General features: G+C 58.9%; 54 protein-coding genes, 2 tRNA genes and 9 pseudogenes (2 of these 65 only partly in view). 43 read left to right on the forward strand and 22 right to left on the reverse strand.

The genetic code is table 11. The features are described from left to right. From RHM58_RS15110 to recX, 30 genes and pseudogenes are all read left to right on the forward strand, one after another. On the forward strand, positions 1-151 hold the final stretch of the coding sequence (locus RHM58_RS15110; RefSeq protein ID WP_322270683.1) for a phage tail assembly protein. Its footprint begins 431 nt before the window's first position; only the last 151 of its 582 coding nucleotides appear in the window; its start codon lies beyond the left edge, outside the window; its stop codon occupies positions 149-151. A gap of 128 nt (positions 152-279) precedes the next feature. Next, complete coding sequence (locus RHM58_RS15115; protein WP_322270684.1) at positions 280-2430, forward strand: phage tail tape measure protein; 2151 nt, start codon at positions 280-282, stop codon at positions 2428-2430. After that, positions 2430-2813, forward strand: a complete 384-nt coding sequence (locus RHM58_RS15120) for a phage tail protein (RefSeq protein ID WP_322270685.1) — start codon at positions 2430-2432, stop codon at positions 2811-2813. Before RHM58_RS15115 ends, RHM58_RS15120 begins: the two co-directional genes overlap by 1 nt. Beyond that, the gene (locus RHM58_RS15125; protein WP_322270686.1) at positions 2806-3018 is read left to right on the forward strand and encodes a tail protein X; all 213 of its coding nucleotides are present in this window, start codon (positions 2806-2808) and stop codon (positions 3016-3018) included. Before RHM58_RS15120 ends, RHM58_RS15125 begins: the two co-directional genes overlap by 8 nt. A gap of 9 nt (positions 3019-3027) precedes the next feature. Continuing rightward, positions 3028-4056 carry a phage late control D family protein gene (locus tag RHM58_RS15130; protein ID WP_322270687.1) on the forward strand — a complete coding sequence of 343 codons (1029 nt, stop codon included), beginning with the start codon at positions 3028-3030 and terminating at the stop codon, positions 4054-4056. 156 nt (positions 4057-4212) lie between these two features. After that, positions 4213-4797, forward strand: a complete 585-nt coding sequence (locus RHM58_RS15135; protein ID WP_322270688.1) for a hypothetical protein — start codon at positions 4213-4215, stop codon at positions 4795-4797. Next, entirely contained in the window at positions 4794-4976 is a 183-nt protein-coding gene (locus RHM58_RS15140) for a DUF2635 domain-containing protein (protein ID WP_201201140.1), read from the forward strand. Before RHM58_RS15135 ends, RHM58_RS15140 begins: the two co-directional genes overlap by 4 nt. Then, positions 4976-6472, forward strand: a complete 1497-nt coding sequence (locus RHM58_RS15145) for a phage tail sheath subtilisin-like domain-containing protein (RefSeq protein WP_201201142.1) — start codon at positions 4976-4978, stop codon at positions 6470-6472. Before RHM58_RS15140 ends, RHM58_RS15145 begins: the two co-directional genes overlap by 1 nt. Before the next feature lie 67 nt (positions 6473-6539). Then, complete coding sequence (locus RHM58_RS15150; RefSeq protein WP_201195460.1) at positions 6540-6887, forward strand: phage tail tube protein; 348 nt, start codon at positions 6540-6542, stop codon at positions 6885-6887. Further along, positions 6884-7180 (forward strand): phage tail assembly protein, encoded by a 297-nt coding sequence (locus RHM58_RS15155; RefSeq protein WP_054047093.1) that lies wholly within the window; start codon positions 6884-6886, stop codon positions 7178-7180. The genes RHM58_RS15150 and RHM58_RS15155 overlap by 4 nt, the downstream gene beginning before the upstream one ends. Positions 7181-7310: 130 nt before the next feature. Then, positions 7311-9083, forward strand: coding sequence for a phage tail protein (locus RHM58_RS15160; protein ID WP_322270689.1), 1773 nt, complete (start codon positions 7311-7313; stop codon positions 9081-9083). Next, positions 9070-10305: a DNA circularization protein gene (locus RHM58_RS15165; RefSeq protein ID WP_322270690.1), complete on the forward strand. Its 1236-nt coding sequence runs from the start codon at positions 9070-9072 to the stop codon at positions 10303-10305. Before RHM58_RS15160 ends, RHM58_RS15165 begins: the two co-directional genes overlap by 14 nt. Positions 10306-10308: 3 nt before the next feature. After that, positions 10309-11352, forward strand: a complete 1044-nt coding sequence (locus RHM58_RS15170; protein ID WP_322270691.1) for a phage baseplate assembly protein — start codon at positions 10309-10311, stop codon at positions 11350-11352. A 183-nt stretch (positions 11353-11535) separates the two neighbouring features. Continuing rightward, positions 11536-12044, forward strand: a pseudogene (locus RHM58_RS15175) (phage baseplate assembly protein V). Then, positions 12044-12442 (forward strand): phage GP46 family protein, encoded by a 399-nt coding sequence (locus RHM58_RS15180; RefSeq protein ID WP_201201153.1) that lies wholly within the window; start codon positions 12044-12046, stop codon positions 12440-12442. The pseudogene RHM58_RS15175 and the gene RHM58_RS15180 overlap by 1 nt, the downstream one beginning before the upstream one ends. Next, positions 12432-13475 (forward strand): baseplate J/gp47 family protein, encoded by a 1044-nt coding sequence (locus tag RHM58_RS15185; RefSeq protein ID WP_322270692.1) that lies wholly within the window; start codon positions 12432-12434, stop codon positions 13473-13475. Before RHM58_RS15180 ends, RHM58_RS15185 begins: the two co-directional genes overlap by 11 nt. Further along, entirely contained in the window at positions 13463-14062 is a 600-nt protein-coding gene (locus RHM58_RS15190) for a YmfQ family protein (protein ID WP_201256039.1), read from the forward strand. Before RHM58_RS15185 ends, RHM58_RS15190 begins: the two co-directional genes overlap by 13 nt. Before the next feature lie 11 nt (positions 14063-14073). Continuing rightward, on the forward strand, positions 14074-15225 hold the full coding sequence (locus tag RHM58_RS15195) for a phage tail protein (RefSeq protein ID WP_322270693.1): 1152 nt from the start codon (positions 14074-14076) through the stop codon (positions 15223-15225). Then, positions 15222-15736: pseudogene (locus RHM58_RS15200) on the forward strand (phage tail protein). The gene RHM58_RS15195 and the pseudogene RHM58_RS15200 overlap by 4 nt, the downstream one beginning before the upstream one ends. Positions 15737-15861: 125 nt before the next feature. Then, positions 15862-16956 (forward strand): phage tail protein, encoded by a 1095-nt coding sequence (locus RHM58_RS15205; RefSeq protein WP_322270694.1) that lies wholly within the window; start codon positions 15862-15864, stop codon positions 16954-16956. A gap of 7 nt (positions 16957-16963) precedes the next feature. Then, positions 16964-17529: pseudogene (locus tag RHM58_RS15210) on the forward strand (tail fiber assembly protein). A 33-nt stretch (positions 17530-17562) separates the two neighbouring features. Continuing rightward, positions 17563-18488: pseudogene (locus tag RHM58_RS15215) on the forward strand (hypothetical protein). Next, positions 18488-18970 carry a phage tail assembly chaperone gene (locus RHM58_RS15220; protein ID WP_322270695.1) on the forward strand — a complete coding sequence of 161 codons (483 nt, stop codon included), beginning with the start codon at positions 18488-18490 and terminating at the stop codon, positions 18968-18970. The pseudogene RHM58_RS15215 and the gene RHM58_RS15220 overlap by 1 nt, the downstream one beginning before the upstream one ends. A gap of 17 nt (positions 18971-18987) precedes the next feature. Next, positions 18988-19725, forward strand: a complete 738-nt coding sequence (locus RHM58_RS15225; protein WP_322270696.1) for a hypothetical protein — start codon at positions 18988-18990, stop codon at positions 19723-19725. Between the two features lie 2 nt (positions 19726-19727). After that, positions 19728-20159 (forward strand): phage tail assembly chaperone, encoded by a 432-nt coding sequence (locus RHM58_RS15230; protein WP_322270697.1) that lies wholly within the window; start codon positions 19728-19730, stop codon positions 20157-20159. A gap of 34 nt (positions 20160-20193) precedes the next feature. Continuing rightward, entirely contained in the window at positions 20194-20757 is a 564-nt protein-coding gene (locus RHM58_RS15235; protein ID WP_322270851.1) for a glycoside hydrolase family 19 protein, read from the forward strand. Beyond that, positions 20739-21257 carry a lysis system i-spanin subunit Rz gene (locus RHM58_RS15240; protein WP_322270698.1) on the forward strand — a complete coding sequence of 173 codons (519 nt, stop codon included), beginning with the start codon at positions 20739-20741 and terminating at the stop codon, positions 21255-21257. Before RHM58_RS15235 ends, RHM58_RS15240 begins: the two co-directional genes overlap by 19 nt. A gap of 78 nt (positions 21258-21335) precedes the next feature. After that, positions 21336-21836 (forward strand): CinA family protein, encoded by a 501-nt coding sequence (locus RHM58_RS15245; protein ID WP_201201181.1) that lies wholly within the window; start codon positions 21336-21338, stop codon positions 21834-21836. A gap of 83 nt (positions 21837-21919) precedes the next feature. Continuing rightward, positions 21920-22972, forward strand: a complete 1053-nt coding sequence (recA, locus tag RHM58_RS15250) for a recombinase RecA (protein WP_007907270.1) — start codon at positions 21920-21922, stop codon at positions 22970-22972. 8 nt (positions 22973-22980) lie between these two features. Continuing rightward, on the forward strand, positions 22981-23448 hold the full coding sequence (gene recX / locus RHM58_RS15255; protein ID WP_201201183.1) for a recombination regulator RecX: 468 nt from the start codon (positions 22981-22983) through the stop codon (positions 23446-23448). Between the two features lie 49 nt (positions 23449-23497). Here the strand turns inward: recX and RHM58_RS15260 are convergent. Beyond that, a pseudogene (locus tag RHM58_RS15260) lies at positions 23498-24615 on the reverse strand (TIGR00730 family Rossman fold protein). Between the two features lie 464 nt (positions 24616-25079). On the opposite strand from RHM58_RS15260, the gene RHM58_RS15265 reads away from it, so the two are divergent. Further along, entirely contained in the window at positions 25080-25274 is a 195-nt protein-coding gene (locus tag RHM58_RS15265) for a hypothetical protein (RefSeq protein WP_201201187.1), read from the forward strand. Here the strand turns inward: RHM58_RS15265 and RHM58_RS15270 are convergent, their stop codons facing one another. Next, the gene (locus tag RHM58_RS15270) at positions 25275-25700 is read right to left on the reverse strand and encodes a PA3611 family quorum-sensing-regulated virulence factor (RefSeq protein ID WP_201201189.1); all 426 of its coding nucleotides are present in this window, start codon (positions 25698-25700) and stop codon (positions 25275-25277) included. A 191-nt stretch (positions 25701-25891) separates the two neighbouring features. Between RHM58_RS15270 and RHM58_RS15275 the strand changes: the two genes are divergently transcribed. From RHM58_RS15275 to RHM58_RS15285, 3 genes are all read left to right on the forward strand, one after another. Further along, positions 25892-26650: a tRNA-uridine aminocarboxypropyltransferase gene (locus RHM58_RS15275; protein ID WP_322270699.1), complete on the forward strand. Its 759-nt coding sequence runs from the start codon at positions 25892-25894 to the stop codon at positions 26648-26650. A gap of 240 nt (positions 26651-26890) precedes the next feature. Beyond that, positions 26891-27541: a response regulator transcription factor ErdR gene (gene erdR, locus RHM58_RS15280; protein ID WP_201201191.1), complete on the forward strand. Its 651-nt coding sequence runs from the start codon at positions 26891-26893 to the stop codon at positions 27539-27541. 76 nt (positions 27542-27617) lie between these two features. After that, positions 27618-27980 carry a diacylglycerol kinase gene (locus RHM58_RS15285; RefSeq protein ID WP_046029258.1) on the forward strand — a complete coding sequence of 121 codons (363 nt, stop codon included), beginning with the start codon at positions 27618-27620 and terminating at the stop codon, positions 27978-27980. On the opposite strand, the pseudogene RHM58_RS15290 reads toward RHM58_RS15285, so the two are convergent. Beyond that, positions 27977-29088, reverse strand: a pseudogene (locus RHM58_RS15290) (LysR family transcriptional regulator). The gene RHM58_RS15285 and the pseudogene RHM58_RS15290 sit on opposite strands and share 4 nt — an antisense overlap. Here RHM58_RS15290 and fpr point away from each other — a divergent pair. Continuing rightward, on the forward strand, positions 29050-29829 hold the full coding sequence (gene fpr / locus RHM58_RS15295) for a ferredoxin-NADP reductase (RefSeq protein WP_003443014.1): 780 nt from the start codon (positions 29050-29052) through the stop codon (positions 29827-29829). The pseudogene RHM58_RS15290 and the gene fpr overlap by 39 nt on opposite strands. Before the next feature lie 106 nt (positions 29830-29935). Here the strand turns inward: fpr and tsaA are convergent, their stop codons facing one another. The 6 genes from tsaA to rimO all read right to left on the reverse strand — a co-directional run bounded on the left by tsaA (position 29936) and on the right by rimO (position 35190). Beyond that, positions 29936-30637, reverse strand: a complete 702-nt coding sequence (gene tsaA / locus RHM58_RS15300; protein ID WP_201201192.1) for a tRNA (N6-threonylcarbamoyladenosine(37)-N6)-methyltransferase TrmO — start codon at positions 30635-30637, stop codon at positions 29936-29938. Between the two features lie 187 nt (positions 30638-30824). Then, positions 30825-31595, reverse strand: coding sequence for an SDR family oxidoreductase (locus RHM58_RS15305; protein WP_201201193.1), 771 nt, complete (start codon positions 31593-31595; stop codon positions 30825-30827). A gap of 215 nt (positions 31596-31810) precedes the next feature. Beyond that, on the reverse strand, positions 31811-32281 hold the full coding sequence (locus RHM58_RS15310; RefSeq protein WP_201256031.1) for a DUF1456 family protein: 471 nt from the start codon (positions 32279-32281) through the stop codon (positions 31811-31813). A gap of 75 nt (positions 32282-32356) precedes the next feature. Beyond that, entirely contained in the window at positions 32357-33067 is a 711-nt protein-coding gene (locus RHM58_RS15315; RefSeq protein WP_322270700.1) for an RNA-binding protein, read from the reverse strand. A gap of 199 nt (positions 33068-33266) precedes the next feature. Next, on the reverse strand, positions 33267-33740 hold the full coding sequence (locus RHM58_RS15320; protein ID WP_201256030.1) for an acetyltransferase: 474 nt from the start codon (positions 33738-33740) through the stop codon (positions 33267-33269). Positions 33741-33852: 112 nt separating this feature from the next. Beyond that, positions 33853-35190 carry a 30S ribosomal protein S12 methylthiotransferase RimO gene (gene rimO, locus RHM58_RS15325; RefSeq protein WP_201201202.1) on the reverse strand — a complete coding sequence of 446 codons (1338 nt, stop codon included), beginning with the start codon at positions 35188-35190 and terminating at the stop codon, positions 33853-33855. Between the two features lie 359 nt (positions 35191-35549). Here rimO and RHM58_RS15330 point away from each other — a divergent pair, with 359 nt between their 5' ends. Next, positions 35550-37451 (forward strand): potassium transporter Kup, encoded by a 1902-nt coding sequence (locus tag RHM58_RS15330; RefSeq protein ID WP_201201203.1) that lies wholly within the window; start codon positions 35550-35552, stop codon positions 37449-37451. A 205-nt stretch (positions 37452-37656) separates the two neighbouring features. On the opposite strand, the gene RHM58_RS15335 is transcribed toward RHM58_RS15330, so the two are convergent. Continuing rightward, positions 37657-37983, reverse strand: a complete 327-nt coding sequence (locus RHM58_RS15335; RefSeq protein ID WP_322270701.1) for a DUF3077 domain-containing protein — start codon at positions 37981-37983, stop codon at positions 37657-37659. A 704-nt stretch (positions 37984-38687) separates the two neighbouring features. Between RHM58_RS15335 and RHM58_RS15340 the strand changes: the two genes are divergently transcribed. Both RHM58_RS15340 and RHM58_RS15345 read left to right on the forward strand, forming a co-directional pair. Then, complete coding sequence (locus tag RHM58_RS15340) at positions 38688-38978, forward strand: type II toxin-antitoxin system Phd/YefM family antitoxin (RefSeq protein WP_201256029.1); 291 nt, start codon at positions 38688-38690, stop codon at positions 38976-38978. A gap of 11 nt (positions 38979-38989) precedes the next feature. Then, the gene (locus RHM58_RS15345; RefSeq protein WP_201256028.1) at positions 38990-39277 is read left to right on the forward strand and encodes a type II toxin-antitoxin system RelE family toxin; all 288 of its coding nucleotides are present in this window, start codon (positions 38990-38992) and stop codon (positions 39275-39277) included. A gap of 149 nt (positions 39278-39426) precedes the next feature. Here the strand turns inward: RHM58_RS15345 and RHM58_RS15350 are convergent, their stop codons facing one another. The 4 genes from RHM58_RS15350 to RHM58_RS15365 form a co-directional block, all read right to left on the reverse strand. Next, a complete protein-coding gene (locus RHM58_RS15350) occupies positions 39427-40740 on the reverse strand; it encodes a virulence factor family protein (RefSeq protein WP_201256027.1) in 1314 nt (437 codons plus the stop codon). Continuing rightward, on the reverse strand, positions 40740-43382 hold the full coding sequence (gene mprF, locus RHM58_RS15355; RefSeq protein ID WP_201201206.1) for a bifunctional lysylphosphatidylglycerol flippase/synthetase MprF: 2643 nt from the start codon (positions 43380-43382) through the stop codon (positions 40740-40742). Before mprF ends, RHM58_RS15350 begins: the two co-directional genes overlap by 1 nt. Positions 43383-43659: 277 nt before the next feature. Then, positions 43660-43736: transfer RNA gene (locus tag RHM58_RS15360), tRNA-Met, on the reverse strand. Positions 43737-43969: 233 nt separating this feature from the next. Next, positions 43970-44046 (reverse strand) — tRNA-Met (locus RHM58_RS15365). 300 nt (positions 44047-44346) lie between these two features. On the opposite strand from RHM58_RS15365, the gene dinB reads away from it, so the two are divergent. Next, complete coding sequence (gene dinB / locus RHM58_RS15370) at positions 44347-45408, forward strand: DNA polymerase IV (protein ID WP_201256026.1); 1062 nt, start codon at positions 44347-44349, stop codon at positions 45406-45408. A gap of 105 nt (positions 45409-45513) precedes the next feature. Here dinB and RHM58_RS15375 read toward each other — a convergent pair whose 3' ends face one another. The 4 genes and pseudogenes from RHM58_RS15375 to RHM58_RS15390 all read right to left on the reverse strand — a co-directional run bounded on the left by RHM58_RS15375 (position 45514) and on the right by RHM58_RS15390 (position 50287). Then, entirely contained in the window at positions 45514-46467 is a 954-nt protein-coding gene (locus RHM58_RS15375; protein ID WP_201201211.1) for a hypothetical protein, read from the reverse strand. Positions 46468-46484: 17 nt separating this feature from the next. Continuing rightward, positions 46485-48201 (reverse strand): annotated as a pseudogene (locus RHM58_RS15380) (proline--tRNA ligase). A gap of 130 nt (positions 48202-48331) precedes the next feature. Then, positions 48332-49890 (reverse strand): annotated as a pseudogene (locus tag RHM58_RS15385) (AmpG family muropeptide MFS transporter). Positions 49891-49933: 43 nt separating this feature from the next. Next, positions 49934-50287: an MGMT family protein gene (locus RHM58_RS15390; RefSeq protein WP_201201215.1), complete on the reverse strand. Its 354-nt coding sequence runs from the start codon at positions 50285-50287 to the stop codon at positions 49934-49936. 163 nt (positions 50288-50450) lie between these two features. Between RHM58_RS15390 and RHM58_RS15395 the strand changes: the two genes are divergently transcribed. Beyond that, positions 50451-51458: a DUF481 domain-containing protein gene (locus RHM58_RS15395; RefSeq protein ID WP_201201217.1), complete on the forward strand. Its 1008-nt coding sequence runs from the start codon at positions 50451-50453 to the stop codon at positions 51456-51458. Positions 51459-51524: 66 nt separating this feature from the next. On the opposite strand, the gene RHM58_RS15400 is transcribed toward RHM58_RS15395, so the two are convergent. Together RHM58_RS15400 and RHM58_RS15405 are read right to left on the reverse strand one after the other, a co-directional pair. Then, positions 51525-53006, reverse strand: coding sequence for a toxin-antitoxin system YwqK family antitoxin (locus tag RHM58_RS15400; RefSeq protein WP_322270702.1), 1482 nt, complete (start codon positions 53004-53006; stop codon positions 51525-51527). Positions 53007-53138: 132 nt separating this feature from the next. Beyond that, positions 53139-53348: a cold-shock protein gene (locus tag RHM58_RS15405; RefSeq protein WP_002554837.1), complete on the reverse strand. Its 210-nt coding sequence runs from the start codon at positions 53346-53348 to the stop codon at positions 53139-53141. Positions 53349-53702: 354 nt separating this feature from the next. On the opposite strand from RHM58_RS15405, the gene dcd reads away from it, so the two are divergent. After that, positions 53703-54269: a dCTP deaminase gene (dcd, locus tag RHM58_RS15410; RefSeq protein ID WP_054047011.1), complete on the forward strand. Its 567-nt coding sequence runs from the start codon at positions 53703-53705 to the stop codon at positions 54267-54269. Positions 54270-54375: 106 nt separating this feature from the next. Beyond that, positions 54376-54585, forward strand: coding sequence for a hypothetical protein (locus tag RHM58_RS15415; RefSeq protein ID WP_201201219.1), 210 nt, complete (start codon positions 54376-54378; stop codon positions 54583-54585). A 271-nt stretch (positions 54586-54856) separates the two neighbouring features. Here the strand turns inward: RHM58_RS15415 and RHM58_RS15425 are convergent. Then, a pseudogene (locus RHM58_RS15425) lies at positions 54857-55036 on the reverse strand (hypothetical protein); the annotation flags it as partial. Between the two features lie 373 nt (positions 55037-55409). Here RHM58_RS15425 and RHM58_RS15430 point away from each other — a divergent pair. After that, positions 55410-55820 carry a hypothetical protein gene (locus RHM58_RS15430; protein WP_201255550.1) on the forward strand — a complete coding sequence of 137 codons (411 nt, stop codon included), beginning with the start codon at positions 55410-55412 and terminating at the stop codon, positions 55818-55820. A gap of 61 nt (positions 55821-55881) precedes the next feature. On the opposite strand, the gene RHM58_RS15435 is transcribed toward RHM58_RS15430, so the two are convergent. Continuing rightward, positions 55882-55972: the 3' end of an ABC transporter ATP-binding protein gene (locus tag RHM58_RS15435; protein WP_201201224.1), read on the reverse strand. The gene runs 674 nt beyond the window's last position; only the last 91 of its 765 coding nucleotides appear in the window; its start codon lies beyond the right edge, outside the window — the gene reads right to left on this strand; the stop codon is at positions 55882-55884.

Raw genomic sequence — 55972 nt, forward strand, 5'->3', positions numbered from 1 at the left:
ACGCGCCGAGTTCATCACCGCCCATTGCACCGGGCTGATGCTGCCCGATCTGGACCTGCTGACCGTGCCCGACTGGACACAGCTTCAGGTACGCATCGACGATTTTTTAAACAAACCGGCGGACTTCTTTCGGAGCGCGACATCGAAGTAATCCTCGATGTCGTCCCGCTCATTTACCCGGTAAGTGAAGCGGAAATTCTGGAATGGGACGCCGGCAAGGCATTACGCCGCTACGACATCGCGATCACTCGCCTTGGCGTGAAACAGGAGTAGAGCGCGATGGCAGAGAGTGACTATTCGCTGCACGGTGCGGACATCAATCGCATCGAGCTGCCGCAACTCGGCAGCGCATCTGAAACGCCGGGGCTTGTCGGTTTCGAGGACCCGTTGTCGGGGCTGAACCAGGCACTGACCACGGCCAGCCTCGATATCCGCCTGTTGGTGGTGGAGCAAGGCAAGCTCCGTGAAATCCTGGCGTCGTTGAACGGAGCACTGTCGTCGCAGCAGTCGTTGCTCAAGGCGAATGCATCGGCGCCGGCACCAGCCAGTGAGGCAAAGTCAAAGCTCAAGGCTGAAGTTGACCAGCGTGCGCCGCCAGAGGAATTGAAGGCTGCAATGGCGGTGCAGTCGGCCCTCGTCGACCTGAATCAGAAATTGCAGCTGGCCCCTGATCCGCTTCAGGAGCTGGCCAATGACACCCAGAAGATAGCGGGTGAAAAACGCACCGCCCCCAGCGGCGCAACAGCGGTGCAACTGTTGCAGGTGCAACAGGCGGCGGTTGATTCTCGGGTCCTCAAGGACGTCCAACCGCAGGACCGAAAGCAGACGCTGACGGATCTCGCACGCGACAGCGCCGTCATGGCCTCGGCGTACAAGATCGATATCAAGGAAGCCGGCGCGCTCATGACTGGCTGGCGCACTTCGTTGCACCTTGATCGAGCGAAAAGTCTCGACTTGGGCGATGCGGCTAACCGCCTCGGTGCCACTCTCGATTTGAAAGCGTCAGCGGCAGATATTGGTTCGGTCGTATTGCGCGGCGGCGAGCCAGGTTTGGCCGCCGGCATCGCGCCCGAGCAAGCGGCGGCCATCGCAGCGGCCCTGCTCAGCGCTTCCTTGGGCAAGGAAGAAGCCGGCGCCTCGTTGAAAAACTTCGGCACTGCGCTCGGCAAGGGTGACAAGGCCACGCCAGAGCAGCGAGCCGCCTGGACGCAACTTGATATCAAACCGGAAGACCTCTCCAGCAGAATTCGCACGGACGCACCGGGGGCGATCAGCGATGTGCTGGCGGCCCTGAAGAGCAAGCCGGCCGAGCAACAGACTTCGTTGATCAAGACGCTGTTTGAGGGCGACGAGGGCATCGGCAAATTGCTGAAGTCGCCCCAGGATCTGAAGACGGCTTTGGCGGTAGCGGCCGACAAGGGTGACGGTAACAAGGGTTCGATGGCGCAAACTGCCGAAGCCCGAGGGAACACCTCGCAAGGGCGCTGGAATGCGCTGGATGCGAGTTTGACCCGACTTGATACTGCGGTCGAAACCGCAGTGGCGCCATTTACTGACCTCGCGATGCTCAGCGCCGACATGGTGGTCAGCGGCGTGAGTTCTGTGGTTGAAACCTTGCCGAAAGTCACGGCTGCATTGACCTTGCTCGGTGTTGCGGCCTCGACTCCGTTGCGCGGGCCCATCCTGAACAAGCTGGCGTCGGTTGTGTCCACCACCGCCACAGAGCTTTTCAAACCGGACGCTGCCATTCAGCCGCCGGGAGGTGATGAGGGCGGTGCTCAGGACAAGAAAAAAGCCAACGACGGTACGCAAGAAAAGGGTGGTAACCCGAAACAACCCGGGGCCGCTGAGACCAAATCTCCGCGTCCTACGGTACGTAACCGACTGGTCACCAGCATGACGAGGGCCAAGACTTTCACAGGCCGGTTAGGTGGGCCTCTGGCGCTGGCCAATGCGGGTTATAACGGGGTCAAGGCACTGATGGCCGGCGATTACAAAGCCGCTGCCGGAGCTGTCGGATCGGGCATTGGCGGAGCGGCCGGAGGTTATGCCGGCGCTGCTACCGGCGCGTTGATTGGCAGCTTCATTCCCGTTCCAGTCCTGGGCACTGCAGTGGGTGCCTTGGTGGGTGGCCTGGTCGGTTCCTACTTCGGCAGCAAGGGCGGTGAAGCGCTGGGTGAGTCTATTTACACCGGGGCTGATCGCCTCTTGTCACCGGACCAGGTCAGCAAAGACCTGACCAACGCCCAGACGAACAATCAGCAAAACACGGTTAACGCCAACATCTACATCAACGCCCAGGACTCACCCAATACCACTGAACTGGCCAACCTGGTGGTGCAACACATTTCCAACCAGTTCGGAATGATAACAACGACCAATCAACTCGCCGTGCGACGTGACACGGCCCTGACCGATGGGGTGGCTTGATGAGGCAGCAAATGGCACTCGGCACGTTCATTTTTGGCTTGTCGAGCAACTTCGCCTACGGCGGTCTGGTGCGCAAGTCGGACGGTGGCTGGGTGAAGGTGGATATTTTGACCAGCAAGCCCAAGTCCAGCCAGACCGGTCAAGGCCTGCAAACCATGACGATCACAGGCAAGGCGATGTATGCGGTGGCCATGGACCGGCTCGATGAGTTACGCGCCTTACAAGCGCTGCGCGTACCGCTGCCGTTGGTTGATGGCATTGGTCGCAACTGGGGTTTGTGGCGGGTCGACGATGTGACGGAAACCCAAAGCGATGTGATCGATGACGGCACGGCGATGTTGATCAGTTGGTCGATTACCTTGGGGGAATACGTCAATGCGTAAGGTACGAACCATCACCGGTGACTCGGTGAATCTGTTGCTCTACCGCGAAATCGAGCGTTGTGACGACGCGGCCGAAGAGGCGCTGTGGCGCCTCAACCCCACACTGGCCGAGCAAGGCCCGGTACTGCCCGCGGGTGTCTGGGTGGTGTTGCCGGAACTTGAATCCAGACCCGCAGCGAAAACGCCGGTAATGGCTTGGGATTAAGGAGGCTACATGGCAATCGGGTTCACGCCAGCGATAGAAATCTACGGGGCCAATGCGACCCTGATCAATCAGCGCCTGATCAGTTGGGAGCACATCGATGCCGCCGGGATCGAGTCCGATCAACTGACCCTGGTACTCGATCTGGAAGGCCTTGAAGGGTTGCCGAGCCTGGGCGGCAAAGTCGGTTTGTGCGTGGGGTATCTGGAATCCGGGCTGGTGGATAAAGGCCAGTTCCTGGTGACCCGACGTACGCCGACGCTGTTCCCGTTTCGCGTGTCGCTGGTGGCGACCGCCGCACCGTTCAGTGCGGCGGACGAGAGCGGATTCCAGCAGCGTCGCTCGGCCAGTCATGGCCCGACGACCCTCGGCGCACTGTTTCGCGAACTGACATCCAAATACGGTTTTTCGCCGAGGGTGGACCCGTCATTGTCACTGAAAAAGATCGTGCATATCGACCAGTCGAATGAAACCGACATGGGCTTCATCACACGCTTGGCGACCAGGTACGGCGCCATCGCCAAACCCTTTAATGAGCTGTATGTGCTGGCCCTGCCGGGTCAACTCAAATCGTTGTCGGGCAAGGTGTTGGCGGACGTGCGACTGTCGGTCACCCGCAACAATCGGCCTGGCGACCATGGGTTTATCACCGCGACCCTTGATGACAGCGCCAAGGCCAAGACCCAAGGTTGCAAGATCAACTGGTGGGACGCCGCAGCCGGTTTGCTGCAGGTGGTTGAAACCGGGCTCGCGCCGTTCAAGACCGTGCGCCTGAGCTGCCAGAATGCGGAAGAAGCGCAAGCGGTCGGCGAAGGTGAAGTACGCAAAATGGCCCGTGAAAAGCTCAAGGTAAAAATCAGTTGCCCGGGCAACCCTGACTTCTCGGCTGAAGGCCTTGTTCTCCTGGACGACACCTGGCCGGACTTCATGCGCGGTCGCTGGTCGATCGACAAAGTCACCGCCAGCGGCGATCGCGCCAACAGCTATCGCTGCATGATCGACGCGACGTGCCTCGACCCTGACGCTGAGGCCTTTGCCTGATCCGGATGAGAGCCAACACGCAGACCCCCTGTGAGAGCGGGTCTGCTCGCGAAGACGGCTGCACATTCAACATCACAGTCGACTGACCCACCGCTTTCGCGAGCAAGCTCAGCTCCTACACGAGCAGTGCCTTCCATAAAACTCTGGAGCACCTCCATGAAGATCACTCCGATCCTCACGCAGTTGCGTGAGCAATGCCCAACCCTGGCCAATCGAATCGCCGCCGGCATCGACCTCGCCACTTTGCAAACCAACACCCCGCTCACCACCCCCTGCGCCTACGTCGTCCCCATCAGCGATGTGGCGAGCAAAAGCCTGGCGCAAAACCTGGCCCTGCAGCCGATCCGCGACCGCTTCGAAGTGACCCTGGTGCTCGACACCACCGACGCTACAAAAGCGCTGGATCTGTTGCACGACCTGCGTGCCGAACTGTGGCGCGCACTGGTGGGTTTCAAGCCTGGTGCGGGCTACGACGCCATCGAATACGAAAGCGGCGAACTGCTTTCCATCAGCAGCAGCCGCGCGTTGTACCGCTTGCGCTTTTTCACCGAATTTCAGCTTGGCCGCAATCTGCCGGGGCAGCCCGCAGAGAGTTGGCACGAGCGTGAACTGGACGGTTTGTCGTCCTTTACCGGGGTCACCGTGCGGGTCGATGCGATCGATCCGGCCGACCCCAATCTGAAACGCCCAGGGCCCGACGGGCGCCTGGAACTGACTTTCTCTGGAGATGTAACCCCATGAGCGAACGCATCACCGTGCTGCCGGCCCCAGGCCGTGTCGTGCCGGACCCGGAAGCGGGCGATCTGTTGCCCCTCGAGGGCCGTGAAGTGCCGGACAACGCCTGGTGGCGTCGACGTTTGGCCGATGGCGATATCACTACCAAAGCCGTGAAAGCGGCAAAACCACAGGGAGCCAAATAATGGCGATCGGATTCAGCAACATCCCCGCGGACATTCGTGTTCCGCTGTTCTACGCCGAGATGGACAATTCGGCAGCCAATAGCGCGTCGTCGGCCATGCGTCGTTTGATCGTCGCTCAGGTCAACGACAACATCGCACCGGCCGATGTCGGCAAACTGGTGCTGGTGTCCAGCGTCGCGCTGGCCAAAAGCATTGGCGGCCAAGGTTCGATGCTGGCCTCGATGTACGAAACCTGGCGCAAGACTGACCCTATCGGCGAGATCTGGTGCCTGCCGCTGCACAACACCACCGGCAGCATTGCCAAAGGTGTGGTGACCCTGACCGGCGCAGCGACTCAAAGCGGTGTGCTCAACCTGTACGTCGGCGGCGTTCGCGTTCAAGCGGCCATCGTCAGCGGTTTCACTGCGGCTCAAGCGGCCACCGCGCTGGCGCTGAAAATCAATGCGTCGGCCGACCTGCCGGTGTCCGCTGTTGCGGTCGAAGGCGTCGTGACCCTGAGCGCCAAATGGACCGGCGACAGCGGCAACGACATCAGCCTGCAATTCAATCGCCTGGGTAAGAGCAATGGCGAAGAAACCCCGGTCGGCCTGACCTCCGCCGTCACTGCCATGACCGGCGGCGTCGGTGTGCCGGATCAAGTGGATGCCGTGGCAGCGCTGGGCGATGAGCCGTTCGAGTTCATCTGCATGCCGTTCTCGGACCTCTCGACCCTCAACACCTGGCAAGCCGTCATGGATGACAGCACCGGTCGTTGGTCCTGGGCCAAGCAATTGTTCGGTCACGTCTACAGCGCCAAGCGCGGCACCATCGGTACCTTGGTTGCTGCAGGCCAGGTGCGCAACGATCAGCACATGACCATTCAGGCGCTGGAGCCGGGCGTTCCACAACCGTTCTGGGTTCAGGCTGCGGCACTGGCTGCACGCACTTCAGTGTTCATCTCCGCCGACGCCAGCCGTCCGACGCAAAGCGGCAGCCTGCCAGGTCTCGACCCGGCGCCGGCCAGCGAACGTTTCACCCTGACCGAGCGTCAGTCGCTGCTCAACTACGGCATCGCCACCGCGTACTACGAAGGTGGCTACGTGCGCATTCAGCGCTCGATCACCACCTATCAGAAGAACGCTTACGGCCAAGCCGACAACTCCTATCTGGATAGCGAAACCATGCACCAGTCGGCGTTTATCGTACGTCGCCTGCAAAGCGTGATCACCAGCAAATACGGTCGCCACAAACTGGCTTCCGACGGCACCCGTTTCGGCGCCGGCCAGCCCATCGTCACCCCGAGCACCATTCGCGGTGAACTGATTGCCCAGTACGCCAAGCTCGAACTGGAAGGCCACGTGGAAAACGCCGAGCTGTTCGCCGAGCACCTGATTGTCGAGCGCGACGTGCAGGACCCGAGCCGGGTCAACGTGCTGTTCCCGCCGGATTACATCAACGGTCTGCGCGTGTTCGCACTGCTCAACCAATTCCGCCTGCAGTACGACGACGCCGCTTAATAACCGCGTTTGAGTATGTGATTTCAGCCCACCCCGTGTGGGCTTTTTATTTGAAGGGAGAAACACCATGGGTCAACTGATTGCGGGCACCTGCTACGTCAAAGTGGACGGCGCTCAACTGACCATCAATGGCGGCTGCGAAGCCCCACTGATGTCCACCAAACGCGAAACCGTCGTACCGGGTTTCTACAAGGAAACCGACGTCGCACCGTCGTTCAAAGTGACGGCGCTGCACACCGCGGACTTCCCGCTCAAGCAACTGATTGCTGGCACCGACATGACCGTCACCTGCGAATTCAGCAACGGCAAAGTCTACGTACTGGCTGGCGCCTATCTGATCGAAGAGCCGGTTTCCAAAGGCGATGACGCCACCATCGAACTGAAGTTCGAAGGCATCAAGGGGACCTGGCAATGAGCGGCGCCGTGAAGCTTCAGGTTGCGATCGAAGCTCACGGCGAGCCGTTGACCGAACTCAACCTGCGCCGTCCGACGGTGCAGGAAGTACGGGCAATCAAGGCGCTGCCGTACAAGATCGACAAGAGCGAAGAGGTCAGCCTCGACATGGACGTCGCGGCCAAATACATCGCGGTCTGCGCCGGTATTCCGCCGTCGTCGGTCAACCAGTTGGACCTGGCTGACCTCAACGCATTGAGCTGGGCTGTCGCGAGTTTTTTCATGAGTGCGGCGTCGGAGCCATCACCGACCTGATCGCAGTCGCCTATGACCTGGCCTGGTTCTGGAAGGTTGACCCCGAACAGATGATGGCCAGGCCACTGGATGTGCTCCGCGAATCGCTGGAGCACGCGCAACGGATCAATGCGATGCAGCAGGTGCAGTGATGGCAGACGAAAACACGATAAAGAAATCGGTGCTGTTGACCGGCATCGATGAACTGTCACCCAAGCTCAAAGCCCTCGTTTCGAAGGTCGACAGCTTCAAAAACAACCTTGAACGGGCCGGCCTCGGCAAACTGGATATCAGCGGTCTGTTCAAGGGCGGTAGTGTGATCACGCCGTTCGTGGACGGGATCAAGGCGTCCGACGCGTTCAAGGGCAAGCTGGCCGAGGTCGGTGAGGCTGCAAAAGGCGTCGATATGCCGAATGCTCCCCAAAGCGCTGCGCAATCGATGAATGTCTTCAGCGATTCGATGAGCAAGGTTTCCGCCTCCATTGACGCGGCATTGGCCCCTGCTGTTGGCGCGTTGGTGGTGGGGTTGGAGCCATTGTTGACGGGGGTAGGGCGCCTGGTTGCCGACAACCCGAAACTGGTCGAGACGCTGGCGACTGCCGCCATCGCGTTCTCGGCAATGCAAACGGCGGTCACCGGGGCGACCCAGGTTTTTGATCTGATGAGCTCGGTGCTCAAGGTCAATCCGATCATGCTGATTGCCATGGGTGTTGCCCTGGCCGCCGGTTTGATCATTGCCAACTGGACGCCGATTTCTACGTTCTTCGTCAACCTTTGGGGCGGCATCAAAAATGTCGCCGCGAGCACGATGGCGGTGCTCGGCAAGGTGTTCAGCTGGACGCCGCTGGGCATGATGATCGCCAATTGGGGGCCGATTACCGGGTTCTTTTCCAGTATCTGGGAGGGCATCGAAGCCGTGACCTCGACGGTGGTGGACTACCTGAAAACGGCTTTTTCCTGGACACCTTACGGGATGATCATCGACAACTGGGCCGGGTTGACCGGTCTGTTCTCGGCGATCTGGGAATTGCTCAAGGCCCTGACGGTGCCGGTGATTGATTTCCTCAAAGGCCTGTTCGACTGGACGCCGTTGGGCATGATCATCAACAACTGGGGCGCCATCACTGGTTTCTTCAGTTCGACCTGGACGACCCTTCAGCCGGCGGCCCAGGTCATCAAGGATTTCTTCGGCACGCTGTTCGACTACTCGCCGCTTGGGATGATCATCAACAACTGGGGCGCCATCAGTGCGTTCTTCGATCCGCTGTGGGCCGCTCTGCAAGCCTCGGCGCAAGTGGTCAAGGATTTCTTCAGCGGCGTGTTCGAGTGGTCGCCGATGACGCAAATTGCGGCCAACTGGCAGCCGATCAGTGAAGTGTTTTCGGCGCTGTGGGGCGTGTTGCAAGCGCTGGCCGCACCGGTGCTGGCGTTTCTGCATGGCATGTTCGAGTGGACACCGCTTGGGCAGATCATCAAGAACTGGGGACCGATCACCGAGTGGTTCGGCGAGCTGTGGCAGAAGCTGCAAACCGTGATCGCACCGATCAAGGAGCTTTTCGACGGCGGCTTCGCCGGGCTGGTGGCGAAGGTCACCGGCAAAGTCGAAGGCCTGACCGAAGCACAGCGTCAGACCAATGCCGAAGGCAAAGGTGAACTGGCGCCGGCGTTCTTTGGTGCGAGCCCGACGCCGGCGGCGAACGGTGCATTGCAGGCCGGCTCCCTGACGCAAAACTCCAGCGCCCTGATCCAGCAAAGTGCCGCCAACAACCGTACGCAACTCGAGGGCGGCCTGACCGTGCGCTTCGAAAATGCGCCGGCCGGCCTGCGCACCGATCAACCGCAAACCAATCAACCGGGGCTGGCGCTCTCTTCGCGCATCGGCTATCGCTCGCTCTCTGCAGGAGGTTCCAATGAACTGGCGTGACCGCTTGTTGCCGGCATCCTTTCGCGGTGTCGGTTTCTGGATCGACCAGGCGAAAACCCCGGTGGGTCGTAAAGGTCAGTTGCACGAATATCCGCAACGCGACCTGCCGTTTTTCGAGGACCTGGGCCAGCAGGCCAAGACCCATGATCTGACGGCGTTCATTGTCGGCCCCGATTGCCTGGAGCAGCGCGACAAGCTGCTCAAGGCCCTGGAGCAGGGCAGTGGTGAACTGGTGCATCCGTGGCTGGGGCGGTTGCAGGTCAAGGTCGGCGAGTGCGACATGACCCACACCCGCCAGGACGGCGGGTTGGTGACCTTCGCCCTGAAGTTCTACCCCGATCAGCCACTGCCGTTCCCGACCGCGACCGTCAGCACACAAAAGGTCCTGTTGGCCAAAGCCGATACGTTGCTGGGTTCGGCGGTGGCGCGCTTTGAACAGGCGATGACCCTGATCAAGGCGGCGCGGATCGGCATCGCCAATCTGCGCAACAGCCTCACCGAGGTGTATGGCGTGATCAAGGAACAGCTCAAACCGCTGATCGAGCAGTACCGGCAGATCACCGATCTGGTCAAAGCGGTCAAGGAGTTGCCCAAGGAAGTGGCGACGGAATTCAAAGGCTTGCTGGGCGATATCAAGTCGCTCAAGGACTTCGCGAAGGAGGGCTATCGTGGCTTGATTGCCGACGTCTCCCAACAACTCGAAGACATCCGCAAGGCCGATGCGCCGAAGCTCACCACCGGCAAGGACACCACCGCCGCCGCGCAAGCCGTGGCCGATCTGGTGCAGGACACGCTGTTGGTCAAAGTGGCGCAATTTGTCGCGTCGATGCCGGTGGCCACCAAACCGGTGAAGACACCGTCGACACCGTCACTGGAGCAACAGGCGACGCAACCGGTCGTTCGTAACGAAGTGCCGGTCATCAACGATCTGCAAGTGCTGCAAAAGGCACTGGCCGCAGCGATCAACCCGATGCTGGACAAGGCCGGTCCCGCGCATTACCAAGCCATCGACGATGTGAAGCAGGCGTTGATCGCGCACCTCAAAGCCGTGGCTTCGTCCGGTGTGCGCCAGGTCAACAAGTCTTTCCAGGACAGCCTTCCGGCGCTGGTCGTGGCCTACAAGCAATTTGCCGATGCAACCCGGGTCGATGAAGTGACCCAGAGCAACGGTATTGCCCATCCGGGGTTCTTGCCGAACGCAGTGAAAGTCTCCGGGGAGTGAGTCATGAACGAGATGGACAACCGCGTCACGCTGACGGTCGGCGGGATGGAATACGGCGGCTGGAAAAGCGTGGAAATCAGCGCGGATCTTGAGCGTCAGTTCCGTACGTTCAAACTCAACATCACCTGGCAATGGCCGGGGCAGACCGTGGATCAGCGGATCAAACCCGGGGACGCCTGCGAAGTGCGGATCGGCAAGGATCTGGTGCTCACCGGTTACGTATTCAAGGCCCCGATCAGCTATGACGGGCGGCAGATCAGCCTGAGCATCGAAGGCAGTTCGAGCACCCAGGATCTGGTGGATTGCGCCGCGACCAATCGTCCGAATCAGTGGCACGGCCAGTCGTTGTTGAGCATCGTCGAAGCGCTGGCGATGAACTACGGCCTGTACGTGGTCAGCGAAATTCCCGAGACCGCCCGGCTCAGCAGTCACACGATTGTGCCGGGGGAAACGGTGTTTCAATCCATCGACCGCTTGCTGTCGTTGTTCCGGGTGTTTTCCACCGACGACGCCCAGGGGCGGCTGGTGCTGGCCAAGCCAGGCAGCAGTGGCCGGGCCAGCGATGCGCTGGAGCTGGGCAAGAATATTCTGTCGGCCAACGCGCCGATGGATTACAGCCAGGTGTTCTCTGAATATCGGGTGATCGGTCAGCACAAAGGGACAGACACCAAGAGCGGGGCAGCGGTCAGCGAAATTGAATCGGTGGCGACGGATCTGAGCTTCAAGCGTCGGCGCACCACGGTGATCAATGAAGGCACGCAGCTGACGTTCGAACTGGCGCAGCAACGGGCCAACTGGGAAAGCGCCACCCGGATGGGCCGGGCGCTGAGCACCACTTATCAGGTGCAGGGCTGGCGGCAATCCAACGGTGATTTGTGGCGTCACAACACATTGGTGCGGGTCAAGGATCCGGTGCTCGGCTTTGATGACGACATGCTGATCTCCAAAGTGACGTATTCGCTGTCGGCACAAGGCTCGGTCACCACCCTGCACGTCGCCCCGCCGCACACCTTCGACGCCAACCCCGAACCCCCGAAGAAAACCTGAGCCCGACCCCAACCCTCAAGGCATATGGGATGCCATTGCTGCGAACAGCGCCTAACCCTGTGGGAGCGAGCTTGCTCGCGATAGCGGTTGAGCATTCATCACTGCAGTCGCCTGATCCACCGCCATCGCGAGCAAGCTCGCTCCCACAGTGGTCTGCGTCGGTCCTGATTTAAAGGAAACCCAATGAGCCTACTGACACGCCTCCTGGCGCGCGGCACTGTCGTGCTCGCCAACTCGGCATCCAAGCTGCAATCGCTGCAAATGCGCCTTACCGCCGGCGAAGTGAACGACGACATGGAACACTTCGAACCCTACGGCTTCACCAGTAATCCACTGGCCGGCGCCGAGGGTATCGCCACTTTTTGGGAGGTGATCGCTCCCACGCCATCGTCCTGGTGGTCGCCGACCGCCGGTATCGCCTCCAGTCCCTGGCCGCCGGCGAAGTGGCGATTTACACCGACGAAGGCGACAGGATTCACTTCAAGCGCGGGCGGATCATCGACATCCAAACCGCCACGCTAAACATTCGCGCCAGCACCGCCGTGAACATCGACACACCGACCCTGACCCAGACCGGCAAGATCGTTTCCCAGGGCGACCAGGTCGCGGGCGGCATCAGCCAGATCAAACACGTGCACGTCGGCGTCCAGGCAGGCAGTGGCCAGACCGGCGTGCCGGCGGGAGGTCAGTAATGTTCATCAGCCAGAACCTCCACGCAGCACTGACCCGATCGGTGCTGATCAGCCTGTTCACCTGGCGCCGTGCCGCCGATGACGATGCCCTCGATGACGAGGAACGTTTCGGCTGGTGGGGCGACACTTTCCCCTCCGTGGCCGACGACCGCATCGGCTCGCGACTGTGGCTGCTGCGCCGGGTCAAGTTGACCCGGCAAACCCAGATGGACGCCGAGTTTTATGCCCGCGAGGCCCTGCAATGGCTGATCGATGACGGCCATTGCAGCGCCATCGACATCATCAGCGAACGCCTCGACGCCCAGCGCCTGAACCTGCGCACGGTCCTGACCCTGGCCGACGGCGAGCGCCTGGACATCAACCCCGATAACAGTTGGCAGGTGATCTATGCCGTTTGAAACCCCTTCGCTGCCGGTGCTGATCAAACGCACCCAAAGCGACCTGGCCAGCGATTCGCTGCGCCAGTCCGATGCGCAAGTGCTGGCCCGAACCCTCGGTGGTGCCGCCTATGGCCTGTATGGCTACCTGGACTGGATCGCCGAGCAGATCCTCCCGGACAAGGCCGACGAATCGACCCTGGAACGGATCGCCGCACTGCGTCTGAACCAGCCGCGCAAAGTCGCCCAAACGGCCAGCGGTAGCGTCAGCTTCACCGCCAGCGCTGGCGCGGTGCTGGACGTCGACACGCTGCTGCAATCGAGCGACGGTCGCACCTACAAAGTCACCGCCGCGCGCACTACCAGCAACGGCCTCAACAGCACCACCATCGCCGCGCTTGACGCCGGCAGCCTGGGCAATGCCGATGCCGGATTGGCGTTGACGCCGGTGCAACCGATTGCCGGCATCGTCGGCAGCAGCTTCATCGTGCTGGCGCCGGGACTCAGCGGCGGCGTGGCGCGCGAAAGTCTCGAGTCGCTGCGCTCGCGGGTGATCCGTTCCTATCGGGTCATCCCCCACGGCGGTTCGGCGCAGGACTATGAAACCTGGGCGCTGGAATGCCCCGGCGTCACTCGTGCGTGGTGCCGTGGCGGCCTGTTGGGGCCGGGTACGGTCAGTGTGTTCATCATGCGTGACGACGATCCGCAACCTGTGCCTAACGACGAGCAACTGGCGCAGGTTCAGGCCTACATCGAGCCGCTGCGCCCGGTCACCGCCGAGGTGCATGTGCAGCGGCCGATTCAGGTGCCGGTGGTCTATAGCCTCAGCGTGAACCCGGACACCACGGCGGTGCGCGCGGCGGTAGAAGCGCAGCTGCGTGATCTGCATAACCGTGAAGCTGATCTGGGCGTTGCGTTGCTGGTCAGTCATATCCGCGAGGCGATCAGCAGCGCCAGCGGTGAATACGATCACACGCTCAAGTCACCCCTGGCCGATGTACCGGCCAACAAAAGCGAACTGCTGACCTTCGGAGGTTGCGTATGGGGGGCATAAGAACCGCCGCGCAATACCACGCGCAACTGCGCAGCCTGCTGCCGAGCGGCCCGGCGTGGGACCCGGAACAGGTGCCGGAACTGGAGGAGGTCCTCGAAGGCATTGCCCTGGAACTGGCCCGACTCGACGCCCGCGCCGCCGATCTGCTCAACGAGATGGACCCGGCCGGCGTCAGTGAGTTGGTGCCGGATTGGGAGCGGGTAATGAACTTGCCTGACCCCTGTCTGGGCGCCACGCCGCTGTTCGATGACCGTCGCCTGGCCGTGCGCCGCCGCTTGCTGGCGGTCGGCAGCCAAGCGGTTGGCTACTACCTCGAGATCGCCAGAACCCAGGGCTACCCGAACGCCACCATCACCGAACTCGAAGCCCCGCGCATGGGCCGCTCGCGTTTCGGTGCGGCGCACTGGGGCACCTGGGAAGCGCAGTTCATGTGGACGCTCAACACCGGCGGCCGCTTGCTGCTGGGTCGGCGTTTCGGCGCGAGTTACTGGGGCGAACGCTTCGGCGTCAACCCGGGCTCGGCGCTGGAGTGCCTGATCCACCGCAGCGCCCCGGCGCATACCAAGGTGCACATTAATTATGACTAGGGAGTAGGGGGATGGATTATCCGAAAAGTGTGCCCAGTGCCGGGTTGGTGAATGGGACGTTTGTTGATGAAAACCCGTTGATGGGGACGCCGGGGTCGTTGATTCCGGCGAGTTGGGGCAATGGCGTTACGCAGGAGATTGTGAACGTTATCAAGGCTGGGGATTTGACTCCGGATGAGACGAAGTTCGATCAGTTGTTGCAGGCGATTCAGAGTGTTTCGGCAAAGGGCTGGAATCTGGATTCAGCATTACCGATTGGTTCGTTGCCACCGGCGACCGTGGCTACGGCGGATGGGCGTTTAGCGGTGACACCGATGGCGGCGGCTACCAGCGGCGGGAAGGTGTCGATTCCGGCAGGGGTCATACTGAGCCTCGGTCAGGAAGTGGTGGCGGGGCAGTTGGGACGCTCGCGCACGTTCACCACTCAGGCGTGGAGCAGTGCGGATCTGTTACCGACGTCCAGTTACTTTCTGCGGGCGCAGGTGATCGGTGGTGCGCTGACGTTCTACATGCAACGCGGAACGATATATGACGCCGCACCCGATGGCTTGAAGGGCTCTGTCAATGGTGCGGCGGGGGGCGGTTTTCAGTCCACGCCGCTGGATATATGCATTGCCTGGGTGGTGACGGCAGCGCCGGGTTCTGTGCCGATTGTCAGGCCTGTTTACAACCGCAACCGTCTGGCCTGGACACAGACCGTCAACGGCAACGGCGTGGTTTACCTGCCGCTGGATCCTCATGCGCGGGCGGCGCGTCTGGTGGTGGGTAACCCGATGCCGCATTCGACTGGGATTACCACGGTGGCCTTTGCTCCGGGGGGATGGATGGGTGGCAACTACTCATATCTGTCACCGGTCAGTACCGGCGCAAGTGGCTGGGATGGTTGGGGCACTGTTGGAGCCGCGGCCTGCATTTTTACCAGCAACGTCGTTAATGACACGACGGTTTCAACCCTGACCGCCAGCTTTGATCATTCGGAATTGCGTTCGCTCTGGCAGTGCTATCAGGCCGAGCATACCTACAACGCAGGTATTGCTGCGAGCGATGAGCTGCTGCTGTCCATGGGAATTAAAACCTTCTCCCAGCCGGACTATTCCAATGGTATTGCCATTAACTTCAGCTCGGCGGTGAACGTGCATTTTTCCTGGGAGTTGATCCGATGAACGTCATTCAAGAGCTGCATCAGTTCGAGGACGGCCTGCGCCCTACGCAACCTTCTGCTGCCCATGGCTGGGACGGCGAAAAATGGGCGCTGGACGCCGAAAAAGTCGCATTGCTGGAACAGCAGGAAGCTGAACGCCTATGCGTCAGCGTCGATGCGGCTGCAGACAGCGCTCGCAACATTTTGGCCGGTGATCCGCTCAAAGCAATGGAATACGCCCAAGCTGCCGCAGACGCCCAAGCCTTTATGGAAGAGGGCTACCCGAAAAAGAAGTGCCGCTATCAGTGGCTGCCGGGGTTGTAAAAGGGCGAACCGCTAAACAGGCGGCGGACCAGATTCTTGGCAAAGCCACGCAACTTACCGAGCATTTGCTGACCCTGCGTACTTTGCGTCTAAAGGCCAAAGCGCAAATCAATACACATGTGGCCAAAGGCAGCATGGACTTGGCCAGAGGTGTCAGCGAAGAAGCCATTGTGGCGATTCGCAATGTGGTGAATGACTCGGAAAGTTAGCTCAGCGAAATTTGCTCTACACCTTGTGCCCACTTAACCGTGGGCATTTTTTTATTCAAACGCCGCCTGCTGCGCTGTTGTGCCAATAGCGACGCATGACTTTTTTAATGACAGGAAACACCCATATGGATTATCCAAAAAGCGTACCCAGTGTCGGGCTGGTGAATGGAAAATTTGTCGATGAAAACCCGGTCGCGGGCACGCCCGGTTCGTTGATTCCGGCGGTCTGGGGCAATTCGGTTACACAAGAGATTTTGAGTGTGGTTGCTGGCGCCGGGATGGCGCCGTCGGAAGCAGACAACGGTCAGTTGCTCAAGGCGATCCAGGCGATCATTGGCGTGACCAGCCCCATGCGTTCAGTAATCACTCGAGTAGCAGCATCCAAAGTGCTGGCGGTAGAAGAACTCGGCCTGGTGTTGGTTGATGCCTATGCGGCAGCGACCACCATCACTCTGCCGCCCTCCAACGCGGCATTGGGCGTTCGTGACGTCATCGTTCGACGTGTGGAAAACAGTGGTAATCGGCTTGTGGTTCAGGCTTCCGGCGCTGACCAAATCCGCTTCCATACCCATCTTTCGCCGGTTGGTTATCCGTTTCTGGTGTTAATGGGCGGTGGCGACTGGTGGCATCTGCGCAGTGATGGTGCAGGCTGCTGGTGGCCGGTGGGACGCTTCGACAACACGCCGTTGGGGCGACCGTTTTTTGAAACGACTTTGCAACTGAGTCCTGGCGGCTATGGTGCGCTTAACGGCACGGTCATGAAACGTGCCGAGTGGCCATGGCTCTGGGACCACGCGCAACTGTCGGGAATGCTCGGCACTGAGGCCGCTCGGGCGGGCAACGAAGGCAAGTGGACCAGCGGGGACGGGGCATTGACGTTCCGTGGTCCGGAAGGGCGCGGAGAGTTTTTGAGGGTTCTGGACGAAGGGCGTGGTGTTGATGCAGGACGAGTCATGGGCGGCTTTCAGTCCGGCACGATTCACTCCTACACCATGGGGGCTCAAGGTGCCGGGGCTGTGGGCTCTCGATGGTCCGACAGCCTGACGGCATTTGGTGCAGATACCCGTGAAGAGTTCCAGTACGTCACCGGCCTGGCCAATGGCGGTCCCATTTTTCCCGCCGGAACGATTTATCAGCAGGACACGGCCAATACCATGCTGTGCTCCTTCAAATCTCGCCCGCGCAACATCGCCTATCCCGGCCGAATCAAACTGATCTGAGGTGCCCATGTTTAATTATCTGATTGATAACTCGGGCGCCCTATCGGGGCCGGTCGAGTTTTTTGTGACGCCAGGTATTGGTATTCAACTACCCGGTAATGCGGTTGAACTTTCATTCGAACTGCCTCAACCGGAAAGCGGCCGTATTTGGGCCTTAGTGAATAATGTGCCGCGAGAGGTCATTGATCGTCGCGGTATGGTTTATCGCAAGGAGGGTGGCGGTCAGCAAATCTGGAACGAACTCGGAGAGTTGCCAGAAGACTTTACCGCCGAACCATGGCCGGGTGACTACTACATCTGGCGTGATAACACCTGGAAACCTGACGATGCGGCTCGGCTGGTTGACTTCAAAATCCAGGCCTTGGCCAAGCGCGACAGGCTGCTGAGCGAAGCGGTTCTACGCATCGCCCCCTTCAATACGCCGAAGACATCGGCGATGCCTCTCACGATGAGCAGTTGGCATTGCTGGAGTGGAAGCTCTACAGCGTAGAACTCAATCGTCTGGAACAACAAGCGGGTTTTCCAAGTGAAATCAATTGGCCGGTGGTTCCTGGTTCCAGCGCGAAACAGTAGCGGATCTATGTCGCCTGGTACGGAGAAGTAAAAATGGATTATCCAAAAAGCATCCCCAGTGTTGGCTTGGTCAACGGCTGGTTTGTTGATGAAAACCCTGTCGTCGGCACTCCGGGATCGCTGATTCCTGCTGTCTGGGGCAACAGCGTCACGCAAGAGATTCTGAACGTGATCAAGGCTGCCGGGCTGACCCCCGATGAGGCCAAGACCGATCAATTGGCAATGGCCATTGGCGCCTTGGTCGACTTCACCAAAATGAAAAACACCCCGACCACCTTAAGTGGTTATGGCATCACTGATGCGTCGGGGCGGCTATTGGCGGTAAAGCAGTTCGAGACGGTCGGCATTACTGTTTATCGTCCCAATCCCAGGGCCAAACGGATTCGCGTGCGGTTGGTCGGTGGTGGTGGTTCTGGAGGTGGTTGCGGACCTGTCGCGGCGAATTATCAGGCCTTGGGCGGAGGTGGTGGTTCGGGCGCCTATGCCGAAAGCCTGTATGACGTAACGCCGGAAATGCTGGCAGGCGTGCCTATTTCGCTGGGTGCTGGTGGCAGTCCGCGCAATACAACCGGTCTGGCGGGCGGCGGTGCGTCTTTTGGGAGCTACATGAGTGCATCGGGAGGGGCTGGCGGGCCAATCCTGACAGTGGCGTTGACGGGAACCTCATCCGGTTGTGTTCAGGGCGGGGTAGGAGGGCAAGCGGTCACGGGAGGAAATCTATCCAGTGCCCGCGGCAACACGGGTGGTTATGCAATGAGCAATGCCGTATGGGGGCTCCTTTCTGGCATGGGGGGCGCCAGCCCGTTCGACGGCGGCGGCCCATTCACAGGCGTAAACCTTAGCGCCAATGGCGGTGTACGCGGTTCTGGCGGCGGGGGGCTTGTTCCAGCAGTGCCTCTGCTTCCATTCCCGGCGGAGTTGGCGGTAATGCCTTCTGTGAAATATGGGAGTACGAATAATGGCTATGTATGCTCGGGTAGAAAACGGCGTCGCTGTTGAGCTGATTGATACCGGTGATTATGCGATCGCCCAACTGTTTGCTCCGTCTTTCGTGACCTCGATGGTCCGTGTGCCTGACGGTGTCGATCTCGAGGTAGGTTCGGCGATAAGCAGCGTCAATCAGGACCTTGTACCCCCACCTGTACTGGAAAGTGCGCTGGCTATAGATACGTCATATGCCAGTAGCGAAGAAACTGCAGAGCCGCAGCGCGCCTGGCGCCAAGCCACTCTTTCGAACAGCCAGTGGCTACTGAACCGACATCGCGATGAACAGGAACTTGGCCGTGTGACGACGCTTACGGTGCCGCAGTACCTGGCACTGCTTGAGTACCGACAGGCGCTGCGCGACTGGCCAACCTGCGCAAATTTTCCGACAGCTATATCCCGGCCAAAAATGCCTGACTGGCTGGCACAGGCTACTGGCGCGGACTCCAAGTTTTAACTGAAAGGACATGGACGATGGATTATCCAAAAAGTGTACCCAGTGCGGGTTTGGTCAATGGAAAGTTCGCGGATGAAAACCCACTGACCGGTGTGCCGGGATCTTTGATTCCGGCCAGTTGGGGCAACGGCGTTACTCAGGAAATTCTGGGCGTCATCAACAGTGCGGGCTCTGTCGCGGACGAAAGTGATAACAGCCAATTGAACGCGGCGATCAATACACTGATTACCAAAAAGCAAAATGAAAGTCTGGCGAGTCAAGAAGAAGCCGAGTCAGGTGTCAATGCAACTAAGTTGATGACACCACTGCGGGTCTTTCAAACGATTGCAAAGAAGGTGCTACAGGCGACAGAGTCCATCGTAGGCATTGCAAAAATTGCCTCTCAGGCCGAAGTCAATGCGGGCGTTAGTGATGCGTCTATCGTGACACCGAAAAAACTCAGACTTGGGTTTATGGTCAGGCTGGGGATTTCTGGCTATATCGTTTTTCCTTCTTGGATGGGCGGGTTGATCCTTCAATGGATCAGCGGCGCCGCGAGTCAGGCCGCCAATAGCGGTTATGGCGATATCAACTTATGGCCGTTGACGTTTCCCAATGCGCTGTTTCTTGCGGTCGTCACTCATGAAGGCACTGCGTCAGGAACATCTATGACGTGGAACAACGCGTCAGTGAGTCGGCTTATAGGTCTTAATGTGCGCTGCCCGGATTGGTCCTCCGGCTCCATTGCCGCCCGCGTTATCGGAATAGGATATTGAATATGTATTATTTTTCTCCCTCGACGTCTGGCTTTTATCATTCGGACTTACATGGCGACAGTATTCCTTCCGATGCCTTCAAATTAAGCGAGGGTGAATACTGCGCACTGGTGTCGGATGCTCCTAAAGGAACGGTTCTAACCTTAAACAGCGACGGGCGCCCGGAACGAGTTTTACTGGCCGCACAAACCAATGACGCTATTGAGAGAGCTTGGCGAAACAAGGCACTGGAATTGACTCAGTGGCTAGTCGTTCGTGATGGTGAAGAGCTGGAAATGGGTGAAGGCACCACGTTGAGCGCTGTGGAGTTCAAGGAGTTGCTGGCTTATAGGCAACATCTGCGGGACTGGCCTTCAGCCCCCGACTTTCCTGAAGCCGGGTATCGCCCTGTTGAGCCGGACTGGCTCGAAAGCGCTCTTTTGAAAAGTCACTAATGCCTCCTCACAACTAAAGAGTAGATAGATGGAAATGTCCGTCACGAATGACCAACTAATAAGCATCATGCCCAACGCCCGCTCCCAAGCGGGCGTTTTCATTTCCGCCCTCAATACCGCCATGAACCACCGCAACATCAACACCCCCAAACGCATCGCCGCTTTCCTCGCGCAAGTTGGCCATGAGTCCGGGCAGTTGCAGTACGTGCGAGAACTGGGCAACAACCAATACCTGAGCAAATACGACACCGGCACGCTGGCTCTACGTTTAGGCAACACGCCAGAAGCCGACGGTGACGGCCAGAAATACCGGGGCCGTGGGTTAATCCAGATCACCGGGCGTAACAACTACCAGCAATGCAGCCTCGGCCTGTTCGGCGATGAGCGCCTGCTGTCGCTGCCTGAACTGCTGGAACAACCGCAATGGGCCGCTGAATCGGCAGCGTGGTTCTGGGAACAGAACGGCTTGAACGAGTTGGCCGACCGTGACCAGTTCAACAACATCACTCGCCGGATCAACGGCGGCTTGAACGGGCTCGAGGATCGTCTGCAACTCTGGGCACGGGCGAGGGCGTTGCTATGCCAGCCTTCGGTCTGATTTCCTGGCGGGTGATTGGCATCGTTGTGTTGGCCGGTTTCTCGGCGGCGCTGGCCTGGCACTTTCAGGACTGGCGCTATGGTCGGCAACTGGCGGAACAGGCCAGGTTGCAGGCCGAGACGCTGAACCAGCTAACCCAGGCGGCCGCCACGCAACAACAAGCGGTTCAGGACAAACGCCAAGCCCTGGAGCAACAGCTGTCGGCCAGTGAACAAACCCATTATCGAGCGCTTAGCGATGCCCAACGTGATCAAGGTCGCCTGCGCGATCGTCTTGCCACTTCTGATGTGCGGTTGTCAGTCCTCCTCGATGCCCGTGACGTTGCCTCAGGCAGTGCAGTGCCAGCCGCCTCCGGCGCCAGCGGCGTGGATCATGGCGCCCCGCGAGCCCGACTTGACCCGGCGCATGCTCAACGAATTGTCGCCGTCACCGACGCCGGAGATAACGGATTGATTGCGTTGCAGGCTTGTCAGGCCTATATCAGAGCCATCGTTCGCTAACATTTTGATCGGTTCTGCGTCTTGCAAGCGCGGTTTGCTCGTGTACGGTGGTTCCATTCAGCTGATCAGGAGTGGACCGTGAAAGAAATCACCCAGCTCGCCGCGGAACTTGGCAGACGCCTGCAGGTTCTCAATGCCCACGTCACCACCGCCGAGTCTTGCACCGGCGGCGGCATCGCCGAGGCGATCACTCGCATCCCCGGGAGTTCGGCGTGGTTCGAGGCCGGTTACGTGACGTACTCCAACCGCCAGAAAACCCTGCAACTGAATGTGCCAGAGGCGTTGTTTACGACGGCGGGGGCGGTCAGTCGCGAGGTGGTCGAGGCCATGGTGCTGGGCGCGCAGGACAAAAGCCATGCGCGATTTGCCGTGGCAGTCAGCGGTATCGCGGGGCCGGACGGCGGTTCTGCGAGCAAACCCGTAGGCACGGTCTGGCTGGCCTGGGGCGTCGGCGAACAGGTGTTCAGCGAGGTCCAGCACTTCCCCGGCAACCGCGACGAGGTCCGCCGACAAACGGTGAAGGCCGCGCTAGAGGGGCTGCTGCGCCATGCCGCTGGAGAAATCTCAAATCAGGGGTAGGCGATCCTGAAACGCTGTGGAATAATACTGGCTACTTATACAGGTGTTGGCCGTCAGGCCTTATTGATTACGTGAGGACTTTAATGGACGACAACAAGAAGAAAGCCTTGGCTGCGGCCCTGGGTCAGATCGAACGTCAATTCGGCAAGGGTGCCGTAATGCGTATGGGCGATCAGGACCGTCAGGCGATCCCGGCTATTTCCACTGGCTCTCTGGGTCTGGACATCGCGCTCGGCATTGGCGGCTTGCCAAAAGGCCGTATCGTTGAAATCTACGGTCCTGAATCCTCCGGTAAAACCACGCTGACATTGTCCGTGATCGCCCAGGCTCAAAAAGCCGGCGCGACCTGCGCATTCGTCGACGCCGAACACGCCCTCGACCCTGAGTACGCCGGCAAGCTGGGCGTCAACGTCGACGACCTGCTGGTTTCCCAGCCGGACACCGGCGAGCAGGCACTGGAAATCACCGACATGCTGGTGCGTTCCAACGCGGTTGACGTGATCATCGTCGACTCCGTAGCCGCTCTGGTGCCAAAGGCCGAGATCGAAGGCGAAATGGGCGACATGCACGTGGGCCTGCAAGCCCGTCTGATGTCCCAGGCGCTGCGTAAGATCACCGGTAACATCAAGAACGCCAACTGCCTGGTTATCTTCATCAACCAGATCCGTATGAAAATCGGCGTGATGTTCGGCAGCCCGGAAACCACCACCGGTGGTAACGCGCTGAAGTTCTACGCTTCGGTTCGTCTGGACATCCGCCGTACTGGTGCGGTGAAAGAAGGTGACGAGGTTGTTGGTAGCGAAACCCGCGTCAAGGTTGTGAAGAACAAGGTGGCTTCGCCGTTCCGTCAGGCCGAGTTCCAGATTCTTTACGGCAAAGGCATCTACCTCAACGGTGAGATGATCGACCTGGGTGTTCTGCACGGTTTCGTCGAGAAATCCGGTGCCTGGTATGCCTATGAAGGCACTAAGATCGGTCAAGGCAAAGCCAACTCGGCCAAGTTCCTGGCAGACAATCCGGAAATCGCCGCGAAGCTCGAGAAGCAATTGCGCGACAAACTGCTGACTCCAGCGCCGGACGTCAAAGCATCGCCAGTCAAAGAGACTGCTGATGACCTGGCTGACGCTGATATCTGATTGATCCGATGACCGCCGTACTCGATACACTCGTCGCGGTGCGGCGAACCGCAATGGACCTGCTCGCACGACGCGAGCACGGTCGAGTCGAGCTGACGCGTAAACTGCGTCAGCGCGGCGCTCTCCCTGAAATGATCGACACAGCACTCGACCGGCTGACGGAAGAAGGGCTGCTGTCCGAATCCCGTTACCTCGAAAGCTTCGTTTCCTACCGTGCCCGTTCCGGTTACGGCCCTTTGCGCATTCGTGAAGAGCTGGGCCAGCGCGGCCTGCAACGTACCGATATCGAGCTTGCCTTGCGCGAAAGCGGTATCAACTGGCACGAACAACTGGAAGACACCTGGCGGCGCAAGTTTGCCGGGCACTTACCGATAGACATGCGCGAGCGTGCCAAGCAAGGGCGCTTCCTGGCTTATCGGGGTTTTTCCATGGAGATGATCAACCGCTTGTTCAGCGGTCGAGGAATGGACGATTAAATAAAAACGGCCCGCTATTTCGATAGCGGGCCGTTTTTTTGCCTTTTATTTAGGTCACTTTGGACGGTTCCCGAGTGCGCTGCTGCGCCTGGGGTTTGGGCTGCGCCCAGTTTTCCGGCAGGTTGATAAAGTCCACCAACTCCCGCAAGCGCCCATGATCACGGGCGTTGAAGGTGAAGGCCAGTCGCACCAGATGGCTGAACTGCGGCTCATCGTGCTCCTCACCGGCGTAGGTATGCTGATGGAAGTGGTCGCTCAGGCACAGGTCGGCGAATGCCGTCTGCATGTGTTTGAGCGCTCCGTCGCTGAGCTTGTGATTCATGCGAATCACAAATTGATGCTTGAGCCAGCGGCTGGAGTGGAAGTTGCTGTAGAACTGGTTGATCTGCTCCACCGCCTCTTCGGCGCTGTAGACCAGGCTCACCAGCTTCATGTCGGTGGGCAGGATGTAGCGATTCTCCTCCAGTTGATGGTGGATGAAGTCCAGTGCGCCTTGCCAGAACTTGCCACCCGGCGTATCCAGCAACACCACTGGTACTAGTGGGCTTTTGCCGGTCTGGATCAGGGTCAGCACTTCCAGTGCTTCGTCCAGCGTACCGAAACCGCCCGGGCACAGGACCAGCGCGTCGGCTTCCTTGACGAAGAACAGCTTGCGGGTAAAAAGAAGTGGAAGGACAGCAGGTTGGTGGTGCCCTGGACAGTAGGGTTGGCATGCTGCTCGAAGGGCAGCGTGATGTTGAACCCCAGGCTGTGTTCCAGGCCGGCGCCTTCATGGGCTGCCGCCATGATGCCGCCGCCGGCACCGGTAATGACCATCAGGTCCGAGCGCGCCAACGCGGCGCCGAGCTCTCGGGCCATGCCATACAACGGGTGTTCGATCGGTGTGCGGGCAGAGCCGAACACAGTGACTTTGCGCCGCCCTTTGAACTGTTCCAGCACACGGAAAGCATGCTCCAGTTCGCGCAGGGCTTGCAGGGTGATCTTGGCGTTCCAGCGGTTGTGATCTTCCTGGGCCATGCGCAGCACGGTCAGGATCATGTCGCGGTAAATCGGGATGTTGGGGCTGTTGGGTGAAACCAGGTTGAGTTGCTCTTCGACCTTGCTGGTGAGGTCGTGGCCGCTTTCTTCGAAATGACGGCTGAGGAGGTCATTCGGTTGGTAAGGCATTCAACTTCTCCTTATGCACAGAACCCTTGGCTCCGACAAAACAGTCGTCGCCGCGACACTCCGTGTGTCGCTGTCTGCCCAAGCCCTTGCCTGGGCGTTCCACCTGACCCGAGTTGCAATCGAGTCATCCATACAGGCTCTGTTTTTCCCTTGGATGAAAGAAACATTCGCACAACAAGACGCGTAATGGGCGGCCCCTTTGCGGCCCTGAAAAGTGAACATGACTATCTGAATCTAGACCTTCGCGGTGATTTGCGCTGACTTGATCATTGCGCCGCAAAGTCTTTCCTGGCAACCGCTTATTGACGATTCGCAACGTAGTTTCACCGCTCGTCTGAAGGCAAGCCCGGTAGCTGCGGCTCTGATTTACTAAGTTACAGGCGTGACACGACAACTTTGCGTCAATGGCAGTACGCAAGGTTCGCGCAGTTCAGGGATTTGAGTGTGCAGGGAGGCGGGAAATCATGGCCAGAGTGACTCTGGAGATCGATGCGCAACTGTATCGATTGTTGAAATCGTCAGCCGAGGCCAATCATTTGAGTCTTGAGGAGGAGTGCTGCCGGCGTCTGGGCGGCGGCGAGCGCCGTTCGCGGTATTTGCAGGCCTTGCTGGCAGAACTGCGCGCCGAAGATGAACAGCGGCGCGCTAATGCTCGATAGTTACTTCTTCTTCGCAGGTGTGGCTTTCGGGCAATCAGATTCCTGATAGCTGGCGGAGCCGACCGAGCGGTTGGTCTTCACCTCAGTGAAGTCGTAACGCATGACCGCGCCCTTGGCCATCAGTTTGCGGAACGATGGGTTATTGCAGACAGAGGCACCCAGCTGGAAATACACAGCTTTTGGATCGGCACGCATCTGGTCGGCATGGCTGCTTTGCACGCTCAAGTGGTTGATCAGTACATTGCCTTCGACGGTGTAGCCCTGATCAAGAATGTCTTCGTTGATCGCCCGTGGCGTGCCGGCGCTGCTTTGTGCGGCGACGTTTCGCAGCTCTCTGTTGAGATTCTGCTCACTTAAGGAAGCAGCCTGAGCGCTGAAGGACGACGCCAGCAAAATGGCAGCGGTGGGAACGATAAGGCGCAGCATGAAACTCTCCTGGTTCAGTGACTGGTGGTTTCGACCAGCCACATGACTGTGCGTTCAGTGGCGGCGAATTATAGGGGAGCAGGCCCGGACGGTACAGGCTTGCACCGGCCGCTCTGGTAAACTGCCTGCACTTTTCTGCCTTGCCGAGTGCTTTTTGTGTCGATTTTCCTTACCTGTCGGCGTTGCCTGCGATGAATTCCGTCCCTGCTGAGTTTGCGGTAAACGCCGTCGCCCGTTTGCGCGATGAGCGTGAAGAGGCCGGCATCAAGCCGATTCAGGCCCGTGGCTGGCGCGCCACCCGTTGCCGTGCCTGCCGGGTGATCGAGAGCCATTGCCTGTGCGCCTGGCGTCCGCAGGTTGAAACCCGCTCCGGCGTGTGCCTGATCATGACCAACAAGGAAGTGTTCAAACCGAGCAACACCGGCTGGCTGATCGCTGATGTGGTGCGCGACAACCATGCGTTCATCTGGTCGCGTACCGAAGTCGATCAGCAACTGTTGGATCTGCTCGCCGACCCGCAATGGCAGCCTTACCTGGTGTTTCCGGGCGAATATGTCGAGCCTGAGCGGGTAACGAATACGGTCGACACCGATAGCGCCAAGCGGCCGCTGTTTATTCTGCTGGACGCGACGTGGACTGAAGCGCGGAAGATCTTCCGCAAGAGCCCTTACTTTGACCGGTTGCCGATCCTCAGCCTGCTGCCCGAAAAACTCTCCCGCTACCGCTTGCGTCGCTCGACCCGCAGCGAGCATCTGTGCACCGCCGAAGTGGCGGCGCTGTGCCTGGATCTGGCGGGGGATAACGACGCGGCATCGGCACTGGACGCTTACTTCGATGTGTTCAGCCAACATTACCTGGACGCCAAGCGTCAGCTGGATATGAACGTTTCAACCCCGGCCCACGCGGAACTGATGCCCTTCGTTCAAGGCGCGGCGCCGGTGATGTGCTGAGAGTCGCCCATACTGCAAACAGCGGGGCGGGCCACGCAACTTGACCACCCTGGCTTCGCTGGGCATGCTTGGCGCCGATTAGGGCGCGGCCAAGGTTTGATACGCCGTATTCTTTACGTGATAGCCACGTGATTGGCGTTGAACGTGCCCTGTTGGTGCAGCTCCGTGGCTGTACCTCGAGTTGTTTTGGTGAGGCCTGAATGCATCAGGCGTCCCATAAAAAACAGGATCATTTGAAAAATGGCCACATACGAAATCCTGATTGCCGATGACCATCCTCTTTTTCGTAGTGCCCTGCATCAAGCGTTGACCCTGGGCCTGGGCCCGGATGTCCGTCTGGTGGAAGTGGCGAGCATTGCCGAGCTGGAAACCCGCCTGGACGAAAAGGCCGACTGGGACCTGGTGCTGCTGGACCTGAACATGCCGGGGGCCTACGGTTTTTCCGGGCTGGTGCTGTTGCGCGGTCAGTACCCGCAGATTCCGGTGGTGATGGTCTCGGCCCAGGAAGAAGCCTCGATCATGGTCAAGTCTCGTGAGTTTGGCGCCAGCGGTTTCATTCCCAAGTCGAGCGACCTGAGCGTTATTCAAAAAGCCGTGCGTGCGGTACTGGATGGCGATGTCTTCTGGCCGCCCCAGGCGTTCGAAGCCGTCATCGTCTCGGCGGAGGCAAAGGCTGCCAGCGAAGGGCTTGCGAGCCTGACGCCCCAACAGTTCCGGGTGTTGACCATGGTCTGTGAAGGCTTGCTGAACAAACAGATTGCCTACGAGCTGAGCGTTTCCGAAGCGACGATCAAGGCTCACGTGACGGCGATTTTCCGCAAGTTGAATGTGCGGACCCGGACCCAGGCAGCGTTACTCTTGCAACAACTTGAGTCAATTTCGAGCCATTAAGGCGTGGCCTATTCACGCTTTTTTGACTTTCGTTACTCTAGCTTTCCCACTCCTTTTTGGTTCAGTTGCCCACGATATGTCACCTTTTAAAGGCCAGACCGGCCTAAAACGCATCCTTAACGCCTCCGGTTACTCGCTGGATGGCCTGCGCGCCGCCTTCACTGGCGAAGCGGCTTTTCGTCAGTTGGTGTTGCTCAACGTCATCCTGATTCCGATTTCGTTCTTCCTGAACGTCAGCCGCGTCGAACAGGCGTTGTTGATCGCCGTCTGTCTGCTGGCCCTGATCGTCGAGTTGCTCAATTCGGCGGTAGAAGCGGCCATCGACCGCATTTCCCTTGAATTGCACCCACTGTCCAAGAACGCCAAGGACATGGGCAGCGCCGCGCAATTCGTGGCGTTGAGCATGATTGCGCTGGTGTGGGCGGTGATTCTGCTTTAAGCGATGGTGGGCAGCACGATCTCGTCGCTGCGCTGAACCCCGGCGGTGAAGGCGCGGCACAGATCGAGGAATTCGCGCATCGCCGATGTCTGATATTTCTGTTTGTGCCAGATGAAATAGAACTGCCGCGCCAGGTCGAGATCCGGTGTCTCCACCGCGACCAAACTGCCGCGTCGAAAGGCATCCCGCAGCGCCAGCCGCGAAATACAGCCAATCCCCAAGCCTGACTCCACCGCGCGTTTGATCGCTTCGGTGTGTTCTAGCTCCAGGCGAATGTTCAGCGCGCTGCGATGGTGACGCATGGCCTGGTCAAAAGTCAGTCGCGTCCCCGAGCCTTGTTCGCGCAGGATCCAGGCCTCATGGGTCAGCTCTTCCATGCTCGCCGTGCCGCGTTTGGCCAGCGGATGCTGGGGGCGCAGAACACCACCAACTCATCTTCGACCCAGCTTTGCACTTCGATGTCGGGGTGGCTGCAGTCGCCTTCGATTAGACCCAGATCAATTTCATAGTGGGCGACTTGTTGCACGATGTTGGCAGTGTTCTGCACATGCAGCTTCACTTGGCTTTCCGGATGGCGCTGCATGAAGCTGCCGATCAGCAACGTCGCCAGGTAATTGCCGATCGTCAGGGTCGCACCGACTGCCAGTGAGCCGAAACCGGACTTGCCGTTAAGCAGGTCTTCGATTTCCTTGGCCTGGTCGAGCAGGGCCACCGCTTGGGGCAGCAGCTGTTTGCCGAGGGCGTTGAGGCTCAGCCGTTTGCCGGCGCGGTCGAACAACTGACAGCTGCACTGGCGCTCTAGCTCGGTGATCGAGGTGCTTGCCGCCGACTGCGAGAGGTTGAGCAGGCCCGCAGCACGGGACACGCTTTCCTGCTGAGCGACGGCGACGAAGACTTGAAGTTGACGCAGAGTAAATCGCATATCGATATAACCGATAACCCTTATCTTAATAATCCAGTTAACAGATATTGTGGCTGCCATTAGAATGCGATGCAATTGCGCGCGGCCGCTCTTTTTGTGGAGCAGGCGCAGAGCACGCGCAGACCAATCTCCAGGAGTCCGACGTACATGAGCAACATGAACCACGAGCGTGTCCTCAGTGTTCATCACTGGAACGACACTCTGTTCAGCTTCAAGTGCACCCGCGACCCGGGCCTGCGCTTCGAGAACGGTCAGTTCGTGATGATCGGCCTGCAACAGCCCAACGGCCGCCCGCTTATGCGCGCTTACTCGATTGCCAGCCCGAACTGGGAAGAGCATCTCGAGTTCTTCAGCATCAAGGTGCCTGATGGTCCGCTGACTTCGCAGTTGCAGCATCTGAAGGAAGGCGACGAGATCATCATCAGCAAGAAGCCTACCGGCACGCTGGTGCTGGATGACTTGAAGCCTGGCAAACATTTGTACCTGCTCAGCACCGGTACTGGTCTGGCGCCGTTCATGAGCGTCATTCAGGACCCGGAAACCTACGAGCGTTTCGAAAAAGTGATCCTGTGCCACGGCGTACGTTACGTCAACGAAGTCGCTTACCGCGAATTCATCACCGAGCACCTGCCGCAGAACGAATTCTTCGGCGAAGCCCTGCGTGACAAGTTGATTTACTACCCAACCGTGACCCGCGAGCCGTTTGAGAACGAAGGTCGCCTGACCGACCTGATGCGCAGCGGCAAGCTGTTCAGCGATATCGGTCTGCCACCGATCAACCCGCAGGACGACCGCGCCATGCTGTGCGGCAGCCCGAGCATGCTCGACGAAACCAGCGAAGTGCTGAACAGCTTCGGCCTGAAAGTTTCGCCGCGGATGCGCGAGCCGGGTGACTACCTGATCGAGCGTGCGTTCGTCGAGAAGTAAGCACACCGCATCACTGAAAAGCCCCCATTGCCTGTGCAGGCGATGGGGGCTTTTTTATGCCTGACACAATCCTCCGTAGGAGCTGACGAGTGAAACGAGGCTGCTCCTACGTGTTGGGAACCGGGATGACTTCCAGGACTCGGATCACCCCGGCCTCCGGGTAATGCCAGCGCACATCCAGATCCCAGAACTGTGCGCCATATTCCCTTTCCGGCGTAGGAATCTGGTACGCCGGACGTGGGTCTTGCGCCAGGCATTGCTCAATCAGCGCCACTAACGGCTCGTCAAGGCGCTGAGCATGTGCGTGAGCCTGTTGCAGCGCCGAATCCGTCCACTGCACGGGAATCAGCTGCGGCGCGGCGCTGGCGATGCTATTGGACGCCGTGTCGATGATGTCGGCGTAAGGCACGTAGGGTTTGATGTCGAGAATCGGCGTGCCGTCGAGCAAGTCGATCCCGGAAATCCACAGCCGATTGGCTTCAACCTTGTCCAGTTTGACCACTGACTGGCCGATCCCGTTGGGCCGATGCGTCGCACGAGTGGCGAACACGCCCATGGATTTATTACCGCCGAGGCGAGGAGGGCGGACTTTGAGTCGTGGCTTTTCTTCCAGGGCCTGATGGAACAGGAACAGCAGCCAGACATGGCTGACCTGCTCCAGCCCTTGCACCGCATCGCCTTGATCGAACGGCGCCACCAGCTCCAACACACCGCGAGCGGCCGGGGCCAGTTGCGGTTGGCGCGGGATGGCGAATTTCTCCTTGAAGCAGGAGCGCACGAAGCCGATGGGGGAAACGCTGTAGGTCATGGTCTGGGGTCGAAGCGGGGTAGGAGGCGGGCATGATAACCCGATCGCCCTCAGGTTCGGTGGCGCCTGTCAGTCCGTCATCGCGAGCAAGCTCGCTCCCACAGGGGACCTGCTGGGTTCACAAAATTTGTGACCACCCCGGATCAATTGTGGGAGCGAGCTTGCTCGCGAAGGCCGCGCCGCCGATCTAGAGACTAAACCCACCATCCAGCGGAATAATATTCCCGGTCATATACGCCCCAGCCGTACTCGCCAAACTGATCGCCAGCGCCGCCATCTCTTCCTCCCGGCCCCAGCGCTTCATCGGAATCAACGCCGTATCCTCCGCCAATGCTTTCTCATCACTGCCAATGTGCTGGGTCATCTTGCTCGGGAAACGTCCCGGCGCGATCACGTTGACGTTGATGTGCTGGCTGACCAGTTCCCGCGCCAGAATCCTCGACAGTTGATGCAGGGCCGCCTTGCTCGGCCCGTAGGCATAAGCCTGTTCACCGAAGGAAGAAATCCCTGCCACCGACCCAATGTTGATGATCCGCGCCGGATTCGCCGCCGATCCGCCCTTGCGCAGCAGCGGCAGAAACTGCTGGATGCAGTTGAACACCGAGGTCACATTCAGTTGCATGACCTTCTCCCAACCCTTGATCGGGTAGCTTTCCAGCGGCGCGCCCCACGTGGTGCCGGCGTTGTTGACCAGAATGTCGAGATGGGTGATCTGCTCGCCCAGCCGCGTAGCCAGTTGCAGCACGCCTTCTTCGGTGGCCAGGTTGGCCGCCAAGCCGTGGCAGCGACCAAACGCGCTCAGCTCCTCGGCCGTTTGCAGGCAGGCCTCGGCATCCCGCGCGCAGACGTACACCGTGGCGCCGGCCTCGACATAAGCCTTGGCGATCATTTTGCCGATACCACGGGTGCCGCCGGTCACCAGGGCGGTGCGGCCTTGCAGGGAAAAGTAGGGGTGCATGGCGAATCCTGAGTGCGGAGGGTCAATACACCCTAGCCGTCAGCCGCCAAAAGCGGAGCCACTATTTTTGCGAGGAATGGGGGGCCATACGGCTAAGCCCTGAACCGCCACCATCCGTGTAGGAGCTGCCGCAGGCTGCGATCTTTTGACTTTGATTTTTAAGGTCCAGATCAAAAGATCGCAGCCTGCGGCAGCTCCTACAGGGGCCGCGCCGATTACTGCGGACGAACGCGCAGGGTCAGGCCCTTGAGGAAGTTGCGCAGCAACTGGTCGCCACAGGTGCGGTAGTTGGTGTGGCCAAATTTGCGGAACAGCGCGCTCAGCTCAGGCTTGGACACCGGGAACTCGGAGGCCTTGAGGATCGCGTGCATGTCGTCTTCTTTCAGTTCGAAGGCCACGCGCAGTTTCTTCAGGATGATGTTGTTGGTCACCGGCGTTTCGATCGGCTGCGGCGGACGGCTTTCGTCCTTGCCACGCTTGAAGATCACCAAACCATCGAGGAAATGCGCCATGACGTCGTCCGGGCAGCGTACGAAGCCTTCCTCGTCTTCCTCTTTTTTATCGAGGTAGGTCAGCAGGTCTTCCATGGACACGTCCATGCCGCCGGTCTTGATGATCTCGATGACTTTCTTGTCGCTGATGTCGAGCATGTAGCGCACGCTGCGCAGTACGTCGTTGTGAATCATGGTGTGCAATCCTGATATTCGGCAGTGGGCGCCGCATAAACAGCGGCGCCGAGATGTAGGGCGGCGGGAAAAGTCTTAGAACTTCTCTTTGCCGGACAGGTAGCGCCATTGCCCCAGCGGCACTTTGCCGATGGACACGCCGCCGATGCGGATGCGGCGGATGGCGACGACCTTCAGACCAACGGCCTGGCAGAACAGGGCAATGACGCCCGGTTGTGGGTTCTTCATCGCAAAGCGCAGACGGTTTTCGTTCTGCCAACTGGCCTTGACCGGCGGCAGTTCCTTGCCCTTGTAAGTCAGGCCATGGTTCAGGCGATTGAGGCCGTGAGCCACCATCTCGCCTTCAACTTCGACCACATACTCTTGTTCGATTTTCGCGGAATCGGCGGTGAGCTTGCGCAGGATCTTCCAGTCCTGGGTGAACACCAGAAGACCGCTGGCGTTGGCTTGCAGGTCGGTGCTGGCGGTCAGGCGCAGGAAGTGGCCCTTGAGCGGACGTTTGCTGAAGCGGTGTTCTTCGCTCAGGGTCTCGGCGCTGATGGTTGCCATCGCCGTTTCCGCATCCACGCCCACGGGCACGTTCAGCAGAATCGTCACCGGCTCCGGCGCAGTGGCCTGGGCCTGCGGATCGAGCTCGACTTTCTGGTTCTCGACCTTGAACTGCGGCTCGTCGATGAGCTTCGCCGTCCACGGTGACCCAGCCCCCTCGATGAACAGCTCAGCCTCCCGACGGGAACAGCCGACGAGTTCGATGAGGCGTTTGGAGAGACGAATCGGGTCAGTCATGACAGGGCCGTAACAAAAAGGGGGTGGGCATTGTACCTGCTGGGCGCCGGTTAATCCCGGCTCCATTTGCGTCATGTGGCTTTTTGTGGGAGCGGGCTTGCTCGCGAAAGCGGTAGATCAGTCAAAACATCTGTTGAATGACACACCGCATTCGTCGGAACGCCGCCCGGAGCAAGCCCGCTCCCACACTGTTTTGTGTTCAGCCATTGCGCGCCAGTTGTTGGTTTTGGCGCATACGCATGTGCAACAGCGGATAAGGCTGGCCCATACCATCGACTTCCGAGCGGCCAATCACCTCGAAACCCTGCTTGAAGTAAAACCCCAGGGCTTGCGGGTTCTGTTCGTTGACGTCCAGTTCATCGGCGTTCAGGTGTTCCAGGGCATAGCGCAGCAGTTGCTTGCCTAGCCCTTGGCCGCGATGGGCCGGATCAATGAAGAGCATTTCGACCTTGCCCGCTGCGACACCCGCGAACCCGGTGATGCGCTGGCGCGAATCTTTGGTGCAGACCAGCATCACCGCGTCGAGGTAGCGTGTCAGCACCATGTTCTTCAACAGTTCGATGTAGCTGTCCGGCAAAAAGTCATGGGTGGCGCGCACCGAGGCCTCCCAGACCCGGGTGAGTTCTTCGTAGTCGCTCTGTTTCGGTGTGTGGATGACCGAATGTCGGCGCATGGCCCGATGCCCCTCGTTTTGTGAATGATGCGAGTCCTTTCTCCACAAAACGATAGACGTAAAAAAGCCCCGCATCTCGTCAAGAGAGCGGGGCTTTTCGTATTTTTTGCGTTTAGATCTGTTCAGCCCACAGGTCGTATTCGTCGGCGTCGGTCACTTTGCACCAGACTTTGTCGCCTGGCTTCAAGTTGCTGCCGTTGTCGATGAACACGTTGCCGTCGATTTCCGGGGCGTCGAAGAAGCAGCGGCCGACTGCGCCTTGCTCGTCGACTTCGTCCACCAGCACTTCGATTTCACGGCCGACACGCAGTTGCAGGCGCGCCGAGCTGATGGCTTGTTGGTGCGCCATGAAGCGGTCCCAACGGTCTTGCTTGACGTCGTCCGGCACGATAGCCGCGTCCAGCAGGTTGGCCGGTGCGCCTTCGACCGGCGAGTACTGGAAGCAGCCGACGCGATCGAGTTGCGCTTCGGTCAGCCAGTCCAGCAGGTACTGGAAGTCCTCCTCCGTCTCGCCGGGGAAGCCGACGATGAAGGTCGAACGGATGATCAGGTCCGGGCAGATCACGCGCCAGTTCTTGATTCGTGCCAGGGTCTTGTCTTCGAAGGCCGGGCGTTTCATGGCTTTCAGGACTTTCGGGCTGGCGTGCTGGAACGGGATGTCCAGGTACGGCAGGATCTTGCCGGCGGCCATCAACGGGATCAGCTCGTCAACGTGCGGGTACGGGTAAACGTAGTGCAAGCGAACCCAGACGCCAAGGCTGCTCAGGGCTTCGCAGAGTTCGGTCATGCGGGTTTTGACCGGCGCGCCGTTCCAGAAACCGGTGCGGTACTTCACGTCGACGCCATAGGCACTGGTGTCTTGCGAGATCACCAACAGCTCTTTGACGCCGGCCTTGACCAGGCGCTGGGCCTCGTCGAGCACATCACCGACCGGACGGCTGACCAGTTTGCCGCGCATCGACGGGATGATGCAGAAGCTGCAGCTGTGGTTGCAGCCTTCGGAAATCTTCAGGTACGCGTAATGGCGCGGGGTCAGCTTGATGCCTTGCGGCGGCACCAGGTCGATCAGCGGGTTGTGATCCTGGCGCGGCGGCACGGCGTCGTGCACGGCGTTGACCACTTGCTCGTACTGCTGCGGACCGGTCACGGCCAGCACACTTGGGTGTACTTTGCGAATGTTGCCTTCTTCGACGCCCATGCAGCCGGTCACGATGACCTTGCCGTTTTCCTTGATGGCTTCGCCGATCACTTCCAGGGATTCAGCCTTGGCCGAGTCGATGAAGCCGCAGGTGTTGACCACCACGACGTCGGCGTCCTCGTAAGTGGACACAACGTCATAGCCTTCCATGCGCAACTGGGTAAGGATGCGCTCGGAGTCGACCAGTGCTTTGGGGCAACCCAGGGATACGAAGCCAACCTTTGGATTGGCCGGCGCAGGAGTGGTGGACATGTCTAACCTCGGTATTTGTGACGCCTCCAGCCGTGATCGGCAAGGCGACGAACGGGCGCTTACGTCCTGTCTCGTGAATACGCTGTTTTTGACGTCGTCAAAAAGCAGCAGTGAGTCGCGAGACAGGACGTTTTGTGCGCCTCTGATCAAAAAGTGCGCAATTCTAGCGATGAGACGCGCACTTGACCAGCATTATGAGGGAAATGCGACGAGTGCTGCGCTATGCTTCGCGCCGTTACGCTTTACCGAATTTTTACAGTCAACAAATCGTCTGTAACCTTACGTAAAACAGCGCATGCTGCACGGCAAAGCATAGTGCTTCTTATAAGAAGTCCGGGTCTGAGTAGTAGGAGTTTTGGATGGGGCAGGCAAGTAGTCAGGCAGCGGGCGGCGAGCATTCGACAGCAAAACCGATCGGCATGCTGGTTGCGGCGGTCGGGGTGGTTTACGGCGATATCGGCACAAGCCCGCTGTACACCCTTAAAGAGGTTTTCTCTGGGCATTACGGTGTGCCGGTCAACCATGACGGGGTCTTCGGCATTCTGGCGCTGATCTTCTGGTCGTTGATCTGGGTCGTTTCGATCAAGTACGTGCTGTTTATTCTGCGCGCCGACAACCAGGGGGAAGGCGGGATTATGGCGCTGACCGCTCTGGCTCGTCGTGCGGCTTCGCCTTATCCGAGACTGCGTGCGGTGTTGGTGATTCTGGGGCTGATCGGCGCAGCGCTGTTTTATGGCGACAGCATGATCACCCCGGCGATCTCCGTGTTGTCGGCGGTGGAAGGTCTCGAATTGGCGTTCGATGGACTGGAACGCTGGGTCGTGCCGTTATCGCTGGTGGTGCTGGTGGCACTGTTCCTGATCCAGAAGCACGGTACAGATCGCATCGGCAAGTTGTTCGGCCCGGTCATGGTGTTGTGGTTTGTGGTGCTGGGCGGGCTCGGTGTCAGTGGCATCCTGAAGCATCCAGAAGTCCTCAATGCACTGAATCCAGTCTGGGGCGTGCGGTTCTTCACGGTGCATCCAGGCATGGGTTTGGCGATTCTCGGCGCCGTGGTGCTGGCGCTGACCGGTGCCGAGGCCTTGTACGCAGACATGGGCCACTTCGGTCGTAAACCGATCGCCCGTGCCTGGTTCGCCTTGGTGCTGCCGGCGCTGGTGCTGAACTACTTCGGTCAGGGCGCCTTGCTGCTGGGTGATCCGGAAGCGGCGCGTAACCCGTTCTACCTGTTGGCGCCGAACTGGGCGTTGATTCCGCTGGTGGTGTTGTCGACGCTGGCCACGGTGATCGCTTCGCAAGCGGTGATTTCCGGCGCGTTCTCGCTGACCCGCCAGGCGATCCAGTTGGGTTACATCCCGCGCATGCACATTCAGCACACTTCCAGTGCCGAGCAGGGGCAGATTTACATTGGCGCGGTGAACTGGGCGCTGATGGTCGGGGTGATCCTGCTGGTCATTGGCTTTGAATCTTCAAGCGCCCTGGCTTCGGCCTACGGTGTAGCAGTGACCGGGACCATGTTGATCACCAGTATTCTGGTGTCGGCGGTGATGTTGCTGCTATGGAAATGGCCACCGATACTGGCGGTGCCGATTCTGATTGGCTTCGTGCTGGTGGACGGGCTGTACTTCGCCGCCAACGTGCCGAAAATCATTCAGGGCGGTGCCTTTCCGGTGCTGGCGGGGATCGTGCTGTTTATCCTCATGACCACCTGGAAGCGCGGTAAAGAGCTGCTGGTGGATCGACTGGACGAGGGCGGCCTGCCGCTGCCGATCTTCATCAGCAGTATCCGTGTGCAGCCGCCGCATCGGGTCCAGGGCACTGCCGTGTTCCTGACCGCGCGCCCGGACGCTGTGCCCCACGCCTTGTTGCACAACCTGCTGCATAACCAGGTGTTGCATGAGCAAGTGGTGCTGCTGACCGTGGTGTACGAAGACATCCCGCGGGTACCGGCGCAACGACGCTTTGAAGTCGATTCCTACGGCGAAGGGTTCTTCCGGGTGATCCTGCACTTCGGTTTCACCGACGAGCCGGACGTGCCGCAAGCCCTGAAACTGTGCCACCTCGACGAGCTGGATTTCAGCCCGATGCGCACCACCTACTTCCTCAGCCGCGAGACGGTCATCGCCTCCAAGCTCGAAGGCATGGCGCGCTGGCGTGAGGCGCTGTTCGCCTTCATGCTGAAGAACGCCAACGGCAACCTGCGCTTCTTCAAGCTGCCGGTGAACCGGGTGATTGAGCTGGGTACTCAGGTAGAGATGTAAGCCCCATCAAAAAAGCCCCCGTTGCCGTTGAGGTAGCGGGGGCTTTTTTGTGTCTGGCGTCTCGTCCCGGAGGCAATGAAGATCCCCTGTGGGAGCGAGCTTGCTCGAGATGGCGGCCTATCAGTCAACATCAATGGTGAAGGTTAGTCCCTCATCGCGAGCAAGCTCGCTCCCACAGGAGGGCGGTGTATTCGTCTCGGTGCGTCTAGTTGCTTTCAGGCCGCTCTGCTTCGGATTCGGTCTTTGTCCGGGCAGGTCGCGGTGTCAGCACTTTCACCACATCATCGATCACAGCCTTGCTCATGGCCGTCAGGTAATGCGCAGCCCAGGCGTGACGGTCGGTGTCTTTGGCGTAGGCGGCATCTTCGGTAAATGATTTGGCGAGGGACAGCAGGTCGGAGGCTTGTGCCAATGCGTCGCCAATCGGGACGCCGGCGCTGACGTGGAACAGAGGTTTGTCTGGGCAGTAGATCAATGGCGTGAAGCCAATGGTTTTCAGGTCCGAAGGCGTGGACGGATTTGTTTTGGTCATGGTTTAACTCCTGGGTTCAAGGCTAGGAGCTGCCGCTTTCGTTACCACACGAAAGGGTGGCAGCTGTACGCAGGGTGGTAAACCGGGAACCAAGGAAACCGGCACGTCCGAAGACGTCCCACGCACAGCCGCCATATCGCGATGACAAGCACAAGAAACTGCCTGTATTCGTAATGACTGCACTGTTGCGCTGGTTTCGCCGGGTTACCACACCCGATCACTGCATTTGCAGCGACGTCCGGAGAGTATCCCGTCGAAGAGAAAGCCAACAAGGCAGCAAAGTGCCCAAACGCACCCACTACGCAATTCTCGGAGTTTGCCTACAACCTCGGCTGGCGTCATCTGATATTGCGACAGCTTTTAGCGAACGAAACTGAGTGGCGAGAGATTTTATAGGTTGGCGGAGTTCCTAAACAGTTGAGCTTGCCTGTTCCAGGCAGATCAGTTTGAACAGCAAAAGTACCGCTTGATTCTTCATTGGGCCTCGGTTCGCAACTGTCCTTTGTCCTGGGACTGAGGACAGTTGCAGCTTTTTGTATGGCGCGTGTCAATTGGCTGACTCGTAAGGTTGTGTTGCTATTTTTTCGCATAAGTACGCTGTTCAGTAGATTCGCGTTTTTGTAGCTTGCTGTACGTCAAATTCGACGCAATACTCTGCGTAGAACTGTGTGTTCGAATTTGCATGATCGTGTAGAGAGGTAAGTATGACGGCATTATTAGAGCGTGCTGACCAGGCGATATCGGTGACCGCTATGGTCAGGGGATTCAGTGCGAGGCTTAAAGAAATCTCTAGCCGCGCTACCGAGAGGCTGGTCATCTTTAAGGACAATCAACCGGCAGCGGTCATTATCAACGTCGATGCGTACCAGGAAATGCTCGACGAGCTTGATAACTTACGAATTGAAGCTGCTGCCCGAGAGCGACTGAGCGGTTTTAATCAGTCGAAGGCAGTCAGTCACGACGATATGCGGGCTCGGTACGCGAAGAAAGACTAAAGGAGCTGTGGATGGTTTGGGGCGTTATCTATCATCCAGAGGTCCAGAAGGATCTGGACCTACTGGGGGCTGTAGCAGCAAACCGTATTCTTGATGTCATCGAAGAGCGGATTATCAACGGCGAGCCGGACAAGAGCGGTAAGCCGCTAAGAGTCAGCCTTGCAGGATGTAGAAGGATTCGGACAGGCGACACGCGTATCGTTTATCGGGTCGATGGCAAAGCTATCCAGGTGTTAATCGTCGCAGTCGGTGCCCGGCGTGACGAAGAGGTATACGACGCTGCAGAGCGCCGGCTCTAAATAAAGAGCCCTCGTTGCCTTATGGTGGCGGGGGCTTTTTTTCGGTCACATCACCGGAATGCACAGGGGATTGGTGGTGTCTCTGCCGGAATGAAAAAAGCCCCCGCAACCATAAGGCTGCGGGGGCTTTTTGTTACGCGTCGCTCAGATCACTCTTGAGCGGCGGTATCAGGCGTCGCCGCGTCCTTGGCCTGACGCTTGACGATGATGTCCACCAAGCGCTGTGCCAGCGCCGGGTAGTTCTCGTCGAAGTGGTGGCCGCCAGGCAGCTTCACTGCTTCGCCCACGGCGGTCTTGTCGGTGCAGCCGCTCTCGTCGACTTCTTCTGCGCCGTAGATGCACACCACTTTTTCCGGTGGCAGCTTGGCCATTTCCGGGCCGGTGGCGGCTTCTTTGCCGGCGTTGCCGAGCCAGCCTTCGACTTCAATTTCGAAGCTGCCGGTGCGGGCGAAGGCCAGCAGGATGATCGCATCAACCCGCTGCTGTTCCGACTCTGCCAGACGGTTGTAGATCGCCGGCAGTACGTCAGCGCCGAACGAGTAACCGGTCAGGATGAAGCGTTTGGTGCCCCACTTCTGGCGGTAGTGCTGCATCAGTTCGGCCAGGTCCAGAGCGCTTTGCTCCGGGCTCTTGTGCTGCCAGTAGTAGCGCAGGGTGTCGATGCCGACCACCGGGTAGCCGATTTTGGCCATCTCGCCCGCAACGTCGCGGTCCAGGTCGCGCCAGCCGCCGTCACCGGACAGGAACAGGGTGACGGTGTCCTTGGCCTGACCGGCCGGGACTTCAACCACTGGAATTTGCAGGCCGCCGTTGCCCTTGTCGGTGCCGACGAGGATTTTGCGCAGTTCGTTGTTCAGCACTTGCGGCAGGTTGATGTCGTAGTCGCTGATGCTGGTTTCGGCATTCGGTTGGTCGCGCACGAAACCGGCGCTGGTGTCGTCCGGGTTGTCGTTCCAGGCTACCAGCCAGTGGCCGTGAGCCGCTTTCTTCGGCATCAGCTTATTGGTGCAGGTGGCCTTTTCCAGCGCCAGGTCCACCGAGATGGCCTGGGCCTTGTCGTCCTTCTGCTCGGCCAGCCAGCGCCAGGCCAGCACGGCGCCAGGGCCGATGCCGCTGACCAGGGTCGCCGGAGCTTTGAGCTCGCGCTCGGCCGCTTGCAGGGCGCGGTCTTGCAGCAGGCAGTCCTTGGGCAGAATCACCTGGACGATGTGTGCCGAAGCACTGCGGCTCAATGCCTTGAGTTGCTGGTCACTGAGCTTTTGTTCGTCGGCGACAGCCACGATCACCTGGGCCTTTGCCTTGGTGCCGGGTGTCACTCGGGTCAGCGTGATGCCGTCAGCCGGCGTCAGCAGTTCGAGGGTCGGTTCTGGTAACGGGCGTTTCATGTACCAGTAACCGCCACCGACAATCAGGGCCAGCACTACCAGTGTGGCCAGTACGTACCGCAAGGAGCGTTGAATCATCAGCGTTTCACCAATCCAGTCAAGCCGCCCGCAATCAGGGCAGCAGTATCGGCCAGGGCAACCAGCGGATCGAGTCCGGCGGGCACGGCCATATAACGGGGTTCCCAGTCAGGCTGGAACTTGTCTTTAAAGCGGCGTAAGCCTTGGAAGTTGTAGAGCTGCTCACCACGGCGGAAAACCATCGAGCCCAGACGCTGGGTCAGCGGTGCGCCACGACGGGGTTGTAGACCCGACAGCGGCACCATGCCCAGGCTGAAGCGCGCGTATCCATGATTTTTATAATGTTGAATCAGGCCGACCATCATGTATTCCATGGTCAGTTTGGGGGCATCAGGGTGCGCGCGCATCAGGTCGAGGCTGGCCAAATCATGGCTGTAGGTCTCGAGCAGGTTGGCGAACGCCACTGGGCGCCCTTCGAAACGAATCACCGCGACGCGGAAATGCTTGATGTAATCATCACTGAAGCGGCCGAGGGAGAAGCCTTTCTCGCGGACATTCTTGCCGGTCAGCCAGGCATCGGAAATCACCCGCAGCTCGTCCATCGGTGCCTGCCCCGGCTCATGGATCTCCAGCGACAGGCCATCGCGGGTGCCACGGTTCCAGGTGTAGCGCAGGTCTTTCATCTCTTTGCCTTTGGCTTCGAGATCAAAGCGATGCAGATCCACCCGGGCTTCTTCACCGAGTTTGATCGCCGTCAGGCCGATGTCCATATAGTACGGCAGGTTCTCGGCGCGCACTTGATAGAACACGGGGCGGGCGTGGTGGAGGTCGCAGAGGTCGCGGAACTGCCAGATCATTTCCGCCCGTTGCTGGGTCGGGCCGATCGGGTCGTACAGCGCCACCAGGCTGCGGCCACGGCGGGCGTACATCAGAAACGCCTCATCGTTGGGGTGGAACAGCAACGCCTTGTCACCGGTCAGCGCGAGGCCGCCATCGGGTTGCGACGAGGCCATCAGGATCTTTACCGCGCGATCCAGTTCGTCCGGTGTCGGCAGATGGATGATCGGGCGCGCAGTACGCAGCAACCAGGTCAGCGATACCACCACCAACAGCACGGCGGCACCCAGCAGCGAACGCAAGCCGCGGGGCGCGTCAGCGTCGAGGGTGAACTGCCACCAGAGTTGATGGCTGTACGGAACGTCCTGATAAGCAAACAGCAGCAGCCACATCGAAGCGCCGAGTACGCACAGGCTTGAGACCAGATACAGCGGCGAGAACGGCAGTTCGGTCAGGCGACTGGCGCGATAGAACGAGCGCCGGAACACCCCGAGCAGGCTCGCGGTCAGGGTCATGAGGCAGGCTTCTTCCCAATCGAAACCCTTGAGCAGCGAAAGCACGGCGCCGACCAGCAACAGAATGGTGGTCAGCATCCACGCTGCCGACAATCGACGACGCAGGCCCTGGGCCAGCAACAGGCACAGCACGCCGACCAGACTGGCGCCGAAGTGGGAGGCATCAACCAGTCGATGTGGAATCAGAAAGCCGATGTGTTCCAGGCGAGTGTCGATTTCCGGGGTTGCGCCGGAGAACAGCAGCACCACGCCGGACATGAACACCAGCAACGCCAGGATCGGCGCCGCCAGACCCGAGGCCGCCCGAAGTGATTGGCGGGACTGGAACAGGCGCTGGCCTTCGTTGATCAACAAGAGCAGGCAGGCGACCAGCAATGGCAGCACCACATAAATCAGTCGATACAGCAGCAGGGCAGCGGCCAAGGGTGCAGCGCCGAGCTTGTCGGCGAACGCGGCCAGCAGAATCGCTTCGAATACCCCGACACCGCCGGGTACATGACTGAGTACGCCGGCGGCCAGGGCCAGCAAATAGATCAGCATGAAGGCGCCAAACGGTGGGGCTTCCGGCAGCAACAGGTAGAGCACGGTCGCGGCAGCGGCCACGTCCAGAGCGGTGATCACTAGTTGCAGGAACGTCAGGCGACGACCTGGCAGGCGCAGCGTGCGACGTCCGGCCTTGACCAGCAGGTTGTCCGGGTAAGGTTGCTCCGGCAGGCGCCGGCGATAAATGCCGATCGCCAGCACGGTCGCCAGCAGCAGGACGCCAGCGGCGATCACACCCAGCAAGGTCTCTGAGAGGCCAAGGGCGGCAGACGCGGCGGGCAGGTTGCTCAGGGTTGCCAATGCCGCCAGCGGGGGCAGGGCGCAACCGAGGGAGAGGCTGGCGAACAGCGTCATGTGGGCGACATCGGAAGCCCCCAGACCGTGACGTGCATATAAACGGTAGCGAACCGAGCCGCCCGACAGCATCGACAGACCGATGGCGTTGCCAATGGCGAATGCGGTGAAGCCGCCCAGGGCCAGCGTGCGTGGCGCCAATGTGACGCCGGCATAGCGGCTGGCGGACCATTCGTAGCCGAGCAAAATGATGAAGCCGACGACGGTCGCGCCCAATGCGCCGATCAATGCCGGTTTAGGGACTTCCAGAATAGAGTCGTGGAGCGCATACAGATCGAGTTCGCTTAATAGATGGCGACAGGCAATCAGCGCGATAGCGAACAATAGCAAAGTGACCGCAAGCCCGATGGGCTGACGGTATTTGCTGACCAGATCAAGCAGGCGCAAACGCTCGGCCTTGATAGGTTGTGTCGCTGTGACGGTGTCTTGTGGATCAGACGAGTTGGCGCGCATCAATCACCTCTTGGATTGTGCGCGACAGGATGGAGGTATCGAGCCAAGTTACCAATCCCTGTAGAAAAAAATAATCACAAATATTAACGCCTCTCACCGGTTTAGGGTGATGGCACGTCATCGGTCGTAGAGGGCCTGTCTGGCACAGAGCATAGTCTGAACTCAGACTGTAGGTGATCCCAAACGGTTCACTGCACAGTGACAGATCATTGTTGCGAAAGGACTTTTTCAACAGATACAAAAAAGGCCACTCTTTCGAGCAGCCTTTTTTGATGTTTGGTTGCGGGAGCCGGATTTGAACCGACGACCTTCGGGTTATGAGCCCGACGAGCTACCAGACTGCTCCATCCCGCGTCTGTGTGGCGGCATTCTACAGCGGAACGCCGGGGTGTCAACGGTTAATCTTGAATCAGGTCAAATAAGCGTGAATTAGTGTCGAACGGTGGTGGGGGAGCGATAAGTTTCGGAATCTGAACGATTTCTTGTTTTTGCCTGGCGCGTGGATGAACGGTCTGTTTCTGCGTTCGATCGTACAAAACGAGCACGCACAAAAAAGGCCACTCTTTCGAGTAGCCTTTTTTGATGTTTGGTTGCGGGAGCCGGATTTGAACCGACGACCTTCGGGTTATGAGCCCGACGAGCTACCAGACTGCTCCATCCCGCGTCTGTGTGTCGGCATTCTACAGCGCAGCGCTGGTGTGTCAACCTTCAATTTAGATAAAACCTCTTCCTGTTCAATCGCTTAGCTGCAAAAAGGGAGGGGTGACTGCGCTGTAAGGCACGCGTGGCAAGGCTTGCAGCTCTATCGGCGAGTGCTTTTCGATTGAGAAAATAAATTCATGTGGCCTTTTCTTACGGGAGGATAAGAAGATTCAGAGTACTGGTGCTATATACAGGTGTCAGTGAGATACTGCCGGTCCGGCTCGTCATTACGTCTTTTCCTTGCCATGAACACTGCCTTTATATGACTCAGCGCAAAATCATCCACGTCGATTGTGACTGCTTCTACGCCGCCATCGAGATGCGTGATGACCCGCGCCTGGCGGGTAAGCCATTGGCGGTGGGCGGGTCGGCAGATCGGCGCGGGGTGATTGCCACCTGCAATTACGAAGCACGGGCCTATGGTGTGCGTTCGGCAATGTCTTCCGGGCATGCCTTGAAGCTGTGTCCGGACCTGACCATCGTCAAGCCGCGGATGGATGCCTATAGAGAAGCGTCGAAGGAAATTCATACGATCTTCAGCGATTACACCGACTTGATCGAACCGCTTTCCCTCGATGAGGCTTACCTGGACGTGTCGGACTGCGCACACTTTGGCGGCAGCGCCACGCGAATTGCCCAGGACATCCGGCGCCGGGTCTCCAATCAATTGCACATCACCGTCTCGGCAGGGGTGGCACCGAACAAATTTCTCGCCAAGATCGCCAGTGACTGGAAGAAGCCCAACGGTTTGTTCGTGATCACACCGGATCAGGTGGACGACTTCGTCAGCGGTTTACCCGTGAGCAAGCTGCATGGTGTGGGCAAGGTGACGGCCGACAAGCTCAGTAAGCTCGGCATCAATGACTGCGCGCAGTTGCGTGAGTGGAACAAGTTGGCGCTGGTGCGCGAATTCGGCAGTTTCGGTGAGCGACTCTGGAGCCTGGCCCGTGGGATCGATGAGCGGCTGGTGCATAACGACAACCGTCGGCAGTCCATCAGCGTCGAAAATACCTATGACGTGGATCTGCCGGATCTGGTGAGCTGCCTGGATAAGCTGCCCGAGTTGCTGGAAACCCTAAAAGGACGGATGGCGCGTATCGACAACAGCTACCGGCCGGGCAAGCCGTTCGTCAAAGTGAAATTCCATGACTTTACCCAAACCACACTGGAGCAGGCCGGGGCAGGGCGGGATTTGGGGAGCTATCAGTTGTTGCTGACCCAGGCGTTCAATCGCGGCGGTAAACCGGTGCGGTTGTTGGGGGTCGGGGTGCGGCTGGAGGATTTGCGGGGCGGGTTTGAGCAGATGGAGTTGTTTGAGCGTTAGCTTTGCAGTGGTTTTAGGGCCTCTTCGCGGGCAAGCCTCGCGCCTACAGGTACAGATCGTGCGCGATACCTGTAGGCGCGAGGCTTGCCCGCGAAGTTTTTGACTTTAATTCGGCCCTGGATCCGCCACCAATCGCCCCGCATCCCTGGTCAAGGACTTGAGGAATTCGGTCTGCAATTCAGGATCGTTGCGCGTCAGTTCGATCAGGCTCTGTTCCAGCTCGCTGGCTTCTTCTTCCAACCCGAGTTCCGACAAGCGTTTGACCCGGTGTACCCACTGGCTCACTTCGTCGTCTTCGAGATCGTCGTAAATCAGCCCGTGCGCTTCGAGCAGCTTGCTGCGCAAGGTACTGCTGATCGCCAGGGACGAATCGGTGTGCACATCGTCCTGGCCATCTTCGACCGTGATCAACAGCCGGGTCAGATGATTGATGTCATGTTCGGCGAACGGGCTGTCCAACAGGTTCAGGCGCAATACGCCGTTCTTGTCGGTGGTCAGTTCGAAGGTGTCCTTGCCGGCCTTGACCTGCACCGGGCGCTCGCTCCAAGGCAGGCTCGAGTATTCCGTGCGTTTATCACGCTGGACTTCGTCGATGCCAGCCAGGTTTTGCTGCGCGCGACCGTGGGACTGCACGTTCATGAACGGGTTGATCCCGGCGAAACCGTAGCTGAGCCAGTCCTTCGTCACACTGTCCGGCAAGGTGCCGAAGGCAAACACGTTGACCACGTTCGCGCCGACGCCTGCCACTATCGCCACCATGCCCAGCGGGATCTCGTAGATCTCCCGCCAGGGTTGGTACGGCGTGTAGCGGTCATAGCGACGGGTCACTTCGTATTCAGTGACTTCGAAGGTTTTTTGCTCGTGGATTTTCACCCGTCGTTGCGGCAGCTCAAGTGTCTTGGGCTCGCCGACATCGATCAGCAGGCTGTGATCGAGCAATTTGCGCTCGACCCGTTCCTCGTGCTCGCTGCGTTGTGACATCTGATTGGCACAGCCGCTGACCAACAGGGTGCCGCAAAGTGCGGCACCACCGAGGCCTAAGGTGTTTCGCTTGAACATGACTTCTCTATCTGGTGTCAGCGGCGGATACGGGCCTGGAGGAAGGACAGCACGTCAGCGACCGGCAGCGCTTGCGCCTCGGCCTCGGTGCGGCTCTTGTATTCCAGATTGCCATCGGCGAGGCCGCGGTCACTGACCACGATCCGGTGAGGAATGCCGATCAGCTCCATGTCCGCGAACTTGATGCCTGGGCTGGTTTTCTTGTCGCGGTCGTCCAGCAGCACTTCGAAACCGGCCGCAGTCAGTTCTGCGTACAGCTTGTCGGTGGCTTCGCGAACCTGTTCGTTGTCGTAGCGCAGTGGCACCAAAGCGATCTGGAATGGTGCGAGGGTGTCGCTCCAGATGATCCCTTTGTCGTCGTTGTTCTGCTCGATGGCCGCAGCCACCACGCGGGACACGCCGATACCGTAGCAACCCATTTCCAGGGTGACCGGCTTGCCGTTCTCGCCCAGTACTTCGCACTTCATCGCTTTGCTGTACTTGTTGCCCAGCTGGAAGATGTGCCCGACTTCGATGCCGCGCTTGATTTCCAGGGTGCCCTTGCCGTCCGGGCTTGGGTCGCCGGCGACAACGTTACGCAGGTCAGCGACGGTTGGAACCGGCAGATCACGCTCCCAGTTCACGCCGAAGTAGTGCTTGTCGTCGATGTTGGCGCCAATCCCGAAGTCGCTCATCAGCTCGACCGAACGGTCGATGATGATTGGCAGCGGCAGGTTCAACGGGCCGAGCGAGCCGGCACCGGCGCCAATGGCGTCGCGCAGTTCGGATTCGGAAGCCATGACCAGTGGGCTGGCAACGCCTGGCTGTTGGGCGGCCTTGATTTCGTTCAACTCGTGGTCGCCACGGATGATCAGGGCAATCAGCTTGCCTGCTTCTTCGGCGTGAACCACGAGGGTCTTGATGGTTTTTTCGATCGGCAGGCCAAAGCCTTCGACCAGTTGCGCAATGGTCTTGGCGTTCGGGGTGTCGACCAGGCGCAGCTCATTCGGCAGGCGCAGCGCGGGAAGTTTCGCGCGGTACGGCTTCGGCTTTCTCGATGTTCGCGGCGTAGTCGGAGCCATTGCTGAACACGATATCGTCTTCGCCGGACTCGGCCAGTACGTGGAACTCGTGGGAGCCGGCACCGCCGATGGAGCCGTTGTCGGCTTCAACAGGGCGGAACTTCAGGCCCAAGCGAGTGAATACGTTGCAATAAGCCTGGTGCATGCGGTCATAGGTGACCTGCAGCGATGGCTGATCGGCGTGGAAGGAGTAGGCGTCCTTCATGATGAATTCGCGACCGCGCATCAAGCCGAAGCGTGGACGGATTTCGTCACGGAACTTGGTCTGGATCTGATACAGATTGATCGGCAGCTGTTTGTAGCTGCTCAACTCGTTGCGCATCAGGTCGGTGATCACTTCTTCATGGGTCGGGCCGGCGCAGAAATCGCGACCGTGACGATCCTTGAAGCGCAGCAATTCCGGGCCGTATTCTTCCCAGCGACCGGATTCCTGCCACAGCTCAGCCGGTTGAGTGCTCGGCATCAACACTTCAAGCGAGCCGGCGGCGTTCATTTCTTCACGAACGACGGCTTCGACCTTGCGCATTACTCGCAAGCCCATCGGCAGCCAGGTGTACAGGCCCGAGGCGAGTTTGCGGATCATGCCGGCGCGCAGCATCAGCTGGTGGCTGATCACGACCGCGTCGGAAGGCGTTTCTTTCTGTGTGGCGAGCAAAAATTGACTGGTGCGCATGGTTGGCCGTTGTCGGTTGCTGATGACGAGAAATGACGGAGCATTGTACGGGCGAGATCTGCTGACGTACAGAAGTGCGGCCGGCGGTGAGGCCGCAAGGGCGGATTTCTCCAGCCCTTCGGGACGTTTCCTACGACTCTTCCGCGATCGGGGTTTGTACCCGTTCGGGTGTTGGCGTGGGGCCGGCGCGGCGGTTTTCCTGATACCAGTGCAGCGCGATCAGCAGCAGTGTCGGCACGCGGAGCAGCGCGGTGATGATGAAGAAGTTGTGGTAGCCGAACTTCTCCACCATGACTCCGGAGTAACCACCGATCAGGCGCGGCAGCAAGAGCATGATCGAGCTGAGCAGGGCGTATTGGGTGGCCGAGAACTTGAGGTTGGTCAGGCTCGACAGGTAGGCAACGAACGCCGAGGTCGCCATGCCCGAACTGAAGTTGTCCAGGGAAATGGTGACAATCAGCATCTGCAGGTTGGCGCCCATGTCGGCGAGCATCACGAACAACAGGTTGGTAGCGGCCGAGGCCACACCACCGATGAACAGGATCGGCAGGATGCCGAAACGTACGATCAGCAGGCCGCCCATGCCGGCGCCGAGCAGCGTCATGATCAGGCCGAAAATTTTGCTGACGCCGGCGATCTGATCCTTGGTGAAGCCCTGGTCGATATAGAACACGTTAGCCATTACGCCCATGACCGTGTCGGACATTCGATAGGTAGCAATCAGCCCCAGCAGCAGGAAGGCCTGCCAGCGGTAGCGCAGGATAAAGTCGTTGACCGGCGTCAGCACCGGCGCCAGGCCGCGGCGACCCATGGTCGAAAGGCACAGGGCGGTGAGCAGGGTGTAAAGGATCGCGCGCAGGAAGGCGCGGTCTTCGAGCAGCAGGTCGAGCAGGCTTACGCCGCCGAACAGCACACTCGCAAAGTCGGTGTTATAGAGCTGGGTGAACATGGCGGGCACGGATACCAGCAACACGATCAGCACGAACACCGACATCAGTTGATGCGCAAAGCTGTAGCGCCCGGCCTGAAGCTGCGTGCGCAGTGGCACCGGCGGTTCGCGCATAAAAAAGGTGGTGAGCAGCGCCGGGATCATCAAGGCGCCAAACAGCACATAGGTGCCGGTCCAGGCCGAGTGCTGGTAGTTGAAGCCGGTAGAGCCGAAGCCTTCCGCGAAGAACAGCGCACCGGCGGTAGCCAGCAACGCCGCGATCCGATAGCCGGACATATAACTGGCGGCCAGCGCAGCCTGGCGACTGTCTTCCGCGATTTCCAGGCGATAGGCGTCCACCGCGATGTCTTGTGTCGCGGAGGCGAAAGCGACGACCACGGCAATGGCGATCAGCCAGGACAGGTGCTTCTGCGGGTCGCAGAAGCCCATGCCGATCAGGCCTAGGATTACCAGCGATTGGGCCAGCACCAGCCAGGAACGTCGGCGGCCCAGTTTTCCGAGTAATGGCAGGCGCCATTGATCGAGCAGGGGGACCACACCCATTTAAAGGCGTAGGCCAAACCGATCAGGCTTGCATAGCCGATGGTTTCGCGGGCCACACCGGCCTCACGCAACCAGACCGACAGCGTCGAAAACACCAACATATAGGGCAGGCCGGCGGCGAAACCAAGCAGCAACAGCACGAGTGTTGAAGGGCTGGCATAGGCGGCGAGCGCGGCGCGCCAGGTTTTACGGGGCATGGGCTGAAGTCTGCCTCAAGATTACGGAAACAAAGCGCGCACTCTAACCGCTGTGCTCTACCGGGCGCCAGCCATGACGCTGAATATCAACACGATTGTTCAGGATACTGATGCCCTCGGTGCGTAAACGCGCGCGTTGCTCGTCCCCGGAAGGGCTGCCGACAGGCAGGCTGATCCGACCGCCGGCACCCAGCACGCGGTGCCAGGGCAGCTTGGTGTCGCCGGGCAATTGGCTCAATGTACGTCCGACCCAGCGAGCGGCGCGGCCCAGGCCGGCCAGTTCGGCCAGTTGTCCGTAACTCACGACTTTACCCTCAGGCACTTGGGCCAGCGTCAGGTAGAGCGCCGTGCGTCGGATTTGGGCTGGGCTTTCGGTTTCGGTGGTCGTGTCTGTCACGTCCGCGGTTCCTGAAGAAATTTACTTTGCTGTCAGTAGATTAAGTCCTGGAGTGTCAATTGAGAAATGAACTCAATAGAAATAGTCGGGTCAGTCCTTGCTAGCGCTTTATTCCTACGGATAATGCCGACTTTTTTCGCAAACCAGAGCCTTTGATTCGCTTATGTTGTCCAGAACCTTGCTGTGCCTCGCTGTTTTCAGTGCTTCCACGCCTTTGCTCGCCGACACCGTGTGGTTGAAAAACGGTGACAAGTTGAGTGGCAAGATCACCCTGTTCGATGGCGGCAAACTGTTGATCCAGACGGCCTATGCCGGTGCTGTTCCGATTGACTGGAAACAGGTCAAAACCCTGGAAAGCGATCAGGAATTGCTGGTCAAGCAGGATGCCTATAACGGCGAGAAAGCCAAATCATTAAAAGCGGCCGAAGACGGCAAGGTCACCTTGGCCAATGGCGAAGCGCCGAAAACGGTCGAGCTGGCGAGTATCCAGCAGATCCTCAAGCCCAAGCCTGTGGTCGAAGACCTGGTGTGGAAGGGCAATGTCGACATGGCGCTGGATTACCAGCGCGCAGAGAAAGACACTGACGACTACGACATCGGCTTCAAAACCTCGGCCCGGCATGGTCGCTGGCGCCATACGGCGGAGGGCGAGTACAACCGGGAATTCCAGGATGGCGAGGTCACTACCGACAACTGGCGTGCCGAATACTCCCTTGACCGATTCCTGACGGATAACTGGTTCTGGCAAGGTCGAATCAATTACAAAAGCGACCACGTTGAAGAGTTGGCCCGTCAGCGCGTAGTGGGTACAGGTCCGGGGTATCAATTCTGGGACAACGAACTCGGCGCATTCTCGCTCGGCTCGCTGCTCAACCGCACCGATTACGAATACCGGGATGGCAGCAAGGACAACTTCTATTCCGTGGCCATGAAATGGGACTATAACCGCTACCTGATTGGCAAAAAGGTCGAGTTCTTCACCAATGGCGAGCTGGGCAAGCCGCTGTCCGGCGTGGCCGACTACGCGCTCGATGCCGAGATGGGGTTGCGCTACAAGGTGACGGATTGGGCTTCGCTTAACCTGAAGGCCGAGCGGGACATCATCAGCGGGACCAATGATGCTGATTTGAACAAGACGCGCTATACCGCAGGGTTTGGCGTGGCTTGGTAAGTGTCGTAATTGCACAAAAAAAGCCCCGCAACCGTAAGGTTGCGGGGCTTTTTCTTGGAAGGGCGATTAGCTGGCTGTAGGCGCCGGTGATTCGGGTCGGGTGCATTCACCCAGGCGGACCCCTGCCTCGTATCGGCATTCGCCGTTCGGGCTACCATCCTGTTTCCACATGCGCATGACGCCTTGCTCGCGTCCTTCGACGTAATGGACAGACGTATTCATCTGGCCGTTTTGCCACCAGGTGATGGACGGGCCTTCAAGTTTTCCGTCCTTGTAAGTTTTTTGTTCCTTGATCTGGCCGTTGGCGTACCACTCTTTGACCTTGCGGGCCGGTGACCACCAGTCGCCTTGTTCGCGGTGCTGTTCATCCCACTGCCATTGCACTGTTTGTACGCCCTGGTCGTTCCAGCTGGCATGACTGCGCTGCACAGAGTGCTCGTCGACAAAGACTTTCTGTTTCACCGTTGCGTTGGGGTGATACTCGATTTGCCAGCCCTTCGGTGCGTTGTCGACGTAGTCCGTGCTGCTTTGCAGCGAACCGTCCGGAAAGTAGGAAAGGTTGGGGCCGACCATTTTGCCGTTGACGTACTGAGCGCGTGACTTGACCTTGCCGTCGGGGTAATAGCCGAGAATAGGGCCGTCCAGAACATCATTGTGATAAGTGAGGCGGCCGATCACGGCGCCGTCTTCGTCGTACTCCAGATACTCGCCATCCACGTGTTTGCCAGCGTGCCAGTTGTAGGACTCTGCTTTTTTTCCGTTATCGTGGTAGGTGGTCTCCCAGCCTTCCCGCTCGTCATTTAGGTAATGGGCGCGCTTGGTGACAATCCCGCTTTCTGAATAAGTGATTACCTCGCCCTGGATTTGGCCTTTGGCATCGTTCTGATAGCTTTGTCCGAGTTTTCCACTTGAATAGTAGGTCTTTGATGCAAGGACGGGCTTACCTGACACGAAGTCCTTGGCGTCGACGTAATAGTCGCGGCGCACGGTGCCTGATTCGACGTAAAAGACTTTGGCGTGCCAGGCTTTGCGTTTGCTGTCGTGCGCCAGAGGCATCGGCAGGAAAAAAGTGGCCTGACCCTTTGTGGTAGGTGCGTACTCTTCATCCAGATACAGCTTGCCGTCCACGAGTGATGCCGTCAGTTCACCGCATTCTTCGGGCGTGCAGGCGCGTACCTTTTCGAAAAAAGCCCGTTTGCCGTCGCACGCCGAGAGCGTTAGCAAGAGCGGTGTTTCGTCGTCGATCAGTTGCTGGACTTCTTCGAGCAGGCGGCCAAACGATTCGTTGGGTACGCCCACCGATTCCGGTGTGAGGTAGACCTCGTTGCTACCACAGGCGTGTGCCGTGGAAAGTTCCAGTAATGCTGCCGCCCGCAGTTCTGCCTGAGGGACGCCTTGAATGGCTGGGCCCTTGGCGACATAGGTGGCGTGGGTATCCATGCCGACAATGATGGTCGGATGGTCGGGGCGGGGATTGGCGTGAGTGGAGAAGGGGAGTGCGAGTGTGATCAGCGCTGCGCCCAGGGCTTTCCTTTGGTTGAACGGCATCCTGCTGTTTCCATGTGATTTTCCAGGTGGCGAATCATATAGAAGGACGGGTGGCTGGCGTAAGGCAAAAACAAGCGCTCACAAAAAAGCCCCGCTTTTAAGGGCGGGGCTTTTTACTAAAGCAAGTACAAGTTAGATAACTTGAACTTCTTCAGCTTGCATGCCTTTCTGACCGCGGGTAGCGATGAAAGAAACCTGTTGGCCTTCTTTCAGGCTTTTGAAGCCGTCGGATTGGATAGCTTTGAAGTGAACGAACAGGTCGTCACCGGATTGTGGAGTGATGAAGCCGAAGCCTTTTTCATCGTTGAACCACTTAACGGTACCAGTTTGGCGATTAGACATGGTGTAACTCCTTGAACAAAGATAACTGCGACGCAGGAAGAACCCTGGCCGAGACTGAGTGCAAAGAGCAGGAAAAATTCTTGTAGATGGTTGGATCGAAATTCAACATATCGTGTAGAGATTCTCAGTGACACAAGCAGCACAGTGGCGCCACCTTAACCCTTTTTCCGGGACGTGCCAATGCTTCCTGCGAAGGTTTCTCTGTTTTCGTGACTGACGGTGCATCGGATCGGCCCAAAGGCCCGGGAATCAGGGGGATTGCCGAGAATTATGCCTCGCACTTTGAACCCGAGGCGCGCGCCTAGTAAGATGCCGGACAGAATTTTTCCACCTCGCTATTCAGGACACCCCGCCATGAGCATCAAATCGGACAAGTGGATTCGCCGCATGGCGCAAGAGCACGGCATGATCGAACCGTTCGTCGAGCGCCAGATGCGCGGTGAAGGTGCCGAGCGGCTGATTTCCTATGGTGTGTCGAGCTACGGCTACGACGTGCGCTGCGCCGGTGAATTCAAGGTGTTCACCAACATCAACTCGGCGATCGTCGACCCGAAGAACTTCGATGAAAAGAGCTTCGTCGACGTGACCAGCGATGTCTGCATCATCCCGCCGAACTCCTTCGCCCTGGCCCGCACCGTGGAATTCTTCCGCATTCCGCGCAACGTGCTGACCATCTGCCTGGGTAAAAGCACCTACGCGCGCTGCGGCATTATCGTCAACGTGACGCCGCTCGAGCCTGAGTGGGAAGGCCACGTGACCCTGGAATTCTCCAACACCACCACCTTGCCGGCGAAAATTTACGCCAACGAGGGCGTGGCTCAGATGCTGTTCTTCGAATCCGACGAAGAGTGCGAAGTCTCCTACAAGGACCGTGGCGGCAAGTACCAAGGCCAACGCGGCGTCACCTTGCCGCGCACCTGATCCATTCATCTGGCAGTTCGCGGGAATTCTTGGGCGGGTAGACACTCTACTGGGTGTACTGCCCGGTTCGCGTACAGCGGACGGGGCCATCGCTCAGGAGTGCTCTATGAAGATCGATCCCCGAATAAGTGCCGAACTGGCAAGGCTTGAGCCCAATCAGATTGGCGTTTTGGCCTGGTCCTTGTTGGCACATCCGTCCGTCAGCATGGCCGGGGGCATCCCCGGCCAGCCTGATCCCGATACCCCCAACGAACAACCCACCGAGCCCGGCGAACCCACCCTGCCGGACGAGCCGCCTCCGGCGCCGGTTGCTTGATACCTGTTTCTGCCCTTTTAGGAGCGAAGCTTGCTCGCGAAGACGGCGGTACATTCACCTCAGATGTGAAGTGAAAACCGCTTTCGCGAGCAAGCTTCGCTCCTACACTGGTCATATTTCTTTGTCGCCAATGACAAAGATCCGACAGCTTTCATCACGGTCGACCTGATACCCGCCGGTAAAGCCGCCGAAAGCAGACAACAGCCAGAGTTTCTAACCCGCCAGGCGAACCGGATAAGGCGTGCCCATCAGGTTTTTCCGGTTTCAGCGGTTTTTTCAGATCACCGACCATTCGCTTGATTCGGTCCGCCAGTTTCTCGGAACTCATGCTCTCGCGCATCCACTCCACCAACAGCGGAAAGACCAGCGGAGTAGGGCGTTTGATCTGATGCAGGTCGAATCCCAAGCGGTTGATGCGGGCCAAGGTCTGCTCCAGTCGCCGAATATCCAATTAGAAACCCGTCGCCGGGCTTGAACCGGGCAACTAAGTCCTTCTCGATACTTCCCCGTTGCTTGCCGCGGTCCTGTAGGAGCTGCCGAAGGCTGCGATTTTTTGAACTTCAGCACTCTGGAAAAAGATCAAGATCAAAAGATCGCAGCCTTCGGCGGCTCCTACTGGGGATGGCGGGTTATTTCAGGTTGCCGCTGAGCAGCGGCACTATTGACTCAATCGAATTTGGTTATTTATTCCTGAAATTTTAACTTGTCAACTGTCAGTGCTGACAGTTGTTGGATAGGTGCGTACATGATTTCCTTGTTTGGTCGGCGGTCGGTCTGAGAGCAATTCGCCGATCGTTATTCATTAATCAATTGGAGATGTTGAAATGACGGATGCTAAAGCAGCAACTCTGGTGGAAGTTCCCGGGAGCCTGAGGGCCACGGCCACTCATGGCGGGCAACAGGAGGAGTTTAAGGAAGAAGGTACCGTTTCCTACCGCTATGTCAGTGACGCAGGCCTGCGGTTCCTGGATTCCCGTCCTGTGAACGGTTTTCGGATGAATATTGGGGTGAGTGTGGATACAGGCACTGGCGTACACGTCATCAACAATGTGACCACTGATGCACTGGTTATTTTCAGGGGAAGTCGAACTAATACAGTGGCGGGCGTTATGCGAGTGGATCAGAACGATGCAGATGGCTTGTCAGGTGCTTTTAATGGGACAACGACGCTTAATGGTATTGAATTTGAGATTAGCTGTACTGAGTTCAAGATTGATACAACAGGCAATAAGTAACCGCGGTGAACAATAGCGGGTCGAGATTACGACCCGCCAAGTTATTAGTACGAGATGAATATTATTTGAGGTTGCCGCTGAGGAACTGCTTCAACCGCTCACTCTTCGGACTCCCCAACACATCCTCCGGCGCCCCTTCTTCCTCCACCAAC

The sequence above is a fragment of the Pseudomonas sp. 10S4 genome (assembly GCF_034344865.1).
Taxonomy (GTDB): domain Bacteria; phylum Pseudomonadota; class Gammaproteobacteria; order Pseudomonadales; family Pseudomonadaceae; genus Aquipseudomonas.

Coding starts and splice junctions, on each gene's coding strand:
- RHM58_RS15115 (WP_322270684.1), top strand. CDS start 280: ATGGCAGAGAGTGACTATTCGCTGCACGGTGCGGACATCAATCGCATC.
- RHM58_RS15120 (WP_322270685.1), top strand. CDS start 2,430: ATGAGGCAGCAAATGGCACTCGGCACGTTCATTTTTGGCTTGTCGAGC.
- RHM58_RS15125 (WP_322270686.1), top strand. CDS start 2,806: ATGCGTAAGGTACGAACCATCACCGGTGACTCGGTGAATCTGTTGCTC.
- RHM58_RS15130 (WP_322270687.1), top strand. CDS start 3,028: ATGGCAATCGGGTTCACGCCAGCGATAGAAATCTACGGGGCCAATGCG.
- RHM58_RS15135 (WP_322270688.1), top strand. CDS start 4,213: ATGAAGATCACTCCGATCCTCACGCAGTTGCGTGAGCAATGCCCAACC.
- RHM58_RS15140 (WP_201201140.1), top strand. CDS start 4,794: ATGAGCGAACGCATCACCGTGCTGCCGGCCCCAGGCCGTGTCGTGCCG.
- RHM58_RS15145 (WP_201201142.1), top strand. CDS start 4,976: ATGGCGATCGGATTCAGCAACATCCCCGCGGACATTCGTGTTCCGCTG.
- RHM58_RS15150 (WP_201195460.1), top strand. CDS start 6,540: ATGGGTCAACTGATTGCGGGCACCTGCTACGTCAAAGTGGACGGCGCT.
- RHM58_RS15155 (WP_054047093.1), top strand. CDS start 6,884: ATGAGCGGCGCCGTGAAGCTTCAGGTTGCGATCGAAGCTCACGGCGAG.
- RHM58_RS15160 (WP_322270689.1), top strand. CDS start 7,311: ATGGCAGACGAAAACACGATAAAGAAATCGGTGCTGTTGACCGGCATC.
- RHM58_RS15165 (WP_322270690.1), top strand. CDS start 9,070: ATGAACTGGCGTGACCGCTTGTTGCCGGCATCCTTTCGCGGTGTCGGT.
- RHM58_RS15170 (WP_322270691.1), top strand. CDS start 10,309: ATGAACGAGATGGACAACCGCGTCACGCTGACGGTCGGCGGGATGGAA.
- RHM58_RS15180 (WP_201201153.1), top strand. CDS start 12,044: ATGTTCATCAGCCAGAACCTCCACGCAGCACTGACCCGATCGGTGCTG.
- RHM58_RS15185 (WP_322270692.1), top strand. CDS start 12,432: ATGCCGTTTGAAACCCCTTCGCTGCCGGTGCTGATCAAACGCACCCAA.
- RHM58_RS15190 (WP_201256039.1), top strand. CDS start 13,463: ATGGGGGGCATAAGAACCGCCGCGCAATACCACGCGCAACTGCGCAGC.
- RHM58_RS15195 (WP_322270693.1), top strand. CDS start 14,074: ATGGATTATCCGAAAAGTGTGCCCAGTGCCGGGTTGGTGAATGGGACG.
- RHM58_RS15205 (WP_322270694.1), top strand. CDS start 15,862: ATGGATTATCCAAAAAGCGTACCCAGTGTCGGGCTGGTGAATGGAAAA.
- RHM58_RS15220 (WP_322270695.1), top strand. CDS start 18,488: ATGGCTATGTATGCTCGGGTAGAAAACGGCGTCGCTGTTGAGCTGATT.
- RHM58_RS15225 (WP_322270696.1), top strand. CDS start 18,988: ATGGATTATCCAAAAAGTGTACCCAGTGCGGGTTTGGTCAATGGAAAG.
- RHM58_RS15230 (WP_322270697.1), top strand. CDS start 19,728: ATGTATTATTTTTCTCCCTCGACGTCTGGCTTTTATCATTCGGACTTA.
- RHM58_RS15235 (WP_322270851.1), top strand. CDS start 20,194: ATGTCCGTCACGAATGACCAACTAATAAGCATCATGCCCAACGCCCGC.
- RHM58_RS15240 (WP_322270698.1), top strand. CDS start 20,739: ATGCCAGCCTTCGGTCTGATTTCCTGGCGGGTGATTGGCATCGTTGTG.
- recA (WP_007907270.1), top strand. CDS start 21,920: ATGGACGACAACAAGAAGAAAGCCTTGGCTGCGGCCCTGGGTCAGATC.
- recX (WP_201201183.1), top strand. CDS start 22,981: ATGACCGCCGTACTCGATACACTCGTCGCGGTGCGGCGAACCGCAATG.
- RHM58_RS15265 (WP_201201187.1), top strand. CDS start 25,080: ATGGCCAGAGTGACTCTGGAGATCGATGCGCAACTGTATCGATTGTTG.
- RHM58_RS15270 (WP_201201189.1), bottom strand. CDS start 25,700: ATGCTGCGCCTTATCGTTCCCACCGCTGCCATTTTGCTGGCGTCGTCC.
- RHM58_RS15275 (WP_322270699.1), top strand. CDS start 25,892: ATGAATTCCGTCCCTGCTGAGTTTGCGGTAAACGCCGTCGCCCGTTTG.
- erdR (WP_201201191.1), top strand. CDS start 26,891: ATGGCCACATACGAAATCCTGATTGCCGATGACCATCCTCTTTTTCGT.
- RHM58_RS15285 (WP_046029258.1), top strand. CDS start 27,618: ATGTCACCTTTTAAAGGCCAGACCGGCCTAAAACGCATCCTTAACGCC.
- fpr (WP_003443014.1), top strand. CDS start 29,050: ATGAGCAACATGAACCACGAGCGTGTCCTCAGTGTTCATCACTGGAAC.
- tsaA (WP_201201192.1), bottom strand. CDS start 30,637: ATGACCTACAGCGTTTCCCCCATCGGCTTCGTGCGCTCCTGCTTCAAG.
- RHM58_RS15305 (WP_201201193.1), bottom strand. CDS start 31,595: ATGCACCCCTACTTTTCCCTGCAAGGCCGCACCGCCCTGGTGACCGGC.
- RHM58_RS15310 (WP_201256031.1), bottom strand. CDS start 32,281: ATGATTCACAACGACGTACTGCGCAGCGTGCGCTACATGCTCGACATC.
- RHM58_RS15315 (WP_322270700.1), bottom strand. CDS start 33,067: ATGACTGACCCGATTCGTCTCTCCAAACGCCTCATCGAACTCGTCGGC.
- RHM58_RS15320 (WP_201256030.1), bottom strand. CDS start 33,740: ATGCGCCGACATTCGGTCATCCACACACCGAAACAGAGCGACTACGAA.
- rimO (WP_201201202.1), bottom strand. CDS start 35,190: ATGTCCACCACTCCTGCGCCGGCCAATCCAAAGGTTGGCTTCGTATCC.
- RHM58_RS15330 (WP_201201203.1), top strand. CDS start 35,550: ATGGGGCAGGCAAGTAGTCAGGCAGCGGGCGGCGAGCATTCGACAGCA.
- RHM58_RS15335 (WP_322270701.1), bottom strand. CDS start 37,983: ATGACCAAAACAAATCCGTCCACGCCTTCGGACCTGAAAACCATTGGC.
- RHM58_RS15340 (WP_201256029.1), top strand. CDS start 38,688: ATGACGGCATTATTAGAGCGTGCTGACCAGGCGATATCGGTGACCGCT.
- RHM58_RS15345 (WP_201256028.1), top strand. CDS start 38,990: ATGGTTTGGGGCGTTATCTATCATCCAGAGGTCCAGAAGGATCTGGAC.
- RHM58_RS15350 (WP_201256027.1), bottom strand. CDS start 40,740: ATGATTCAACGCTCCTTGCGGTACGTACTGGCCACACTGGTAGTGCTG.
- mprF (WP_201201206.1), bottom strand. CDS start 43,382: ATGCGCGCCAACTCGTCTGATCCACAAGACACCGTCACAGCGACACAA.
- dinB (WP_201256026.1), top strand. CDS start 44,347: ATGACTCAGCGCAAAATCATCCACGTCGATTGTGACTGCTTCTACGCC.
- RHM58_RS15375 (WP_201201211.1), bottom strand. CDS start 46,467: ATGTTCAAGCGAAACACCTTAGGCCTCGGTGGTGCCGCACTTTGCGGC.
- RHM58_RS15395 (WP_201201217.1), top strand. CDS start 50,451: ATGTTGTCCAGAACCTTGCTGTGCCTCGCTGTTTTCAGTGCTTCCACG.
- RHM58_RS15400 (WP_322270702.1), bottom strand. CDS start 53,006: ATGCCGTTCAACCAAAGGAAAGCCCTGGGCGCAGCGCTGATCACACTC.
- RHM58_RS15405 (WP_002554837.1), bottom strand. CDS start 53,348: ATGTCTAATCGCCAAACTGGTACCGTTAAGTGGTTCAACGATGAAAAA.
- dcd (WP_054047011.1), top strand. CDS start 53,703: ATGAGCATCAAATCGGACAAGTGGATTCGCCGCATGGCGCAAGAGCAC.
- RHM58_RS15415 (WP_201201219.1), top strand. CDS start 54,376: ATGAAGATCGATCCCCGAATAAGTGCCGAACTGGCAAGGCTTGAGCCC.
- RHM58_RS15430 (WP_201255550.1), top strand. CDS start 55,410: ATGACGGATGCTAAAGCAGCAACTCTGGTGGAAGTTCCCGGGAGCCTG.